Annotated in this window: 57 protein-coding genes and 2 tRNA genes (2 of these 59 cut by a window edge); 25 read left to right on the top strand and 34 right to left on the bottom strand. The window is 54.8% G+C overall.

The window, feature by feature from the left end; all coding sequences use genetic code 11:
* The 9 genes from nusA to rlmE all read right to left on the bottom strand — a co-directional run.
* On the bottom strand, positions 1 to 92 hold the 5' end (the start) of the coding sequence (nusA, locus tag BBA90_RS17600; RefSeq protein ID WP_065650270.1) for a transcription termination factor NusA. 1,396 nt of this gene lie to the left of the window's left edge; the window shows 92 of its 1,488 coding nt (coding positions 1-92); the start codon lies at positions 90 to 92; its stop codon lies beyond the left edge, outside the window.
* Between the two features lie 24 nt (positions 93 to 116).
* Positions 117 to 569, bottom strand: a complete 453-nt coding sequence (rimP, locus tag BBA90_RS17605) for a ribosome maturation factor RimP (protein ID WP_065650271.1) — start codon at positions 567 to 569, stop codon at positions 117 to 119.
* A 213-nt stretch (positions 570 to 782) separates the two neighbouring features.
* Positions 783 to 859, bottom strand: a tRNA-Met gene (locus BBA90_RS17610).
* Positions 860 to 918: 59 nt separating this feature from the next.
* Positions 919 to 1,005: transfer RNA gene (locus BBA90_RS17615), tRNA-Leu, on the bottom strand.
* A gap of 53 nt (positions 1,006 to 1,058) precedes the next feature.
* A complete protein-coding gene (gene secG / locus BBA90_RS17620) occupies positions 1,059 to 1,394 on the bottom strand; it encodes a preprotein translocase subunit SecG (RefSeq protein ID WP_039382274.1) in 336 nt (111 codons plus the stop codon).
* Between the two features lie 216 nt (positions 1,395 to 1,610).
* Complete coding sequence (gene glmM, locus BBA90_RS17625; protein ID WP_065650272.1) at positions 1,611 to 2,945, bottom strand: phosphoglucosamine mutase; 1,335 nt, start codon at positions 2,943 to 2,945, stop codon at positions 1,611 to 1,613.
* Between the two features lie 5 nt (positions 2,946 to 2,950).
* Positions 2,951 to 3,784, bottom strand: coding sequence for a dihydropteroate synthase (gene folP, locus BBA90_RS17630; protein WP_065650273.1), 834 nt, complete (start codon positions 3,782 to 3,784; stop codon positions 2,951 to 2,953).
* Positions 3,785 to 3,866: 82 nt separating this feature from the next.
* Positions 3,867 to 5,795, bottom strand: a complete 1,929-nt coding sequence (gene ftsH / locus BBA90_RS17635; RefSeq protein ID WP_065650274.1) for an ATP-dependent zinc metalloprotease FtsH — start codon at positions 5,793 to 5,795, stop codon at positions 3,867 to 3,869.
* A gap of 173 nt (positions 5,796 to 5,968) precedes the next feature.
* Entirely contained in the window at positions 5,969 to 6,598 is a 630-nt protein-coding gene (gene rlmE, locus BBA90_RS17640; protein ID WP_039382266.1) for a 23S rRNA (uridine(2552)-2'-O)-methyltransferase RlmE, read from the bottom strand.
* A 126-nt stretch (positions 6,599 to 6,724) separates the two neighbouring features.
* Here rlmE and yhbY point away from each other — a divergent pair, with 126 nt between their 5' ends.
* Entirely contained in the window at positions 6,725 to 7,018 is a 294-nt protein-coding gene (yhbY, locus tag BBA90_RS17645; protein WP_065650275.1) for a ribosome assembly RNA-binding protein YhbY, read from the top strand.
* 121 nt (positions 7,019 to 7,139) lie between these two features.
* On the opposite strand, the gene greA is transcribed toward yhbY, so the two are convergent.
* A complete protein-coding gene (greA, locus tag BBA90_RS17650; protein ID WP_039382260.1) occupies positions 7,140 to 7,616 on the bottom strand; it encodes a transcription elongation factor GreA in 477 nt (158 codons plus the stop codon).
* 246 nt (positions 7,617 to 7,862) lie between these two features.
* On the opposite strand from greA, the gene dacB reads away from it, so the two are divergent.
* Genes dacB through pmrB form a run of 3 tightly spaced genes read left to right on the top strand, consistent with a single transcriptional unit; the run spans position 7,863 to position 11,016 of the window.
* The gene (dacB, locus tag BBA90_RS17655) at positions 7,863 to 9,296 is read left to right on the top strand and encodes a serine-type D-Ala-D-Ala carboxypeptidase (protein ID WP_065650276.1); all 1,434 of its coding nucleotides are present in this window, start codon (positions 7,863 to 7,865) and stop codon (positions 9,294 to 9,296) included.
* The gene (pmrA, locus tag BBA90_RS17660) at positions 9,296 to 9,958 is read left to right on the top strand and encodes a two-component system response regulator PmrA (protein WP_065650277.1); all 663 of its coding nucleotides are present in this window, start codon (positions 9,296 to 9,298) and stop codon (positions 9,956 to 9,958) included. Before dacB ends, pmrA begins: the two co-directional genes overlap by 1 nt.
* Positions 9,955 to 11,016, top strand: coding sequence for a two-component system sensor histidine kinase PmrB (pmrB, locus tag BBA90_RS17665; RefSeq protein WP_065650278.1), 1,062 nt, complete (start codon positions 9,955 to 9,957; stop codon positions 11,014 to 11,016). The genes pmrA and pmrB overlap by 4 nt, the downstream gene beginning before the upstream one ends.
* Before the next feature lie 54 nt (positions 11,017 to 11,070).
* On the opposite strand, the gene cgtA is transcribed toward pmrB, so the two are convergent.
* From cgtA to rplU, 3 genes are all read right to left on the bottom strand, one after another.
* A complete protein-coding gene (gene cgtA / locus BBA90_RS17670; RefSeq protein WP_065650279.1) occupies positions 11,071 to 12,246 on the bottom strand; it encodes an Obg family GTPase CgtA in 1,176 nt (391 codons plus the stop codon).
* A 248-nt stretch (positions 12,247 to 12,494) separates the two neighbouring features.
* Entirely contained in the window at positions 12,495 to 12,752 is a 258-nt protein-coding gene (rpmA, locus tag BBA90_RS17675; RefSeq protein WP_006121751.1) for a 50S ribosomal protein L27, read from the bottom strand.
* Positions 12,753 to 12,767: 15 nt separating this feature from the next.
* Positions 12,768 to 13,079: a 50S ribosomal protein L21 gene (rplU, locus tag BBA90_RS17680; RefSeq protein ID WP_039382246.1), complete on the bottom strand. Its 312-nt coding sequence runs from the start codon at positions 13,077 to 13,079 to the stop codon at positions 12,768 to 12,770.
* Between the two features lie 254 nt (positions 13,080 to 13,333).
* Between rplU and ispB the strand changes: the two genes are divergently transcribed.
* Positions 13,334 to 14,305 (top strand): octaprenyl diphosphate synthase, encoded by a 972-nt coding sequence (gene ispB / locus BBA90_RS17685; protein ID WP_065650280.1) that lies wholly within the window; start codon positions 13,334 to 13,336, stop codon positions 14,303 to 14,305.
* Between the two features lie 228 nt (positions 14,306 to 14,533).
* Entirely contained in the window at positions 14,534 to 14,827 is a 294-nt protein-coding gene (locus BBA90_RS17690; protein ID WP_065650281.1) for a helix-turn-helix domain-containing protein, read from the top strand.
* A gap of 56 nt (positions 14,828 to 14,883) precedes the next feature.
* Here BBA90_RS17690 and murA read toward each other — a convergent pair whose 3' ends face one another.
* From murA to mlaF, 7 genes are all read right to left on the bottom strand, one after another.
* On the bottom strand, positions 14,884 to 16,143 hold the full coding sequence (gene murA / locus BBA90_RS17695) for a UDP-N-acetylglucosamine 1-carboxyvinyltransferase (protein WP_065650282.1): 1,260 nt from the start codon (positions 16,141 to 16,143) through the stop codon (positions 14,884 to 14,886).
* A 46-nt stretch (positions 16,144 to 16,189) separates the two neighbouring features.
* Positions 16,190 to 16,447 carry a BolA family iron metabolism protein IbaG gene (gene ibaG / locus BBA90_RS17700; protein WP_065650283.1) on the bottom strand — a complete coding sequence of 86 codons (258 nt, stop codon included), beginning with the start codon at positions 16,445 to 16,447 and terminating at the stop codon, positions 16,190 to 16,192.
* Positions 16,448 to 16,561: 114 nt separating this feature from the next.
* Positions 16,562 to 16,867 carry a lipid asymmetry maintenance protein MlaB gene (gene mlaB, locus BBA90_RS17705; protein WP_065650284.1) on the bottom strand — a complete coding sequence of 102 codons (306 nt, stop codon included), beginning with the start codon at positions 16,865 to 16,867 and terminating at the stop codon, positions 16,562 to 16,564.
* The gene (gene mlaC / locus BBA90_RS17710) at positions 16,867 to 17,505 is read right to left on the bottom strand and encodes a phospholipid-binding protein MlaC (RefSeq protein WP_065650285.1); all 639 of its coding nucleotides are present in this window, start codon (positions 17,503 to 17,505) and stop codon (positions 16,867 to 16,869) included. Before mlaC ends, mlaB begins: the two co-directional genes overlap by 1 nt.
* Before the next feature lie 19 nt (positions 17,506 to 17,524).
* A complete protein-coding gene (gene mlaD, locus BBA90_RS17715; protein WP_065650286.1) occupies positions 17,525 to 18,058 on the bottom strand; it encodes an outer membrane lipid asymmetry maintenance protein MlaD in 534 nt (177 codons plus the stop codon).
* Positions 18,059 to 18,062: 4 nt separating this feature from the next.
* Positions 18,063 to 18,845, bottom strand: a complete 783-nt coding sequence (mlaE, locus tag BBA90_RS17720) for a lipid asymmetry maintenance ABC transporter permease subunit MlaE (RefSeq protein ID WP_065650287.1) — start codon at positions 18,843 to 18,845, stop codon at positions 18,063 to 18,065.
* Positions 18,846 to 18,849: 4 nt separating this feature from the next.
* Positions 18,850 to 19,665, bottom strand: coding sequence for a phospholipid ABC transporter ATP-binding protein MlaF (gene mlaF, locus BBA90_RS17725; protein WP_065650288.1), 816 nt, complete (start codon positions 19,663 to 19,665; stop codon positions 18,850 to 18,852).
* A 225-nt stretch (positions 19,666 to 19,890) separates the two neighbouring features.
* On the opposite strand from mlaF, the gene BBA90_RS17730 reads away from it, so the two are divergent.
* The 11 genes from BBA90_RS17730 (at position 19,891) to npr (ending at position 27,862) form a co-directional block, all read left to right on the top strand.
* Complete coding sequence (locus BBA90_RS17730) at positions 19,891 to 20,874, top strand: calcium/sodium antiporter (RefSeq protein WP_065650289.1); 984 nt, start codon at positions 19,891 to 19,893, stop codon at positions 20,872 to 20,874.
* Positions 20,875 to 20,886: 12 nt separating this feature from the next.
* Positions 20,887 to 21,867: an arabinose-5-phosphate isomerase KdsD gene (gene kdsD / locus BBA90_RS17735; RefSeq protein ID WP_065650290.1), complete on the top strand. Its 981-nt coding sequence runs from the start codon at positions 20,887 to 20,889 to the stop codon at positions 21,865 to 21,867.
* A gap of 13 nt (positions 21,868 to 21,880) precedes the next feature.
* On the top strand, positions 21,881 to 22,447 hold the full coding sequence (gene kdsC / locus BBA90_RS17740) for a 3-deoxy-manno-octulosonate-8-phosphatase KdsC (RefSeq protein ID WP_065650291.1): 567 nt from the start codon (positions 21,881 to 21,883) through the stop codon (positions 22,445 to 22,447).
* Positions 22,444 to 23,016, top strand: a complete 573-nt coding sequence (gene lptC / locus BBA90_RS17745; RefSeq protein ID WP_065650292.1) for an LPS export ABC transporter periplasmic protein LptC — start codon at positions 22,444 to 22,446, stop codon at positions 23,014 to 23,016. The genes kdsC and lptC overlap by 4 nt, the downstream gene beginning before the upstream one ends.
* On the top strand, positions 22,991 to 23,545 hold the full coding sequence (gene lptA, locus BBA90_RS17750; RefSeq protein WP_065650293.1) for a lipopolysaccharide ABC transporter substrate-binding protein LptA: 555 nt from the start codon (positions 22,991 to 22,993) through the stop codon (positions 23,543 to 23,545). Before lptC ends, lptA begins: the two co-directional genes overlap by 26 nt.
* Before the next feature lie 3 nt (positions 23,546 to 23,548).
* Entirely contained in the window at positions 23,549 to 24,274 is a 726-nt protein-coding gene (gene lptB / locus BBA90_RS17755) for an LPS export ABC transporter ATP-binding protein (protein ID WP_039382204.1), read from the top strand.
* Between the two features lie 48 nt (positions 24,275 to 24,322).
* Complete coding sequence (gene rpoN / locus BBA90_RS17760; protein WP_065650294.1) at positions 24,323 to 25,756, top strand: RNA polymerase factor sigma-54; 1,434 nt, start codon at positions 24,323 to 24,325, stop codon at positions 25,754 to 25,756.
* Positions 25,757 to 25,777: 21 nt separating this feature from the next.
* Positions 25,778 to 26,065, top strand: coding sequence for a ribosome hibernation promoting factor (gene hpf / locus BBA90_RS17765; RefSeq protein WP_065650295.1), 288 nt, complete (start codon positions 25,778 to 25,780; stop codon positions 26,063 to 26,065).
* 137 nt (positions 26,066 to 26,202) lie between these two features.
* A complete protein-coding gene (gene ptsN / locus BBA90_RS17770; protein ID WP_039382195.1) occupies positions 26,203 to 26,685 on the top strand; it encodes a PTS IIA-like nitrogen regulatory protein PtsN in 483 nt (160 codons plus the stop codon).
* 53 nt (positions 26,686 to 26,738) lie between these two features.
* A complete protein-coding gene (rapZ, locus tag BBA90_RS17775; protein ID WP_039382191.1) occupies positions 26,739 to 27,593 on the top strand; it encodes an RNase adapter RapZ in 855 nt (284 codons plus the stop codon).
* Positions 27,590 to 27,862: a PTS phosphocarrier protein NPr gene (gene npr, locus BBA90_RS17780; protein WP_065650296.1), complete on the top strand. Its 273-nt coding sequence runs from the start codon at positions 27,590 to 27,592 to the stop codon at positions 27,860 to 27,862. The genes rapZ and npr overlap by 4 nt, the downstream gene beginning before the upstream one ends.
* Positions 27,863 to 27,867: 5 nt before the next feature.
* Here the strand turns inward: npr and mtgA are convergent, their stop codons facing one another.
* Positions 27,868 to 28,590: a monofunctional biosynthetic peptidoglycan transglycosylase gene (mtgA, locus tag BBA90_RS17785; RefSeq protein WP_065650297.1), complete on the bottom strand. Its 723-nt coding sequence runs from the start codon at positions 28,588 to 28,590 to the stop codon at positions 27,868 to 27,870.
* An 885-nt stretch (positions 28,591 to 29,475) separates the two neighbouring features.
* The gene (arcB, locus tag BBA90_RS17790; RefSeq protein WP_065650298.1) at positions 29,476 to 31,818 is read right to left on the bottom strand and encodes an aerobic respiration two-component sensor histidine kinase ArcB; all 2,343 of its coding nucleotides are present in this window, start codon (positions 31,816 to 31,818) and stop codon (positions 29,476 to 29,478) included.
* Positions 31,819 to 32,705: 887 nt separating this feature from the next.
* On the opposite strand from arcB, the gene BBA90_RS17795 reads away from it, so the two are divergent.
* Both BBA90_RS17795 and BBA90_RS17800 read left to right on the top strand, forming a co-directional pair.
* Positions 32,706 to 38,237, top strand: a complete 5,532-nt coding sequence (locus BBA90_RS17795) for a glutamate synthase-related protein (RefSeq protein WP_065650299.1) — start codon at positions 32,706 to 32,708, stop codon at positions 38,235 to 38,237.
* Positions 38,238 to 38,301: 64 nt separating this feature from the next.
* On the top strand, positions 38,302 to 40,056 hold the full coding sequence (locus tag BBA90_RS17800; protein WP_065650300.1) for a sulfite reductase subunit alpha: 1,755 nt from the start codon (positions 38,302 to 38,304) through the stop codon (positions 40,054 to 40,056).
* Positions 40,057 to 40,108: 52 nt separating this feature from the next.
* Here BBA90_RS17800 and sspB read toward each other — a convergent pair whose 3' ends face one another.
* From sspB to zapE, 5 genes are all read right to left on the bottom strand, one after another.
* Positions 40,109 to 40,594, bottom strand: coding sequence for a ClpXP protease specificity-enhancing factor (gene sspB / locus BBA90_RS17805; RefSeq protein WP_065650301.1), 486 nt, complete (start codon positions 40,592 to 40,594; stop codon positions 40,109 to 40,111).
* Positions 40,595 to 40,596: 2 nt separating this feature from the next.
* Entirely contained in the window at positions 40,597 to 41,238 is a 642-nt protein-coding gene (sspA, locus tag BBA90_RS17810) for a stringent starvation protein SspA (RefSeq protein WP_039382163.1), read from the bottom strand.
* A gap of 327 nt (positions 41,239 to 41,565) precedes the next feature.
* Complete coding sequence (gene rpsI / locus BBA90_RS17815; protein WP_039382160.1) at positions 41,566 to 41,958, bottom strand: 30S ribosomal protein S9; 393 nt, start codon at positions 41,956 to 41,958, stop codon at positions 41,566 to 41,568.
* Positions 41,959 to 41,973: 15 nt separating this feature from the next.
* A complete protein-coding gene (gene rplM / locus BBA90_RS17820) occupies positions 41,974 to 42,402 on the bottom strand; it encodes a 50S ribosomal protein L13 (RefSeq protein ID WP_039382157.1) in 429 nt (142 codons plus the stop codon).
* Positions 42,403 to 42,640: 238 nt separating this feature from the next.
* Positions 42,641 to 43,768 carry a cell division protein ZapE gene (gene zapE, locus BBA90_RS17825; RefSeq protein WP_065650302.1) on the bottom strand — a complete coding sequence of 376 codons (1,128 nt, stop codon included), beginning with the start codon at positions 43,766 to 43,768 and terminating at the stop codon, positions 42,641 to 42,643.
* A 189-nt stretch (positions 43,769 to 43,957) separates the two neighbouring features.
* On the opposite strand from zapE, the gene zapG reads away from it, so the two are divergent.
* From zapG to degS, 3 genes are all read left to right on the top strand, one after another.
* Positions 43,958 to 44,368 (top strand): Z-ring associated protein ZapG, encoded by a 411-nt coding sequence (gene zapG / locus BBA90_RS17830; protein WP_065650303.1) that lies wholly within the window; start codon positions 43,958 to 43,960, stop codon positions 44,366 to 44,368.
* A 109-nt stretch (positions 44,369 to 44,477) separates the two neighbouring features.
* Positions 44,478 to 45,848 (top strand): serine endoprotease DegQ, encoded by a 1,371-nt coding sequence (gene degQ / locus BBA90_RS17835; RefSeq protein WP_065650304.1) that lies wholly within the window; start codon positions 44,478 to 44,480, stop codon positions 45,846 to 45,848.
* Between the two features lie 86 nt (positions 45,849 to 45,934).
* Positions 45,935 to 47,014 carry an outer membrane-stress sensor serine endopeptidase DegS gene (degS, locus tag BBA90_RS17840; protein WP_065650305.1) on the top strand — a complete coding sequence of 360 codons (1,080 nt, stop codon included), beginning with the start codon at positions 45,935 to 45,937 and terminating at the stop codon, positions 47,012 to 47,014.
* Positions 47,015 to 47,053: 39 nt separating this feature from the next.
* Here the strand turns inward: degS and epmA are convergent, their stop codons facing one another.
* From epmA to efp, 3 genes are all read right to left on the bottom strand, one after another.
* Entirely contained in the window at positions 47,054 to 48,031 is a 978-nt protein-coding gene (gene epmA, locus BBA90_RS17845) for an elongation factor P--(R)-beta-lysine ligase (protein WP_065650306.1), read from the bottom strand.
* Positions 48,032 to 48,167: 136 nt separating this feature from the next.
* The gene (locus tag BBA90_RS17850; RefSeq protein WP_039382142.1) at positions 48,168 to 48,302 is read right to left on the bottom strand and encodes an entericidin A/B family lipoprotein; all 135 of its coding nucleotides are present in this window, start codon (positions 48,300 to 48,302) and stop codon (positions 48,168 to 48,170) included.
* 163 nt (positions 48,303 to 48,465) lie between these two features.
* Entirely contained in the window at positions 48,466 to 49,032 is a 567-nt protein-coding gene (efp, locus tag BBA90_RS17855; RefSeq protein WP_039382139.1) for an elongation factor P, read from the bottom strand.
* Between the two features lie 40 nt (positions 49,033 to 49,072).
* Here efp and epmB point away from each other — a divergent pair, with 40 nt between their 5' ends.
* Positions 49,073 to 50,101 carry an EF-P beta-lysylation protein EpmB gene (gene epmB, locus BBA90_RS17860; RefSeq protein ID WP_065650307.1) on the top strand — a complete coding sequence of 343 codons (1,029 nt, stop codon included), beginning with the start codon at positions 49,073 to 49,075 and terminating at the stop codon, positions 50,099 to 50,101.
* Positions 50,102 to 50,194: 93 nt separating this feature from the next.
* On the opposite strand, the gene BBA90_RS17865 is transcribed toward epmB, so the two are convergent.
* The 4 genes from BBA90_RS17865 to BBA90_RS17880 form a co-directional block, all read right to left on the bottom strand.
* The gene (locus BBA90_RS17865) at positions 50,195 to 50,542 is read right to left on the bottom strand and encodes a DUF4156 domain-containing protein (protein WP_039385686.1); all 348 of its coding nucleotides are present in this window, start codon (positions 50,540 to 50,542) and stop codon (positions 50,195 to 50,197) included.
* Positions 50,543 to 50,740: 198 nt separating this feature from the next.
* Positions 50,741 to 52,390 carry a chaperonin GroEL gene (gene groL / locus BBA90_RS17870; protein ID WP_065650308.1) on the bottom strand — a complete coding sequence of 550 codons (1,650 nt, stop codon included), beginning with the start codon at positions 52,388 to 52,390 and terminating at the stop codon, positions 50,741 to 50,743.
* A gap of 46 nt (positions 52,391 to 52,436) precedes the next feature.
* Complete coding sequence (locus BBA90_RS17875) at positions 52,437 to 52,730, bottom strand: co-chaperone GroES (RefSeq protein ID WP_039382130.1); 294 nt, start codon at positions 52,728 to 52,730, stop codon at positions 52,437 to 52,439.
* 194 nt (positions 52,731 to 52,924) lie between these two features.
* Positions 52,925 to 53,377 carry an FxsA family protein gene (locus BBA90_RS17880; RefSeq protein ID WP_065650309.1) on the bottom strand — a complete coding sequence of 151 codons (453 nt, stop codon included), beginning with the start codon at positions 53,375 to 53,377 and terminating at the stop codon, positions 52,925 to 52,927.
* Between the two features lie 376 nt (positions 53,378 to 53,753).
* On the opposite strand from BBA90_RS17880, the gene aspA reads away from it, so the two are divergent.
* On the top strand, positions 53,754 to 55,190 hold the full coding sequence (gene aspA, locus BBA90_RS17885; RefSeq protein ID WP_065650517.1) for an aspartate ammonia-lyase: 1,437 nt from the start codon (positions 53,754 to 53,756) through the stop codon (positions 55,188 to 55,190).
* 115 nt (positions 55,191 to 55,305) lie between these two features.
* Positions 55,306 to 56,569 carry the 5' portion of an anaerobic C4-dicarboxylate transporter gene (locus tag BBA90_RS17890; protein WP_065650310.1) on the top strand. Its footprint extends 38 nt past the window's final position, so the window shows 1,264 of its 1,302 coding nt (coding positions 1-1,264); the start codon lies at positions 55,306 to 55,308; its stop codon lies beyond the right edge, outside the window.

Genomic DNA, 56,569 nt, shown 5'->3' on the forward strand with positions numbered 1-56,569 from the left:
AAAGCGCTTTCCAGCGCTTCGAAGATTTTCTCACGCGGCAGAGCTTTTTCATTAGAAACGGCTTCTACTACAGCTAAGATTTCTTTATTCATCCTGGTTAGCCTCAATCCGGACTTTTAAAAGTGGGGGACCAGGTTCGCTTTCTGAATGTTGCTCAGCGCGAACACTTCATCGTTACCCTCGACGGTCACTGTGATCATCTCGCCTTCCACCGACTTGATGATGCCCTGCCATTTGCGACGATTCTGTACCGCCATCCGCAGGACCAGGCTGACTTCCTCACCCGCAAAGCGCGCGTAGTGTGCTGCGGTGAAAAGTGGACGATCGAGACCCGGCGAGGAAACTTCAAGGTTGTAAGCCACCGTAATTGGATCTTCCACATCCATTACAGCGCTCACCTGGTGGCTAACATCGGCGCAATCATCAACATTGATACCCTCTTCGCTATCAATATAGATGCGCAAGGTTGATGTGCGACCACGAACGAATTCAATACCGACCAGTTCGTAGCCAAGCGCTTCTACCGGAGCAGAGATCAACTCTGTCAATTTTTGCTCTAATGTGGACAAGCCCACCCCCAAGACATAAAAAAAGGGCCTAAAGCCCAGTGTTACGATTTCCTGATAACAAAAAACCCCGAAAAATCGGGGCTTTTTATGACTGGACCCTGTATGCCGCAGTGCGGCTTCGGCGCACAATCCAGAAGAATTTTTTTCAAAAACTCACTGATAGTGCGTCCGTCGATGCATACAGTATATTTGAAAAAGAACTCTAAGGGAAAGTGGTTGCGGGGGCCGGATTTGAACCGACGACCTTCGGGTTATGAGCCCGACGAGCTACCAGGCTGCTCCACCCCGCGTCCGAAAACGTGGCGAATATTACGCCGATCTTGCGAAAATAGCAAGTTTTACTGAGAATTGGTACCGAGGACGGGACTTGAACCCGTAAGCCCTTTCGAGCACTACCACCTCAAGGTAGCGTGTCTACCAATTTCACCACCTCGGTACTGCACTGACTGCGACGATAGTATGGTCGCTTAAGCGTTGACGATTTACTGCTTACTGCGGGATATCATTGCCCGGGGTTGCCGGTTTAGCTGGCTGAGTCTGCTGTTCAGACTGAGCTGGCGCAGTGAGGTTTTCCCACTCGCTTCCTTTGGAAGTCTTGTTGCTGTTCAGGTTACCCAGAATCAGACTGATAATGAAGAACAGCGAAGCCAGTATCGCGGTCATACGTGTCATAAAGTTACCTGACCCGTTTGAACCAAACAGCGTACCGGAAGCGCCTGCACCGAATGAGGCTCCCATATCAGCGCCTTTGCCTTGCTGCAGCATGATCAGACCAACCAGGCCAATCGCCACAATAAGGAAAACAACTAACAGAGCTTCGTACATAATCAACCTGTTTCCTTGCGCGTAACCGCACAGTTAAAGCTTCAACCAATACAGACGGGTAGTCTCGTCATTACCCATCAGAAGCGGGTGTGAATACTAACCAAAGGCGCCTGGCTCTGCAAGTGCAATTTTAGCCATAAAATTTAATTGCAGAAAAAAGCGCCAGCATGATGATTTACCAGGCGAAAAGGCGACAAACCTGCCGCCTGGCCGGCTTTAAGCCGCTTTTACCGCTGCGGCAATATTATGCGCCAGCGCGGTGACCTGCGCCTCATCTTCGCCTTCTACCATCACACGGATTAGCGGCTCTGTGCCTGATTTACGCAGCAGTACCCGCCCGCGTCCAGCCAGCGCGCGCTCCGCTTCGGCAGCTGCGGCTTTAACGCTTTCACTCTCCAGCGGATCGTGGCTGCCGGTAAAGCGCACGTTAACCAGAATTTGCGGCAGCATTTTCATGCCGCTGCACAGATCGTGCAGGCTCATGTGGTTACGTACTATCGCAGTAAGCACTTGCAAACTTGCTACAATGCCGTCGCCGGTACTGATTTTATCCAGCAGAATGACGTGCCCGGAGTTCTCAGCCCCCATGCGCCAGCCTTTTTCCTGCATCTTTTCCAGTACATAGCGATCGCCTACTTTAGCGCGGGTAAACGGAATACCCAGCTGCTTCAGCGCCAGCTCCAGACCCATGTTACTCATCAGCGTTCCGACCACGCCACCGCGCAGCTGACCCTGACGCAGTGCTTCGCGCGCAATGATGTAGAGGATCTGGTCACCATCCACTTTCTGACCCAGATGATCCACCATCATGATGCGATCGCCGTCCCCGTCATAGGCAAGGCCAAGATCGGCCTGCTCTTCCACAACCCGCTGCTGCAGCTGACGCAGGTCAGTTGCTCCGCATGCCTTGTTGATGTTCATGCCATCGGGCTGCACGCCAATTGCTATTACCTGTGCCCCCAGCTCACGCAGCACGTTAGGAGCGATGTGATAGGTGGCACCATTTGCGCAATCCACCACGATTTTCAGGCCGTTGAGGCTCAGTTCACCGGGGAACGTGCCTTTGCAGAACTCAATATAGCGACCCGCGGCATCAACAATGCGGCTGGCACGCCCCAGTTCGGCAGACTCCACGCAGGTCAGGGGCTTTTCCAGCTCACGCTCAATCGCTTCTTCCACATCATCCGGCAGCTTGGTGCCCTCAGCGGAGAAGAATTTGATGCCGTTATCGTCAAACGGATTGTGAGAGGCGGAAATAACGATCCCTGCTTCTGCGCGGAACGTTCGGGTCAGGTAGGCGATTGCCGGGGTTGGCATCGGTCCGGTAAACGCTGCAGAGAGACCGGCGGCTGCCAGCCCGGCTTCCAGCGCCGACTCCAGCATATAGCCAGAAATACGCGTGTCTTTACCGATTAATACCTTTCTGGAACCTGAACGCGCCAGCACTTTGCCTGCTGCAAAACCCAGCTTCAGTACAAAATCGGGCGTAATCGGCGCTTCGCCTACTTTGCCGCGGATGCCATCTGTACCAAAATATTTACGCTCACTCATGCCTGTTATCCTTTTGCTCTCTGGGTCGCTTCCACGATGCGCATCGCTTCAACCGTCTCTTTCACATCATGCACGCGAATAATCTGCGCGCCCTGCATCGCAGCAATCACTGCGCAGCTCAGGCTGCCGGTAAGTCGCTGTGCCGGGCCGACATTAAGCAGCTGGCCAATCATCGATTTACGCGACATTCCCACCAGCAGCGGTAAGCCGTAATGGTGAAAATGGCTCAGGTGGGCCAGCAGCTCATAATTGTGGCTGAGATTCTTACCGAAACCAAAGCCCGGGTCGAGTAACAGTTGCGCTTTTTTAATACCTGCCGCTTCACAACGCGCAATTTGGGCAGCGAAGTAAGCGTCCACTTCGCTGATGACATTTTTATATGTGGGGGTCTGCTGCATGGTACGGGGTTCACCCTGCATATGCATCAGGCAAACCGGTAAACCGGTCTCTGCCGCCGCATCAAGCGCCCCTGGCGCCGAAAGCGAGCGAATATCATTGATGATGTGAGCACCCGCTTTCGCGGCTTCACGGATTACCTCAGGCTTGGAAGTGTCAACGGAGATCCAGACCTCAAACCGCTGCGCAATGGCCTCCACGACCGGAATAACCCGCTCCAGTTCCTCTTCAACGCTGACCTCCTCCGCTCCGGGCCGGGTCGACTCACCACCGACATCAATGATGGTTGCGCCGGCGTTCACCATCTCATTGGTGTGCGTCAGCGCGTTTACCAGAGAGTTATGCGCACCGCCATCAGAAAAGGAGTCGGGGGTCACATTCAGAATACCCATTACGTGGGGGAAGGAGAGATCGAGAAAGGCATCACGTGCGTGGAGTTTCATGGCAGGTCTTGTCCTGAAGTGGTCAAATGTTAAATGTAAAAAACCCCGGACTGGCCGGGGTTTTTGCTGAGGTGATGGCCTCTTATTTATTGAACTGCTCAGACATGGTGTTACCCGGGTTCGGCGTACGCGGTTCATCAACCGGACGTGGCGCCTTTGGCGTACCGTTACTGTCAGAGTTGCTGCTGCCGGGATCTTCCCAGCCCGCTGGTGGTCGCACATCGCGGCGCGCCATCAGGTCATCAATCTGCGGAGCATCAATGGTTTCATACTTCATCAGCGCATCTTTCATCGCATGAAGAATATCCATGTTCTCACCCAGAATACGACGTGCACGCTGGTAGTTACTGTCGATCAGGTGTTTAACTTCCTGATCAATAATGCGCGCAGTCTCATCTGACATATGCTTGGCTTTCGCTACGGAACGGCCAAGGAACACTTCACCTTCTTCTTCCGCATAAAGCAACGGACCCAGCTTCTCTGAGAAGCCCCACTGCGTCACCATGTTGCGTGCCAGGTTGGTCGCCACTTTGATGTCGTTAGAGGCACCGGTAGAGACATGCTCAGCACCGTAGATGATCTCTTCTGCCAGACGACCGCCATAAAGCGTGGAAATCTGACTTTCCAGCTTCTGACGACTGGCGCTGATAGCATCACCTTCCGGCAGGAAGAACGTCACACCCAGCGCGCGACCGCGAGGAATGATCGTTACTTTATGGACCGGATCGTGTTCTGGCACCAGACGACCAATGATCGCATGCCCGGCTTCATGGTAAGCCGTTGACTCTTTCTGCGCTTCCGTCATCACCATGGAGCGGCGCTCTGCACCCATCATGATTTTGTCTTTGGCTTTCTCAAACTCAACCATCGACACCACACGCTTGTTACCGCGGGCAGCAAAAAGTGCAGCTTCGTTGACCAGGTTTGCCAAATCGGCGCCTGAGAAGCCCGGCGTTCCGCGTGCGATAATACCGGCATCAATATCCGTTGCCAGCGGCACACGGCGCATATGCACTTTCAGGATCTGTTCACGACCGCGCACATCCGGCAGGCCAACCACAACCTGACGGTCGAAACGGCCTGGACGCAGCAGCGCCGGATCCAGTACGTCCGGACGGTTTGTGGCAGCAATAACGATAATGCCTTCATTACCTTCAAAACCATCCATCTCAACCAGCATCTGGTTCAGCGTCTGCTCGCGCTCATCGTGACCACCGCCTAAACCGGCACCACGCTGACGTCCTACTGCATCGATCTCATCGATAAAGATGATGCACGGCGCCGCTTTTTTCGCCTGTTCGAACATGTCACGCACACGAGATGCACCGACACCAACAAACATTTCTACGAAGTCTGAACCGGAAATGGTAAAGAAAGGAACTTTTGCTTCACCGGCAATCGCTTTAGCCAGCAGCGTTTTACCTGTACCCGGCGGGCCCACCATCAGGACGCCTTTCGGGATTTTACCGCCCAGCTTCTGGAAGCGGCTTGGTTCACGCAGATACTCTACCAGCTCACCCACCTCTTCTTTCGCTTCATCGCAACCAGCGACATCGGCAAAGGTGGTTTTGATCTGGTCTTCCGTCAGCATGCGGGCTTTGCTTTTGCCGAAGGACATCGCGCCCTTTCCGCCGCCGCCCTGCATCTGACGCATAAAGAAGATCCATACGCCAATCAGCAGCAGCATCGGGAACCAGGAAATGAAGATAGAAGCCAGCAGGCTTGGCTCTTCAGGTGGTTCACCCACTACTTTGACGTTTTTGGTCAGCAGGTTATCGAGTAACTTGGGATCGTTGACAGGAATGTAGGTGGTATATTTATTACTGTCTTTTTTGGTTACGTTAATTTCACGCCCGTTAATACGTGCCTCGCGGACCTGATCCTGGTTCACTTCCGACAGGAAGGTTGAATAATCAACCCTACGGCCATTCGACTCGCTGGGCCCAAAGCTCTGGAATACTGACATCAGCACGACCGCGATGACTAACCAGAGAATCAGGTTTTTCGCCATGTCACTCAAGGGATTAACCTCATATTACAACGGTGTTAACAGACAGCGTAGGGTACTATATATCCTTCATACCTGGAATCGCAGCATGGATGAATTTACTGGTTTATCCTGAAACTCAGAATCAGGCCGGGATAAACACAGTATTCAGCTTGCTTTGACGCCGGTAATCGGGCCTACAGTTTGCGCCCTGTCGCCACAATATACACTTCACGTGAACGTAACCGCGAAGCGTCTGGCTTACGAATTTTCACTTTCGTAAATAGGGAGCGAATTTCCCGGAGGTATTCATCGAAGCCATCTCCCTGAAACACTTTCACAACAAAACTGCCGCCGGGAGCCAATACATCCCGACACATTTCCAGCGCCAGTTCAACTAAATACATTGAACGTGGAATATCCACAGCCGGCGTGCCGCTCATGTTAGGTGCCATATCTGACATCACTACCTGAACTTTCTGGTCCCCTACCCGCTCAAGCAGCGCTTTCAGCACAGCCTCGTCGCGGAAGTCACCCTGCATAAAATCAACGCCGACAATCGGATCCATGGGTAGCAGATCGCAGGCAATAACCCGCCCGCTGTTGCCAATCTGTTGTACCACATATTGTGACCAGCCACCGGGCGCCGCGCCTAAATCCACTACGGTCATACCGGGTTTAAACAGCTTGTCACCCTGCTGAATTTCATCAAGTTTAAACCAGGCACGCGAACGCAGCCCTTTTTTCTGTGCCTGAAGCACATATTTATCGCTAAAGTGTTCCTGAAGCCAGCGACTGGAACTGGCCGAACGCTTTTTACCCGTCATAATTTTTCCAGTTAAATCGTCATCGTAGCGATAAATCAGCGCGCAATGGGTAGCGATGATTTGGCGATATACCCGAGATGGCGGTAGAATGACCCGTTTTCAATCCCTGAGTAAGCAAAAAATACGATGAATCTGAGTACCAAACAAAAACAGCACCTGAAAGGCCTGGCCCACCCACTGAAGCCAGTAGTCATGCTGGGCGGCAACGGCCTTACTGAAGGCGTGCTCGCCGAAATCGAACAGGCGCTTGAGCATCACGAACTGATTAAGGTGAAAATTGCCTCAGAAGATCGCGAAACCAAGCAGCTGATCGTTGAAGCTATTGTGCGTGAAACCAACGCCAGCAATGTGCAGGTTATCGGCAATGTGCTGGTGCTGTACCGCCCGGCGAAAGAGCGTAAAATCACGCTGCCTCGTTAAGCTACACACTACGCGCGGCGCTGCGGGCAGAGAAAGTGCCACGCTCACGCATGCGATAAAAGGCCGCCATGCGGCCTTTTTCCTTTCTTTACAATCTGCCCTGCGTCACCACAGCGGGTGCTTACAGATATTCAACCTTCAGCACTTCATACTCCACATCACCGCCTGGCGTTTTCACAATAGCTACGTCATCGGCCTCTTTACCTACCAGACCCCGCGCCATTGGAGAGTTAACCGAGATCAGATTTTGTTTAAAATCTGCTTCATCGTCACCCACAATGCGGTAAGTAAACTCTTCGTCTGTATCAACATTCAGCACAGTTACCGTGGCACCGAAAATGACGCGACCGGTTTTTGGCATAGATGTGATGTCGATCACCTGCGCATTAGAAAGTTTAGCTTCAATCTCCTGAATACGCCCTTCGCAAAACCCCTGCTCTTCACGCGCAGCATGGTACTCGGCGTTTTCTTTCAGGTCGCCATGCTCACGAGCTTCAGCGATGGAGGCGATGATGCGCGGACGCTTTACGGTTTTCAGTTCGTTCAGCTCTTCACGCAGCTTCTCAGCGCCTTGTAACGTCATCGGAATCTGATTCATTTTGGCTCCTCGTCTCTATCCTGGTTAACGGTGTCATCCTGACTGGTGACAGCAGAAAAATCGCTTCTGCGGCACACGGCCCCTTTTCAAAAGCAAAAGAACCCTGACCCGGAAAGCTTTCCGGGTCAGGGATCGGTTTTGCATTTTGATACGTATTTTACCCCAGAGTTCCCTGTGGGTCATCGTTTACTTTGCCCTGTCCGGGGACGTAGTATTGACGCCCCATCCGTCAGTTACCGCGAGATTATGCGATTTTCACGACTTGTTACCGGACTAACCTGCGCGGTAATGCTGCAGGCACAAGCGGCCCCCGTTGAAGAATACATGCAGTATTTACCTGACGGCGCGAACCTGGCGCTGATGGTACAGAAAGTGGGCGCATCAACCCCTATTATCGACTATCACGGAAAACAGATGGCTTTACCGGCCAGCACCATGAAAGTGATCACGGCGCTGGCGGCACTTCTGGAGCTGGGACCCGACTTCCGCTTTCAGACTACGCTTGAGACACGCGGTGCCATTACCGACGGCACGCTGAATGGCGATCTGGTGGCGCGCTTTGGCGGCGATCCTACGCTGAGCAGGCAGAATCTGCGCAATATGGTCGCTGCGCTGAAGCAGCAGGGCATCACCCATATTAAAGGCAATCTGGTGATTGATACCTCTGTTTTTGCCAGCCATGATATGGCTCCCGGCTGGCCATGGAACGATCTGACCCAGTGCTTCAGCGCACCACCCGGCGCGGCGATTGTCGACAAAAACTGTTTCTCGGTGTCGCTTTACAGTGGCAAAACCGCCGGCGAAACAGCCTTTGTGCGTATCGCTTCTTATTATCCGGCCCATATGTTCAGCCAGGTCCGGACGCTTGCTCCTAACAGTGGCGAAGGCCAGTACTGCGAGCTGGATGTGGTGCCGGGTGAACTCAACCGCTATACGCTGACAGGCTGTATGCGCCAGCGTGCAGAGCCGCTGCCGCTCGCCTTTGCGGTTCAGGATGATGCCGCCTGGTCAGGTGAGATCCTGAAAGGGATGCTGCGTGCGGCTGATATTGATTATAGCGGTCATCTGGTACGCCAGACGCAGGTTACGTCACCGGGTACGGTGCTCGCCTCGACCCAATCCGCGCCGCTGCATACGCTACTGCGCATGATGCTGAAAAAGTCGGACAACATGATTGCGGACACCGTGTTCCGCACCATCGGCCATCACTACTTTAACGTGCCGGGTACGTTTCGTGCCGCCTCTGATGCCGTGCGGCGAATTCTGCGCGAAAAAGCGGGTATCGATATGGGCAACAGCATTCAGGTTGATGGTTCCGGCCTCTCGCGTCACGATTTGATCTCTCCGGAAACAATGATGCAGGTGCTGCAGTACATCGCTAAAAACGATGCCACGCTCAACTACATCTCCATGCTGCCGCTGGCCGGCTACGATGGCACGCTGCAGTATCGTGGTGGTCTGCATGAAGCGGGGCTTGATGGCAAAGTCTCAGCAAAAACCGGTTCTCTGCAGGGCGTCTATAATCTGGCTGGGTTCATCACCACGTCCAGCGGTGCGCGGGTTGCCTTTGTGCAATTCCTGTCAGGCTATGCTGTACCGCCGGAAAATCAGAAAACGCGGCGCATTCCGCTGGTACGCTTTGAAAGCCGCCTCTACACGGACATTAACAAAAACAACTAATGAAATTGTTGATTGTTGAAGATGATGCACTGCTGCAGTCGGGTCTGGCACAGGCACTGAGCGCTAAGGGCTATGCGGTCGACTGCGCCGGCAGCGCTGCAGAGAGTAACGCGCTGTTGCGCAGCGGTCAGTATACGCTGATCGTACTGGATCTTGGTCTGCCGGATCGCGACGGCGCCTCGCTGCTGCGCCAGTGGCGGCGCGAAGGCCTTACGATCCCGGTGCTGATCCTGACGGCGCGTGATGCGCTGGAGGATCGCGTTGAAGGTCTTGATGCCGGCGCGGATGATTATCTGATCAAACCTTTCGCGCTTGCAGAGCTGCAGGCGCGGGTGCGGGCGCTGATCCGCCGCTATCAGGGTCACAGCGATAACCAGCTGCAGCAGGGCGATCTGACACTCAATCTCAGTTCTCAGCAGGTACTGCTTGAAAATCAGTCAGTGGATATTACGCCCAAAGAGTTTGCGCTGCTGACGCGTCTGCTGATGCGCATCGGACAAAATGTGCATCGTGAAACGCTGCAGCAGGATCTTTACAGCTGGAACGACGATCCCGGATCCAACACGCTGGAAGTGCATATTCACAACCTGCGCCGCAAGCTGGGTAAAGATCGTATTAAAACGGTGCGCGGGGTGGGTTACCGGCTGGAACTGCGCGAATGAACAGTATGCGGCAGCGTTTACTGATCATGCTGGCGCTGATCCTGCTGATCTGTCAGGTGATGAGCGTGATCTGGCTCTGGCACGAGAGCCGGGAGCAGATCAGCTTTCTTGTCAATGAAACACTCTCAGCGCAGGCGCGCAATCAGCGGGTAGAAAATGAGATCCGCGAAGCGATCGCTTCGCTTTTGCTGCCCTCACTGGTCATGGTATGCCTGACGCTGCTGCTCTCATTCTGGGCGATCAACTGGATTATTCGTCCGCTCAAACTGCTGCAGGACAGCCTGGCGCATCGCTCCGCCGATAATCTCACTCCCCTGCCGGTGTATGCTGACATGGATGAAATTGTTGCCGTCACCGGCGCGATCAATCAGCTGTTCTCCCGTCTGGACCATACGCTGCAGCAGGAGCGGCTGTTTACCGCCGACGCAGCGCATGAATTGCGTACGCCACTGGCAGGACTGCGGCTGCATCTGGAACTGCTGCAGCAGCAGCACGTGCCGCAGAGTGAGATGCTGATTAGCCGGATTGATCAGCTGATGCACACCGTAGAGCAGCTACTCATGCTGTCACGTGCCGGTCAGGCGCTGGCGGGCGGCCACTATCAGCAGCTGTGGTGGCAGCAGGATATTATGCAGCCGCTGAAACCCGAGATGGACGAGCTGTTGCTACAACGTCAGCAGCAACTGTACTGGCCAGAGGGCCATGATATCCCGCAGCAGGGAGAAGCCGTGCTGTTGCGTCTGATGCTGCGCAATTTGCTGGAGAACGCCTCGCGCTATAGCCCGGAAAACAGCGAAGTGCGGGTTAAGCTATATCAGGATGCACAGCAGGTAAAAGTCGAAATATGGGATGAAGGGCCAGGTATTGACGCCGGCGCCGCAGAGGAGTTAACCCAGGCCTTTCGCCGTCGCGATCAGCGCTATGGCGGCAGCGGACTGGGCCTGAATATCGTACTGCGTATTGTGCAAATGCATCGCGGTACCCTGACGCTGGAAAATCGTGAAGATCGCAGCGGACTGATTGCCCGCTGTACGCTGCCACATCAGCTCAACGGCTAAACACCCCGGTTATCCGATAAAAAAAGCGGCCCGGAGGCCGCTTTTTAGCTGCGATTAGCGCTGATAGATAATTTCGACGCCTTCGTCGTCTTCATCATCCCAGTCCTCATCCCAGTCATCATCTTCTTCCACTTCCTGAGCGGTCTCCAGCGCTTCACGGTGATAGTCATCCCACATGAACGCGACCTTCTCAGGCTGCTTCTCTTCTTCTTCCGCTTCTTTCGGATTGGCGATGATAAAGCTCATCACATCCCAGCAAAGCTCATTAACACCGGTACGGCTGGCTGCGGAGATCAGATAATATTTTTCATCCCAGCCGAGAGCTTCTGCAATCGCTTTAGCGCGGCTTTCCGCTTCTTCCTGACTCAGCAGGTCAGTTTTGTTGAACACCAGCCAGCGCGGCTTCTGATAGAGCTTATCGCTGTATTTTTCCAGCTCGCCAAGAATGATACGGGCGTTTTCTACCGGATCGGTTTCGTCGATAGGCGCAATGTCGATCAGGTGCAGCAGAACACGACAGCGCTCAAGATGCTTCAGGAAGCGAATGCCCAGACCAGCACCTTCCGCTGCGCCTTCGATCAGCCCCGGAATATCTGCCACGACAAAGCTTTTTTCACTGTCCATGCGCACAACGCCGAGGCTGGGAACCAGGGTGGTAAACGGATAGTCCGCCACTTTTGGTTTTGCCGCAGACACAGCGCGGATAAAGGTCGATTTACCGGCATTTGGCAGACCCAGCATGCCAACATCGGCCAGCAGCATCAGTTCCAGCTGCAGATCGCGTTTCTCGCCTGGCGTACCCATGGTTTTCTGGCGCGGAGTACGGTTAACCGAGGACTTGAAACGTGTGTTACCAAGCCCGTGCCAGCCGCCTTTCGCCACCATGAGTTTTTGCTCATGGCGCGTCATATCGCCCAGCGTTTCACCGGTGCCCTGATCGATAATGCGCGTACCGACCGGCACTTTGATGGTGACATCTTTACCGCGTTTGCCGGTACAGTCGCGGCTCTGACCATTCTGACCGCGCTCAGCGCGAAACGCTTTTTCAAAGCGATAGTCAATCAGGGTATTAAGGTTTTCATCTGCCAGCAGATAGACGTCACCGCCGTCACCGCCGTCGCCGCCGTCCGGGCCGCCTTTAGGGATATATTTTTCACGGCGGAAGCTAACGCAACCGTTGCCGCCATCACCTGCGACCACAAGGATCGTTGCTTCATCAACAAACTTCATTCTATTTCTCCGTCACACTGTCGTCTGTCGCTGTACCCAGCGGCAGACGGGTCCGCCAGGGTCTTCTGTGCTGACCGGCGGCGGATAATGCAAATCTGGTAATATGACCTGTACAGAAAGTGTACAACAAACTGCGCAGCTCAGTTAGCGGTGAATCGATAACCGGCGGCAGAATGTAAAAAGCCCCGCAAAGCTGCGGGGCCTTTCCTTCGTGTGTTCAGACGATGAACGTCTGCAGCACGACAACCTTACTCAGCAACGATGCTGATATATTTACGGTTGTTCGGGCCTTTCACTTCGAATTTAACTTTGCCGTCTGCGGTAGCAAACAGGGTGTGGTCACGACCACAGCCTACGTTGTTACCGGCGTGGAACTTGGTGCCACGCTGACGAACGATGATGCTACCTGCCAGAACAGATTCACCACCGAAACGCTTAACACCCAGACGTTTTGCGTTGGAGTCGCGACCGTTACGGGTCGAGCCACCAGCCTTTTTATGTGCCATTTGTCAGATCTCCTCTTACGCGCTGATCGTCGTGATTTTCACATCAGTGAACCACTGACGGTGACCAGCTTGCTTACGGTAGTGTTTACGACGACGAAACTTAACAATCTTGATTTTTTCGCCGCGACCGTGAGCAACAACTTCTGCTTTGATCATACCGCCTGAAACCAGTGGCGCGCCGATTTTCACGTCTTCGCCATTTGCAATCATCAGAACCTGGTCGAACTCAATGGTTTCGCCGGTTGCGATGTCCAGCTTTTCCAGGCGAACGGTCTGACCTTCGCTTACTCGGTGTTGTTTACCACCACTTTGGAAAACCGCGTACATATAAAACTCCGCTTCTGCGCTTGCCTTTCTGTGTAATCAGGCGGCGCGATAATATTCACAATAGGGCGCGAATTCTACGCAAATATCCAGCAGAAAACAAGCGCACTTTGCACTCTCCTGCAGAAAAAAAGCGCAGAGTGAATGCAACCGTTTCTCATCCTGAATTTTCAAGTACAATCAGTAACAGATTACCTGAACTCACGCTGGGTAAAAGCGCCTACCATGCAAAAAACCAGTCAAAGCTGAACAGACGAATGAACCTAGAACAAATTAACGAACTAACCGCGCAGGATATGGCGGCCGTCAACCAGACCATCCTCGACCAGCTGAATTCAGATGTCTCACTGATCAACCAGCTGGGCTACTACATTGTCAGCGGCGGAGGAAAACGCATTCGTCCTATGATTGCCGTGCTTTCAGCGCGTGCGCTCAACTATCAGGGTTCGCTGCATATCACCAACGCAGCGCTGATTGAATTTATCCACACGGCAACGCTGCTGCATGATGACGTGGTAGATGAGTCAGACATGCGTCGCGGGAAAGCCACTGCCAATGCAGCGTTTGGTAATGCCGCCAGCGTGCTGGTGGGTGATTTTATTTATACGCGCGCTTTTCAGATGATGACCAGTCTGGGATCCCTGAAGATCCTGGCGCTGATGTCAGAAGCGGTGAATGTGATCGCAGAAGGCGAAGTGCTGCAGCTGATGAACTGTAACGATCCCGATATCACTGAAGAGAGCTACATGCGCGTGATCTACAGTAAAACGGCGCGTCTGTTTGAGGCCGCTTCCCAGGCCTCAGCGATCCTGGCAGAGGCTTCGCCTGCGCAGGAGAAAGCGCTGCAGGATTATGGTCGCTACCTTGGCACAGCTTTCCAGTTAATTGACGATCTGCTCGACTACAGCGCCGATGGCGAGACGCTGGGTAAAAATACCGGTGATGACCTCAGCGAAGGTAAACCGACGCTGCCTCTGCTGCACGCCATGCATCATGGCACCCCAGAGCAGGCCACGATGATCCGCAGCGCTATTGAGGAAGGTAACGGGCGGCATTTGCTGGAGCCGGTGCTGGCTGCTATGCAGCAGACGGGGTCCCTGGAATGGACGCGTAAACGCGCTGAAGAAGAAGCAGATAAAGCGATTGCTGCGCTACAGCTGCTACCTGAGAGTCCATGGCGTACTGCGCTTGAAGCGCTGGCGCATATGTCAGTGCAGCGCGACTTTTAATCTCTGACGGGGCCACCCGGCTCCGTTTTTTATTCTCTCCGTACTTTCCTGCCCCCGTTTGCACAAGTTTGCACACTTTTTGAGAATACCAGCCGGGTTTTGCAACCAGGGTATAACAATTACTGGAAATTAATGGAACCTTTTTGCTATATAGAGCCGTTAATTTCCAGTTTTACCCTTCACTGCCGTGGCAGCGATTACGCATTACATGGATATGGAGAACAAGTTATGCAGACAAGGAAAGAGGATTGGCATCCTGCAGATATTATCGCAGCGCTACGTAAACGTGGCACTTCACTGGCGGCACTGTCACGTGCCTCAGGGCTTTGCTCCTCAACGCTCGCAAATGCGCTGTCTCGTCCCTGGCCTAAGGGTGAATGGCTGATCGCAACGGCGCTTGAGGTACACCCGGCAGAGATCTGGCCTAGCCGCTATTACGATCCTGACACCCTGCTTCTGCTGGATCGCAAAAAACGGATCCGATCGCCCGATAGCCTGAAAAAGATCCCGCCTAAGAAATAACAAAAAAAAACCAGCCACACTGTTGTGACTGGTTCTATTACATCGTCGTATCTGGCTTATTCGCCGCTGATACGCTCGATGTTTGCACCCATCGCTTTCAGCTTATCTTCGATATGCTCATAACCGCGATCGATATGGTAAATCCGGTCAACAACCGTGGTGCCTTCAGCAATACAGCCGGCCAGCACCAGGCTTGCAGAAGCACGCAGATCTGTCGCCATAACCTGTGCACCCGAAAGCGTCTCCACACCGTGACAAATCGCTGTGTTGCTCTCGATTTCCGCATGTGCACCCATACGGATCAGTTCCGGGATGTGCATAAAGCGGTTTTCGAAGATCGTTTCCGTGATCACACCTGTACCTTCTGCCAGCAGGTTCAGCAGCGTAAACTGCGCCTGCATGTCCGTTGGAAAACCCGGATGCGGTGCGGTGCGAATATTCACTGCTTTTGGCCGCTTGCCGTGCATATCCAGGCTGATCCAGTCTGCACCGGTTTCAATCTCAGCACCCGCGTCGCGCAGTTTAGCCAGCACCGCATCCAGCGTATCCGGCTGTGCGTTACGGCAGAGTACTTTACCGCGCGAGATAGCCGCAGCCACAAGGAAAGTGCCGGTTTCAATACGATCCGGCAGCACGCGATAGACACCACCGCCCAGACGTTCCACACCTTCAATCGTGATTTTATCCGTGCCTGCGCCCGAGATTTTTGCGCCCAGCGTATTCAGGAAGTTTGCTGTATCGACAATCTCCGGCTCGCGCGCCGCGTTCTCAATTACCGTGGTGCCGGTTGCCAGCGTGGCCGCACTCATAATGGTCACGGTAGCGCCGACGCTGACTTTGTCCATGACAATATGCGCGCCCTTCAGGCGACCATTGACAGAGGCTTTAACATAGCCCTCTTCCAGCTTAATCTCCGCGCCGAGCTGTTCCAGACCGGTGATATGCAGATCGACCGGACGGGCGCCGATTGCGCAACCACCCGGCAGTGATACCTGACCCTGACCAAAACGTGCCACCAGCGGTCCGAGCGCCCAGATAGAGGCACGCATCGTTTTCACCAGATCGTAAGGAGCGCTGAAGACGTTCACATCGCGCGCATCAACATGTACTGAACCATTACGCTCTGTGCGTGCACCCAGCAGGCTCAGCAGCTTCATGGTGGTGTCAATATCACGCAGCTGCGGGACGTTCTGAATTTCTACCGGCTCTTCTGCCAGCAGCGCGGCAAACAGAATCGGCAGCGCTGCGTTTTTTGCGCCGGAAATGGTCACTTCACCACTTAAGCGGGTGGGGCCTTGCACACGAAATTTGTCCATTAACACGGCTCTCAATTATCTATCAACAAAACAACCAGACGGGTACTCAGAATCCGTTAAGTTTACGGTCGCGAGCCCACTCGGCGGGAGTATAAGTTTTGATGGAAACGGCATGAATACGATTATCCGCAATGTATTCCATCAGCGGCGCATAGACAGCCTGCTGTTTTTTTACCCGGCTTAGTTCACCAAACATTTCGCCCACGGCGATCACCTTGAAATGGCTGCCGTCGTTGCTCATCACGTGGACTTCATCTAATGACAGCGCCTGCATCAGGACTGCCTGAACTTCACTATTTTCCATGGTTTATAACTTCACTTGATAATAATAAGGCGGATATCTTAGAGGAAAGCGGCTGAGTCTTAAATATGCAAAAGCCCCTGAGCGCATCAGGGGCCTGGTTTTTCAGCCGTCAGATCAGACGCTTTTTCCCGCAGAAACAATAATCTGCTGAAGATTATAAAGCGTGATAAGAGAATGGAGTTTATCTGTCACCCCCGAGAACAGCGGCGTACTTCCCTGCGCGCGTACCATCTCGCGCAGATGCACCAGCAGCGCCAGCCCGGCAGAGTCGACTCGCTCCAGAGCCGCGACATCAATGACGTTTATGTTCTGCATGACCGTTTCGCGCTGCTGCCATAGCGTCAGCAGCGTATCCCGATCAAGCTTGCCGCTCAGTACCAGCGTATCCGTACTGCGCTGCCAGCGTAACGATTCACTCATTATTGCTGTTTATCCAGTGTAATAGGTTGTGCCGCAGAGGTTTTCAGCTGGGCAGTGAGGCCATCAATGCCTTTAGTGCGCAGCAGATCGCTCCACTCATTCTGCTTGGTGGTGATCATACTGATCCCTTCTGCAATCATATCGTAGGCCTGCCATTTTCCGCTCTGGCTGTTTTTACGCCACTGAAAATCGAGACGCACCGGCGGGCGACCGTTAGGGTCAATAATGGTAACGCGAATAGCCACGATGTTGGCATCACCCAGCGGTTTCTCCGGCTGGATTTGATATGTCTGCCCATGATAAAGCGCCAGCGCCTGTCCATATGCCTGCGCCAGATAGTCACCGAATGCGGCAAAGTAGGCGTTGCGCTGTGCCGGCGTCGCTTCACGATAATAACGACCTAAAACCAGCGCACCGGCATATTTAATCTGTACATAGGGCAGCAGCTCCTGACGCACAATCTCACGCAGATAATTGGGATCCTGCTTGATCTTTGGTTGTTCATTCTTTAGCCGGGTAAAGGTTTTGGCTGCGGCTTCATTCATCAGCGTGTACGGGTTACTTTGGTCCGTGTCCGCTGCTGTGGCTGCCAGGGGAGCGATTGCCAGCAGGGCAACCATCAGAAAACGTTTCAACATCGTGTTTTACCTCTCTGGATTATTCCGTTGTGGCAGGCGCAGGTGCACGCTCACCATCCTGTGACTGATTCTCTTTGCTGCCGTCGCCGCTTTTATACAGGAACTGACCAATCAGATCCTCAAGCACCAGGGCAGATTTAGTATCGCGCAACGTTCCGCCATCTTTGAGCATAGCTGACCCGAGATCCGGGTCGTCAAAACCCAGATTCAGCGCCAGAAACTGTTCGCCCAGCAGCCCCTGCGTGCGAATGGCCAGTGAACTGGTATCCGGGATTTTATCCGCGTACTGTTCGCTGATATCCATGGTCACACGCGGCGACAGGCTTTTATCATCCAGCGAAATATCCGTGACGCGGCCAATGACAACGCCGCCAATTTTTACCGGTGAACTGATTTTCAGCCCGCCAATATTGTCGAAGGTGGCGTAGAGCTTCCATGTCGGTTCAGTGCCCAGCGATTTGAGATCGGCCACGCGCAGACTGAGAAACAGCAGCGCCACCAGCGCCGCCAGCATAAACACCCCTACCCAAATTTCATTTTTCTTGCTTTGCATTGCATCAGTTCCCAAACATCAGTGCGGTCAGCACAAAATCAAGCCCAAGCACCGCCAGTGAAGCGTGTACGACGGTACGCGTTGTTGCCCGGCTGATGCCTTCCGACGTCGGAATCGCATCGTAGCCGTTAAACAGCGCAATCCAGGTTACCGTGATGGCAAAAACTGCGCTCTTGATCAGGCAGTTAAGGACATCATTATGAAAATCTACCGCGCTTTGCATCGCGGACCAGAAAAAGCCGGGATCGATACCTTTCCAGCCCACGCCAACCAGCGCGCCACCGGCAATACCGACCGCGGTGAAAATCAGCGTCAGCAGCGGCATACTGATAAAACCCGCCCAGAAACGTGGCGAGACCACGCGCCGCAACGGATCAACCGCCATCATCTCCATGCTGGAAAGCTGCTCTGTGGCTTTCATCAGCCCAATCTCTGCCGTCAGCGCTGAGCCAGCGCGCCCCGCAAACAGCAGCGCCGTGACAACCGGTCCCAGTTCACGCAGCAGCGACAGCGCCACCAGCATGCCAAGACTGGTCTCTGCGCTGTAAGTGGTCAGCACTAAATACCCCTGCAGTCCCAGCACCATGCCAATAAACAGCCCGGACACCACAATAATCAGCAGCGAGAGTACGCCAACGCTGTAGAGTTGCTTGATCAGTAATGGCGCATGGCGACGAAAAGCGGGTTTTCCCACCAGCGCATGAAACAGCATCAGACCGGCCCGGCCAAAGGTCGCACAGCTGTTTATTCCCCGACGCCCGAACGACGCCAGTGCCTGTAACACCATGAGTTTACTCTCTCCCTGTCCGGGTCAAATCACTAAGATAGTCGCCGGCGGCGAAACGAAACGGCACCGGACCATCAGCATGCCCATCAATGAACTGGCGTACCCGCGGATCGGCATTCTCCTTCAGCTCCCGGGTGCTGCCTTCGGCAATGATTTTTTGCCCGGCAACAATATAGGCGTGATCGGCGATGCTCAGTACTTCAGGCACATCGTGTGACACCACAATACAGGTCACGCCCAGCGAGTGGTTCAGCTCATCAATCAGCTTAACCAGCACGCCCATGGTTATCGGATCCTGTCCGACAAACGGCTCATCGAACATAATAAGTTCGGGTTCCAGCGCAATGGCTCGCGCCAGCGCAGCGCGGCGTGCCATCCCGCCGGAGAGTTCTGCCGGCATAAGCTTCGCCGCGCCGCGCAGCCCTACGGCTTCAAGCTTCATCATTACCGTGCTGTGCAGCAGTTCCGGCGGCAACTGCGTGTGCTCGCGCAGTGGCCAGGCGACGTTTTCATAAACGTTAAGATCGGTAAACAGCGCGCCTGACTGAAACAGCATGCTCATTTTCTTACGGGCTTCATAGAGCCTGCGCCGTGACAGGCTGGGGATATTCTGTCCCTGAAACCAGATTTCGCCTTTGTCAGGCTGCAACTGACCGCCAATCAGGCGTAACAGCGTTGTTTTTCCGATACCGGAAGGCCCCATAATCGCGGTAACTTTGCCCGCCGGAACCGTAAGTGAAATATCATCGAATATCGTGCGATCGCCGCGGGTGAAACTCACTCCGCGCACCTCGACCAGATTCGTTTGCTGCTGAGTCATTATTACCTCGTTAAGCGGGTCGGGCGTAATAAATGGGGTGGATGGTAGCCTGGTACTCCGCAATTCACGATAGTTTTACAGAAACTTACCGGTTCAGTGTGGCGAAAACGGTCATTAAATTTACTTTTGTCGCTCAGAGAGTCAAAATCAGCGGCTGACTCCCCCGCGTCTCAGGTTTTTTTGCCGGCCAGGGTCCGCCGGCACCGTATCCACCAAGGATTTTTCATGTTTGTAGCTACCGCCCTGCTGTTTATCGGATTGCTGTTACTGGTTTACGGGGCCGATCGACTGGTCTTCAGCGCCGCCATTTTATGCCGATCGTTTGGTATTCCGCCGCTGATTATTGGCATGACGGTAGTGAGTATCGGCACATCTCTCCCGGAGCTGATTATCTCATTTTCAGCTGCGCAACATGGACAGATGGATTTAGCCGTGGGCACCGCGCTGGGCTCAAATATTACGAATATCCTGTTAATTCTGGGTGGCGCAGCGTTACTTCATCCTTTAACCGTACACTCCAATTTGATTCGGCGCGAACTTCCGCTACTGCTGCTGGTGTCTTTACTGAGCGGCATTATGCTGTTTGATAATTACCTGAGCCGGCTGGATGGGGTGGCGCTGCTGCTAATGGCGCTGTTCTATCTGCTGACGGTTATACGCATTGCCCGCCGCGCCGGGCATGACAACAGCGATACGCTCACCCGGGAGCAGCTGGCAGAGCTGCCGCGCGATGAAGCAGGTAACACGGTGGCTTTTCTCTGGCTGGCAGTCGCGCTGATTATATTGCCGATGTCGACCCGCATGGTCATCGACAATGCCACCGTTTTTGCTGACTATTTTGGCGTGAGCGAGCTGGTGATGGGCCTGACGCTTATCGCTGTAGGGACCAGTTTGCCGGAGCTGGCCACGGTGGTCGCAGGCGCGCTGAAAGGTGAAGATGATATAGCGATTGGCAATCTGATCGGCGCCAATATTTTCAACCTGGCGATTGTTCTTGGCCTGCCCGCGCTGTTTCATCCGGGTGAGGTCAATCCGCTCGCGTTCAGCCGTGATTACTGGGTGATGCTGGGCGTCAGCGTGCTGTTTGCCCTGTTTTGTCTGCTGCGTAAACGGCGCGTAGGCCGGTTAGCAGGCACGCTGTTACTGAGCGGATTTCTTCTCTGGGTGCTATGGCTGTGGCTCAGCCCCACCCTTCTTACTGGCTATTAAGGATGCACTGATATGTCACAGCAGCAGGCAGAGTTTGATTTTCAGCAGGCGGGTAAAAAGGTTCTGCGCATCGAACGTGAAGGACTCGAACAGCTCGATCAGTATATTAATGACGATTTCAGCCGCGCCTGCCAGCTGCTTTATGCCTGCGCGGGCAAAGTTGTGGTGATGGGCATGGGCAAGTCAGGGCATATCGGTAAGAAAATGGCCGCGACCTTTGCCAGCACCGGCACCGCCTCCTTTTTTGTACATCCGGGCGAGGCGAGCCATGGCGACCTGGGTATGGTGAGCGCCAGCGATGTGGTCATTGCCATCTCAAACAGTGGCGAATCTGCCGAAATCCTGGCGCTGATCCCGGTGCTGAAGCGACAGAAAGTTCAGCTGATTTGTATGACCAGCCGGCCGGACAGCGCCATGGGCCGCGCGGCAGATGTTCATCTGTGTGTGAAAGTGCCCCAGGAAGCGTGTCCGCTTGGGCTGGCACCGACATCCAGCACCACGGCAACGCTGGTGATGGGCGATGCGCTGGCGGTGGCACTGCTTGAAGCGCGCGGTTTTACGCCAGAGGATTTTGCACTGTCGCACCCTGGCGGCGCGCTGGGGCGTAAACTGCTGCTGCACGTCAGCGACATCATGCACAGCGGCGATGAAATTCCGCACGTTACGCGCGAGGCGTCCCTGCGTGATGCCCTGCTGGAGATCACGCGTAAAAACCTCGGTCTCACGGTAATTGTCGATGATTTAATGAAAATTGAAGGGATTTTTACCGATGGCGATCTGCGCCGTATCTTTGATATGGGCGTCGATTTTCAGTCAGCCCGTATTCAGGATGTTATGACGCGCGGCGGGATCCGCGTACGGCCTAATATGCTGGCGGTAGACGCTTTAAATCTGATGCAAAATAAAAACATTACCGCCGTACTGGTTGCCGATGAAGACCGGCTGCTGGGCGTCGTCCACATGCATGACATGCTGCGCGCTGGCGTAGTCTGAACAGGAAATGTAAATGAACGCTGAAAATGCGATGGTCGCCACCTGCTATGGCCCGGTCTCTGCTGAGGTTATGGCACGAGCAGCGCAAATTCGCCTGCTGATTTGTGATGTCGATGGCGTCATGTCAGACGGCCTGATCTATATGGGAAACAGCGGCGAAGAGCTGAAGGCGTTTAACGTACGCGACGGCTACGGTATACGCTGCCTGCTGACCTCCGGCATCGAAGTCGCTATTATAACCGGCCGTCGCGCGAAGCTGCTGGAAGATCGCTGTGAGACGCTGGGCATTACGCATCTTTACCAGGGACAATCAGATAAGCTTTTGGCGTGGCGTGAACTTCTGGATAAACTGTCACTGGACAGCACACAGGTGGCCTACATTGGTGACGATCTGATCGACTGGCCGGTTATGGCGCAGGCGGGTCTGAGTGTTGCCGTAGCGGATGCGCACCCGGTGTTGCTGCCGCGTGCCGACTATGTCACACGTATCAGCGGCGGACGCGGCGCGGTACGCGAAATATGCGACCTGATATTGCTGGCGCAGAATAAATTTGAGGATGCCAGAGGGCAATCAGTATGAGTAAAAGCAGGCGTTGGATAACGCTGATTCTGGCTCTGGTCGCGCTGATATTGATCGGCTGGAACCTGACGAATCAGGATGAGAGCGCCACGCCGTTGGCTTCAAACGATCAGGAGCCAACCTATACCAGCGCGAACTCTAATACCGTGGTATACAACCCAACGGGTGCACTGGCCTACAAGCTTGTCTCCGACAAAGTCACCTACTTTTCAGCGGATGAAGTCAGCTGGTTTGATCGTCCCGTCATGACGACCTTTGATGAAAACAAAGTGCCAACCTGGTCAGTACGGGCGGACAAAGCAAAGCTAACGAAAGATCGTATGCTTTACCTGTATGGCCATGTTGAAGTGCATACGCTGACGCAGGATTCTCAGCTGGAACGCATTATCACCGATAACGCGCAGGTCAACCTGGTGACCCAGGATGTGATGTCTGACGACCAGGTGACGTTATTTGGCCGCAGTTTTAACTCCACGGGCATGAAGATGCGCGGCAATTTGCGGACAAAAAACGCCGAACTGCTTGAAAAGGTCAAAACCTCTTATGAAATTCAAAATGAACAAAAATAGTGTTAATGCGCTGCTGCTCGGATCGCTGTTGATTGGCAGCCTGCCCGCCCTGGCTGTCACCGGCGACTCAGAGAAACCGGTCAATATCGACTCGGTTAATCAGGCGCTGGATCTGCAGGGCAACGTGGCGACCTTTACCGGCAACGTTATCGTTACGCAGGGTACGATTAAAATCACGGCCGATAAAGTGGTGGTGACCCGTCCCGGCGGCGACAGCAACAAAACGATTGTCGATGCCTATGGTAACCCGGCCACGTTTTATCAGATGCAGGACAACGGCAAGCCGGTTAAAGGCCATGCCGCTAAGCTGCACTATGAGCTGGCCAACGATTTTGTCGAGCTGACCGGCAACGCTTTCATTGAGCAGCAGGACAGCAATATCAAAGGCGATCGCATCACGTATCTGGTGAAAGAGCAGAAAATGCAGGCCTATAGTCAGGGTCAGAGCAAACGCGTCACTACGGTACTGGTCCCTTCACAGCTGCAGGATAAAAACGGTTCCGCTGCAAACCCTAAAAAGAGTAACTGACCGATGGCAACTTTAGTCGCTGAAAATCTGGCCAAAGCGTATAAAGGCCGCCGCGTAGTGGAAGATGTCAGCCTGCAGGTTAAATCGGGCGAGATTGTCGGACTGCTGGGTCCCAACGGTGCCGGTAAGACCACGACGTTTTATATGGTGGTTGGCATTGTACCGCGCGATGCGGGCCGCATTATTATCGACGATGAAGATATCAGTATTCTGCCCCTGCATGCGCGGGCGCGGCGTGGTATCGGGTATCTGCCACAGGAAGCCTCTATTTTCCGTCGGCTGAGCGTCTACGACAATCTGATGGGCGTGCTGCAGATCCGTGACGATCTGACTGAAGAGCAGCGCCAGGATCGCGCCAATGAGCTGATGGAAGAGTTCCATATTGAACATCTGCGCAACAGCCTGGGCCAGGCGCTCTCCGGTGGCGAACGTCGCCGTGTGGAAATTGCACGCGCGCTGGCGGCCAATCCAAAATTTATTCTGCTGGATGAGCCGTTCGCCGGGGTTGACCCCATCTCCGTTATCGATATCAAAAAGATCATTGAGCATTTGCGTGACAGCGGCCTCGGTGTCCTGATCACCGATCACAACGTGCGTGAAACGCTGGCCGTCTGCGAGCGCGCCTATATTGTCAGCCAGGGCAATCTGATTGCACACGGTACGCCAGATGAAATTCTGGCAGATGAGCAGGTTAAGCGGGTTTATTTGGGCGAAGAGTTCAGACTCTGATAAGGTGTCGATCAACCCGATATTCGCTTAGGACATTCAAGCCGGATTATGAAGCAAGGTTTGCAACTCAGGTTCAGCCAACAGCTGGCGATGACCCCCCAGCTGCAACAGGCCATTCGCCTGCTGCAGCTCTCTACGCTTGAACTCCAGCAGGAGCTCCAGCTGGCGCTGGAGAGCAATCCGCTGCTTGAGCAGACCGATATTCATGATGAAGTGGACGCACGCGAAACGCAGGAAAGCGATACGTTAGATACCCGTGAGGCGCTGGAACAGAAAGAGATGCCTGACGAGCTGCCGCTGGATGCGTCATGGGATGAAATTTACACCGCCGGTACCCCTTCCGGCACCGGAACTGATTATCAGGATGATGAGCTGCCGGTGTACCAGGGAGAAACCACGCAGTCGCTGCAGGATTACCTGATGTGGCAGGTGGAGCTGACACCGTTTACCGATACCGACCGCGCTATTGCGACATCCATTGTTGATGCGATCGACACCACCGGTTATCTCACCGTGACGCTGCAGGACATTTGCGACAGTATCGGCGACGATGAGCTGACGCTGGATGAAGTGGAAGCGGTGCTCAAACGCGTCCAGCGGTTTGACCCGGTTGGTGTAGGCGCGCGCGATCTGCGTGACTGTCTGCTGGTTCAGCTATCGCAATATGCGGCGGACGCTCCTATGCTAAAAGAGGCGCGCCTGATTGTCAGTGAACATCTTGATCTGCTGGCTAATCACGACTTCCGCAGCCTGATGCGGGTGACCCGCCTGAAGGAAGAGGTGCTGAAAGAGGCGATGCTGCTAATCCAGTCGCTCGATCCGCGCCCCGGGCAATCAATTAATACAGGTGAACCGGAATACGTTATCCCGGATGTGCTGGTACGCAAAGCGGGTGCACGCTGGGTGGTGGAACTGAACGCTGAAAGCCTGCCGCGCCTGAGAATTAATCAGCACTATGCCGCCATGGGCGGTTCAGCGCGCAGCGACAGCGACAGCCAGTTTATTCGGAATAACCTGCAGGAAGCGCGCTGGCTCATCAAAAGCCTGGAGAGTCGTAATGACACGCTGCTCAAAGTTACCCGCTGCATCGTTGCTCAGCAGCAGGCGTTTTTCGAGCAGGGCGAAGAGTATATGCGCCCGATGGTGCTGGCAGATATCGCGCAACAGGTCGATATGCATGAGTCCACCATCTCACGCGTGACCACGCAAAAATATCTGCACAGTCCGCGTGGCATTTTTGAGCTGAAATATTTTTTTTCCAGCCATGTCAGCACGGAAGGCGGCGGCGAAGCCTCTTCCACGGCCATTCGTGCGCTGGTAAAAAAACTGGTCGCGGCAGAAAATCCCGCAAAACCCTTGAGCGACAGCAAACTGACCGCCATGTTATCTGAACAGGGTATTATGGTAGCGCGACGTACGGTTGCGAAGTATCGCGAGTCTTTATCTATACCGCCATCAAACCAGCGTAAACAGCTGGTCTGACTGAACTAAGAAGGAAGACCTATGCAGCTAAACCTTACCGGACTCAATGTCGAAATCACTGACCCGCTGCGTGAATTTGTGAACAGCAAATTTGCCAAACTTGAACACTATTACGATCGTATTAATCAGGTTTATATTGTTCTGAAAGTGGAGAAAGTGACTCAGATTGCAGAGGCAACTCTGCATGTTAACGGCGGTGAGCTGCACGCCACAGCAGAAGCGGAAGATATGTACGCGGCCATTGACGGGCTGGTTGATAAGCTGGCACGTCAGCTGACCAAACACAAAGACAAACTGAAAAAACACTAACCTTCACGTTTGCAGAGCGCTGACCCGTTCAGTGCTCAGGGAAAAATGGGGCGGAAGAGCGCCCCGTTTTATCATCTGCGCAAACGCCAGCAGGGCCTTTCGCTCTGTGGCTATGTGAACTCGCAAGTGAAACCACGATGAACAACGATCTGACACTGGAATTGAGCTCGGTTCTGACGCCTGACTGCACCCGCAGCGGCGTACACTGCCAGAGTAAAAAACGCGCGCTGGAGATAATCAGCGAACTGGCGGCTAAGCAGCTCAATCTGCCGCACCAGACGCTTTTCGAAGCGATTCTGACCCGGGAGCGTATGGGCAGTACCGGCATTGGCAATGGCATTGCTATTCCGCATGGCAAACTGGAAGAGGATACGCTGCGAGCGGTTGGTGTGTTTATCAGCCTCGATCAGCCCATTGCCTTTGATGCGGTGGACAATCAGCCGGTCGACCTGCTGTTCGCTCTGCTGGTGCCCGCCGATCAGTGTAAGACGCACCTCCATACCCTGTCGCTGGTCGCAAAACGTCTGGCAGATAAGACGGTCTGCCGCCGCCTGCGCGCGGCGCAAAGCGATCAGGAGCTCTACGCCATTATCACAGAAGCTCAGGAAGCGCATTCGTAATCAGTACATAGCGTTACCGGTCTGCGAACCGGATAAAACAGGGGAGAATTGTGATGGTGCTGATGATCGTCAGTGGTCGATCAGGCTCAGGTAAATCAGTTGCGCTGCGTGCTCTGGAAGATATGGGCTTTTACTGTGTCGATAATCTGCCAGTAGTCCTGCTGCCGGAACTGGCTAATACGCTGACGGAGCGTAATATTTCAGCGGCGGTGAGTATTGATGTCCGTAATATGCCGGAGTCGCAGGAAGTCTTTGAGCTGGCGTTAAATAATCTGCCTGACTCTTTCTCTCCTCAGCTGCTGTTTCTGGATGCCGATCGCAATACGCTGATCCGGCGCTACAGCGATACCCGTCGTCTGCATCCGCTTTCCAGCAAAAACCTGTCGCTGGAAAGCGCCATTGATGAAGAGAACGATCTGCTGGAGCCGCTGCGCTCGCGTGCCGATCTGATTATTGATACCTCAGAGATGTCTGTGCATGAGCTGGCTGAGATGCTGCGTACGCGCCTGTTGGGCAAGCGCGAACGCGAACTCACGATGGTGTTTGAATCGTTTGGCTTTAAACACGGTATTCCGATTGACGCCGACTACGTGTTTGACGTGCGCTTTCTGCCTAATCCGCACTGGGATCCTAAGCTGCGTCCGATGACGGGCCTCGATCGACCGGTGGCGGCGTTCCTGGATCGGCATACGGAAGTGCACAATTTTATCTACCAGACGCGCAGCTATCTTGAGCTGTGGCTGCCGATGCTGGAAACCAACAACCGCAGCTATCTGACCGTCGCGATAGGCTGTACCGGCGGTAAACATCGCTCTGTGTATATTGCTGAGCAGCTGGCTGACTATTTCCGTTCGCGCGGTAAAAACGTGCAGTCGCGTCATCGCACACTGGAAAAGCGTAAATCATGACCGTAAAGCAAACTGTCGAAATCCGTAACAAGCTGGGCATGCACGCCCGCCCGGCGATGAAGCTGTTTGAGCTGGTGCAGAGTTTCGACGCTGATGTTCTGCTGCGCAATGAAGCGGGCACCGAGGCTGAGGCCAGCAGCGTCATTGCGCTGCTGATGCTGGATTCCGCGAAAGGCGGTCATATCGAAATTGAAGCCAGCGGACCGCAGGAAACAGCGGCGCTGGCCGCCGTCATTGAACTGTTTGAAGCCGGTTTTGACGAAGAATAAATGCCTTAGTGCAGCTGGTAGCGATTCAGGAACCCCTCTCCTCCCAGCTGGCGCATCTGACGCATAATCCACTGCTGACGCTGACGGACATAGCCTGAAGGCGCATCCGCACGAAAGCGGATCGGGTTAGGCAATACCGCGGCCAGCAGGGCAGCCTCTGCAATCGTCAGGCGGCTGGCGGGCTTATGGAAATAGCGCTGCGCGGCAGCTTCAGCGCCAAAAATACCGGGGCCAAATTCAGCAATATTGAGGTAGACCGTAAGTATACGACGCTTGGTCCAGACGGTCTCAATGCCAACCGTCATGCCCGCTTCCAGCCCTTTACGCAGCCAGCTACGCCCGTCCCACAAAAAGAGATTTTTTGCCGTCTGCTGAGAAAGCGTTGACGCACCGCGCATACGCTCACCGCTATTGTTGTCCAGCACCTGCTGAATGGCACCGACGTCAAATCCCCAGTGTTCCGGGAATTTCTGGTCTTCGGCGGCAATTACTGCCAGCGCCATCCACGGAGAGATCTTATCCATGCTGGTCCAGTCTGAATGCGCTACATAATCCGTTTTTCCCTGCAGCCATGCGCCTGTCTGCCGTTCTGCCATAACAGCGGAAAAGGGCACGGGTAAGAAAGCGAAAATAACAATCCCCCCTATCCAGAGGGCTGCCCATACCAGCAGGCATCTGGCGATCAGTGATGTAAACCGGCTGAACCGCTTTCGTTTGTTTTTTTTCATAGTCTCTTCCTGTATCCCTTCCCTGTATTAATTAATCACTCTGGTCATGATTGCGCCCTGTGCTCATCGTTATACCCGCTTTCATACTGCCAGCCGGTTTCGGAAGATAAAAAAGCGTTCAGAGCGGGCCGAGGTTCTTCTGCTGATACCCTGAAACATCAATGACTTCCATTTATAAGGAATCGGTTCCATGCATAAAAAACACTCAACCTGATCTTCAGGACGCAGTTAACCTGTACTAATAGTCATGTAAATCAGACTTTCATTTATCTTAACATTGGCGGGAAATAGCTTAGGCTTTTTTGACTGTCGTCTGTTATGAGATCGGTTTCAGACACATTTTATGCTGCCCGACGCCGCAATCCCCCGCTAATTCTCCGTAAATCAAATTTTACAGTCTGGCTGGCGTATTTTTCAAAATAGCCGATCTGGAAGTTTACTAACCTGCTTTCCAAAACGTTTCGGATAAACAGAACATCTGTAGGCTATTTTTATTACAAAACAGAGACATAAACATTATTTACTCTAAAACAATCGGCTATCTTCTCGCTATCAGTGCTTTCACAGACTCACCTGATTGAGCTGGCGAAAAAACAGTCAAAACGGCTTCATATTGGTTAAATAGCAAACAAATCAGCAGGGAAATTGATTCCCTGCTTGACAGTGTTATCAAATTAATGTTTTCTGTAGCGGAACGTTGTTCAACATCACACAATTTAATGAATCTTGTCGCGCAGGCTGGCAAATTTGCTAAGGTGATTTTGTAACGTTAACCAATACCTGACAGCTGCTTTTTACTTCAACTAACCATAACAGCAGCAGTCGCTTTTTCCCTGGTGTTGGCGCAGTATTCGCGCACCCCGGTTTCGACCGGGGTCATTTTTTTTAGTGCTTCTGGTTTTCCCGCTCAGCAACCCATTCGCGCAGAACAGCCACATCCTGGCGCCACTCCTGCCTGAGTTCATCGATCCACTCCTGCACGTTGTCCCACCATGCCGGCAATTCCGGCGACTGAATCTGTTTTGCCAGCGCCTGCAGATGCAACAAGCCTACCGAGCCTGCAGCACCTTTGATTTTATGCCCTTCTTCAGCAATGCCTTTTTGATCGCGCGCCATCATGTTGGAATCAAGAACATCAAGATAACCCGGCATCATCTGCTCAAACATCGTCAGGCTTTGCGTAATTAAGTCAGGCCCTACCAGCTCGATATACTGCTCCAGCATCGCTACATCCAGCAGCATGCGCGACTGCGTATCAGCGACAGGCATATCTGTCTCTTGTGCCTCGCCCTGATAATCCCAGAACTTTTTGATCACTGCCGTCAGCGCCGGTACCGCCAGTGGTTTACTTAATACGTCATCCATGCCGGCATCGAGATACTCTTTTTTATCTTTGAGCACGTTAGCCGTCAGCGCGACCAGCGGCGGCAGCTGCACGCCGTTGTGCTGCTGATGAATAGCGCGCGCAACGTCCAGCCCGGTCATATCCGGCAGCTGGATATCCAGCAGTACCAGGTCAAACTCCTGCGGATCAAACAGGCTCAGTGCATCATGCCCATTCATTGCGACCTCAACGCTGCAGCCAAGCTTCTCCAGCACTGAGCGGGCAACAATCACGTTAAGTTCAATATCCTCCACCAGCAGGACGTGCAGCGCCGGCAGCGGCAGGCTGTCATCCAGATCGGCATCTTCCACTTCATCAGCCACGCGCGGGGCGTTAACTTCAACCACAAAACAGGAGCCCTTACCCGGCGCGCTGCTGACGGTGATATCACCGCCCATTGCCTGCGCCAGGCGACGCGATACCGCCAGCCCGATACCGGTGCCGGTTGCGGGCTTACCGCCGTGCTGATCTTTAACCTGATAATACATGGCAAAGATTTTGTCCTGCTCCTCCTGCGGGATGCCCATTCCTGAGTCCTGAACTTCAAAACGCAGCGTTTCATTCGCGCTATACGCGACCCGCACGACAATTTCTCCCTCGCGGGTGAATTTCACGGCGTTGCCAATCAGGTTCCACAGGATCTGCCGTAAACGGGTGCCGTCAGCCAGAATTTTATGCGGCAGCGGCAGCGCAGGCTGCATAACAAATTTCAGATCTTTCGGCTGGGCCAGCAGGCCGGATAAATTTTCGAGATCGGCAAGGAAACCGGTGAAATCAAGCGGCTGGTTATCCAGCTGGACTTTGCGCCGCTCAATTTTGTCCACCTCAATCACATCGTTAAAAATATTGCCCAGCGTAATAGCAGAAACGTGGATGGTTTTCAGGTACTTCAGCTGCTCCTGGCTAAGCTCCGTATCCAGCAGGATACGGCTCAGGCCCACAATGCCGTTCAGCGGCGTGCGCAGCTCGTGACTGATGGTCGAAATAAAGGTGGTTTTCTCCCGGCTGGCGTTCTCCAGCGCGTCCTGATAGCGCTTACGTTCAGTGATATCGCGCCCGAACCCCATCAGCCCGCTGCGTTTGCCCACCCGATCGTAATAGGGCACTTTGCGGATCTCAAAACAGGCTTTGCGCCCATCCGGGTATTGCAGCCACTGCTCGTAGGTGAGTGATACATTATGGCGAAACACTTTTTCATCTGTTTCCAGCACTTTAGTTGCTGCTTCATCGTCATAAATATCGCGCGGCGTCAGTCCGATAAGTTGTTTTTCACTTAACCCGGTCAGCAGCTCCATGGCGCGGTTGCAGCCGGAAAACTGTTTGTCGATATTGCGGTAGAAGACCAGATCGGGCGACGCATCCAGAAATGAGCGCAGGAATGAGGATTGCTGTTCCAGCTCAATCTGCGCCTGCTCGCGGCGCGCCATCTCTTCACGCAGCTTATCCATCACCTGTTTACGCGCCTCTTCAGCGCTGATGCGATCGCTGATCTCCTGATTCAGCTGCGTGATGGTCTGTTTCATCTGCTGGTTAAGTTCGAGATCGCGCGTGCGCATCTCTTCCAGCTTATCAACCAGCTTTGACAGCCGCTGACGCGAATCCTCAAGCTGATCGACCACAACCGACAGGAAATAGACCGCCCAGGGGGTGATAAGCAGGCCGAAGAAGACCGAGCGCACCACGTCGATACTTTCCACATGCCCGCGCAGTACCATGGTTACCGCCATCTGGACAATCATCGCCAGCACCACCAGCGCTGATGCCAGGAGCAGTGAAAAGCGTACCAGGCCGAGTTTGACCATCAGGTCGACATAATATTGAGCTAACAGACGAATTTGTTTCATGGCAGATCCCCTGAACGAATGGCGCCATCATAACGTAATTAGCCTGTAACTGCCCGGGCTGACCGGGATATTGCGCCTGTTTCACGCCCCATAATAGTGCATCTGCGTCCGGTTTCTGCCGCATCTGGCGCACACTGAGTAAAGCACTTGACTAATTTGCACAGGTGAATAATCTGAAAGGCCGTCTGTGCGCAGCTAAGCGTCAGACCTGATTGCTTTCTTTATCTTGTGGCAGCTGATTCCTCAGCATAGTGCCACCCTCCTTCATTGCATATCAATTCATATTTAATGAACTTTTACTCAATCAATTTCTGATTAATTTTACTTATACAGATGTGAATTTAATTCAAAACAGACGCCATAAGAAAAACAGATACATGAAATGCCAGCTTGCACAGTTACGATATTTTATGCTGTCATAAGCGATTGTACCAGCAGGGAGAGGTAATATCGCCGCCTGCAGATAGTGAGACGGCTCACACTTAGCAGGGGTTTAATTTAGCGATTATTGACATAAATTTACTCTTAAAATCAATAAAATTCATGCAGTTATGCCATTTTTACTGCAGATATATGGCTCAGCGCTGGCTATTTGACCTCTGTGCGCTTTCCCGATAAGTTGAAATTCCGCTGGATGCTTTCCAGTCGGGACTGTGTCTCGACATATCTATGCAGCAAGAAGACTCCCTCTGGATGCAAGTTATCTCCCGTTAGAGACCGGATTGAAGAGCAACTCATCAAGGACGTTATACCCGGATCCTGAGAGTCATTGCTCGGTGTTGCGACGCCCGCGCTTAATGCGGAAAAAACCAGTGATACAGCACGCGTCAGCGCTCTGTGCCTGAAACAGAACAGGCAATGTCTAAAGCAGTTTAAGGAGACTCTCAATGTCCACGCAAAAACCTCATTCCTATGGTTTGTACGATCCGGCCGCAGGCAGCGATAGTTGTGGTGTAGGTTTTATTACCCGCAAGGACGGCGAGCAGACACATGACATTCTGCAGATGGCGCATAGCGCACTCTGTACCGTGCCGCATCGCGGCGGGATGTCCGCAGAGGGTGTCGGTGATGGTGCCGGCATTAACGTCGATCTTTCGCTTAACTTTTTCCGTAAATTAACCGGTCAGGCGCTGGAAGCTGGCCAGTTTGGCGTCGGCAACTTTTTTGTGCCGAAAGATGCCACGCTGCGGGCTAATGCGGAACGCCTGGTTGAAGAGACCCTGGCCGCATGGAATTTCCCGGTGCTGCTGAAGCGCGACATGCCGCTGGATAACAGCGTGACACGCCCTGCCGCCGTGGCTTTTCAGCTGCCGATTGTGCAGTGGGTTTTTGCCGCACCGCCTGCGTTAACGAATCAGACTGAATTTGAACGGCAGATCTACCGGGCGCTGCTGGATATCGAAGCGCGCGCGTTTACCGAAAGTGAGTTTGGCGGCCTCTATCCGCTCTCACTCTCTTCACGCACGCAGGTGTTTAAAGCGCGTCTGAACTCCAACGAAGTAATCCCCTACTTCAAAGATCTTACCGACAGCGATCACCAGGTGCGCGGGCTCTTTTTCCATACCCGCTTCTCTACCAATACCGATCCCCACACCACTATGGCACAGCCGTTCCGCCTGATGGCGCATAACGGAGAGCTGAATACCGATCGTAAAAACCGCATTGCGGAAGCCGCACTGATGCTGGCGCGGGGTAAAAAAATTGTCCGTCCTAAAGGCCAGTCTGACAGCTCGCGTCTTGACCAGAGCATTCACAGCCGCCTGATGGAAGATGATCTCGACCTGATCACCGCCGTGGTCTCTATGATGCCTCCGGCGTGGGAGAATGACAGTTCACTCTCCGCTGACGTGCGTGCGATGCTGGAGTACTTTTCACTGTATGAAGAGAAAAATGATGGCCCGGCCGCGCTGATTTTTGGCAACGGCGAGGTGATTGGTGCACGTCTGGACCGCCTGGGCCTGCGTCCGCTGCGTTCAGTGGAAACCGCTGATTATATCGGCGCCATGTCAGAAGCGGGTCAGATTGCGTTTTCGCCAGAAAGCGTGCTGCGTCGCGGCCGCATCGAAGCGGGCGGCATGCTCTATTACGATCACAAAGAAAAGCGCGCCTATACCACGACTGAAGCGCTGGAAAAACTGGCGGCTGCAAAAGATTACCGTGCCCTGCTGCAGGCGGCACGCGTTGAGCTGCACGAGCTGCCGGAAATTCCGGCCGAGAAGCTTGGCTCTCCGCTGCGCTATCGCGGCGATCTCAAAACCTATCAGCGTTTTGTTGCTTACTACTACAACCAGGAAAGCTTCAAGTTCATGATGGATCCGATGCTGCAAACCGGTGCTGAAAAGATCTCAGCAATGGGTTACGGCAACGCCATCAACGGCCTTTCCGATCATGAAGGCGGCATGGCGCACTACTTCTCGCAGCGTTTTGCGCAGGTGACTAACCCGCCGCTCGACTCTATCCGTGAAGCGGATGGCATGACGCTGCGCGTGGCGCTGGGGGCTAAACCGCACCTTGGCCGCAGCAAAGGCCAGCAGATTATTGTTCCCAGTCCGATCCTGACCCACCTTGATATGCTGCGCCTGCGCGAGCAGAACGTGGCGCCCTATGCGCGTTTTGAAATGCTCTATGAGCCGGTGACAGGCAAAGATATCGTCAGCCGCGCCGCTAACGCCAGCGCGCTGGAAAAAGCGATCGACAATCTGGCTCAGCAGGTGGTGGATTTCGCCCGCGCGCAGGGCGGCATTGCCGTTATCACCGATCGTCATGTTTCAACCACGCATGCCGCCATGCCGATGCTGCTGGTGATCTCTGCCATTAACCAGCGTCTGGTGCAGGAAGGGCTGCGTCTGGATGTCTCTCTGGTGGTCGAGAGCGGTCAGAGCATCTCATCGCATCATATCGCCGCCACGCTGGGCTTTGGTGCTTCCGCCGTCTACCCGCTGGGCGTACAGATGCGCGCAGAAGAGAAATTTGGTGAAGGCGAAGAGGGTAACAAGGCGTTCAGGCGCTATGCCAAAGCCGCTGAAAAAGCATTGATGAAAACCATGGGCAAAGTGGGCCTCTGCACCGTTGAGAGCTACAGCTGCGGTGAGTTCTTTGAGCCTAATTTTCTCGATACTGAAGATCCGGTGCTGAAAAAATATTTCCCGAATATCAAAACTCCAGTGGGGGGTGCAGGCTTCCCGGCCATCGCCCAGATGGCAGTAGACTGGCATCAAAGCGCGCTGAAAATTCAGGGTGAAGCGGAAGTGCCGCTGCTTGGCCTGTTCAAAGAGCGGGCGGAAGGTGCTGGTCACTCCTATGGCACCATCGCCGTGCGGACCTTCATCGATATGACGGAACAGCCGATCCGCTTTACCGATAAAGCGCGCGAAGAGGATAATTTTATCCGTCTGATGACGCTCGCCAGACTGGAGAACGCGTTTGGCATTAAAGCGGACAGCTTTAAAGAGAGCAGCTTTGAGCGCATCCCGAACGCGGTCATCGATACTTTTGCCATCACGCCGGATTACCGCCAGTTCTCCAGCCTGATGCATGCCGAGCGTAAACGCCGTCCGGCCGCCCTGCGCGACATTCTTGCCCTGCCCTGCGATCTGACTCACGTGGACAGTGAAGCGGAGTTTGGCCGCAAGCTGGGCCGCTATTCACTGGTTAACAATGGCTTCGCCATCCGTGGCCTGCAGTGTCAGGCCGTCGCGGGCAGCCTGAACCAGTTTGAGCTGCGCCTGATCGATGCGATTGCCGGTCTGAAACCAGAGCAGGAGCGTCTGGCAGCGCTGGCGCGCGCGCTCAGCACCCGTTTCCGGGATGACATTGAGAGCAGCAGAGTAGAAGAGAATGTGCTGCACATTACCGCCTATGGTAAGGCCGCAGAGTATCTGGCAAAAATATTTACGGCGCTGCCTTCGCTGCCGCTGGAGGAGATCCAGCCGGCACACGAAATCACCCGCACCTTCGCCTCCGGTGCGATGAGCCATGGAGCGCTGGTGGCGCCCGCGCATGAAGCCGTCGCGCACGGCACCAACATGGTGGGCGGCATGAGTAACTGTGGTGAAGGCGGTGAGCACTATTCGCGTCACGGTACGATCCGCGCTTCACGCATCAAACAGCTGGCATCAGGACGTTTTGGCGTCTGGGCGGCCTATCTGGCCGATCCAATGCTGGAAGAGCTGGAGATCAAAATTGGTCAGGGTGCAAAACCTGGTGAGGGCGGTCAGCTGCCGGCGCCTAAGGTCACGGTAGAGATTGCTGCCGCCCGCGGCGGTACGCCGGGTGTAGAGCTGGTGTCGCCTCCGCCTCATCATGACACCTACTCTATTGAAGATCTGGCACAGCTGATCCACGACTGCAAAGCTGCGCGCGTGCGCGTTATTGTCAAACTGGTCTCCTCAGAGGGCATCGGCACCATTGCCGTTGGCGTGGCCAAAGCCGGCGCCGACGTGATTAACGTGGCAGGTAATACCGGCGGAACCGGTGCGGCATCGGTAACCAGCCTGAAATATACCGGCCGCGTGGCGGAAATCGGTATTGCTGAGGTGCATCAGGCGCTGTGCGCCAATGGCCTGCGCGACAAAGTACAGCTGCGCTGCTCCGGCGCGCAGCAGACCGGCAGCGACGTCATCAAGTCTGCGCTGCTGGGCGGCGACAGCTTTGAGTTTGGTACCACGGCCCTGATGATGCTGAAGTGTGTCATGGCGAAGAACTGCAATGTGAAATGCCCGGCAGGCCTGACCACTAATGCTGAAGCTTTTGATGGCGATCCGCGTCAGCTGGCACAGTACTTCATTAACGTGGCTCAGGAAGTGCGTGAGTTTCTTGCCCGCCTCGGCCTGCGCTCGCTGCGTGAAGCGCGTGGCCGTGCCGATCTGCTGCACCTGATGGATCACCCGCTGGAAGTGGGCAAACTCGATCTGCGCGCCATGCTGACGGTAGTACCGGAACAGAAAATCGCGCATCCGGTCTATCTGGAAAAAGATTTCACGCTCGACGATGGCTGGGTCACAGAAGTGACGTCGCAGCTGATTGAACAGGCAGGCCGTGAGGTTACCCTGGGCAACGGCGTGACGCTGAACAACCGCAACAAAAGCGTCGGCGGACAGCTGGCTATCGATATTGAGCGGCTGCTGAACCATACGCTGCCTGCTGAGCAGCGTGCCGTGCTGCCGGCAGTACTGAAAGACGACCGCGGGCGTCACTACCTGGCGCCACGCACCGTGCACATCCATACCCAGGGCGCAGCCGGACAGTCATTCGGAGCGTTCTGCAACGACGGTATGCTGATGCAGCACTATGGCACCTGCAACGATGGCGTAGGCAAAGGCCAGTGTGGCGGTGAGCTGGTGGTCATGTCACCCGGTGGCGGCGCGCAGGATAGCGACGGCAACGTGCTGATCGGCAACTTTGCGCTGTTTGGCGCAACCGGTGGCCGGCTGTTTGTGCAGGGCCAGGCAGGCGATCGCTTCGCGGTACGCAACTCCGGCGCCACTGCCGTAGTGGAAGGCGTGGGCGATTTCTGCTGCGAATATATGACCAACGGCGCCATCCTTAACCTCGGCACGTTTGGCAAAGGCTTTGGCAACGGCATGAGTGGCGGTTTCGCTTACCAGTATGATCCGTATGGCAACCTTGCCGGCCATGCGGCGGGAGACTCCGTACTGTTTGGTTCCATTGCGGATGACAACGAGATGGCGCGCGTGCATAAGCAGGCGGTACTGACCATGCTGAACTGGCATCTGGAAGCGACGCGTTCACCGCGTGCGGCCTGGCTGCTGGCGAACTGGGAGAGCGAATGCCAGCACTTTGTTTACGTCATGCCGCGTTCGCTGCTGCTCTACCAGGATGGCGGCGAGATCCTGAAAGCAAAATCACGCAAAGACCTGCTGGAAGAGCTGTCAACCTCGCTGGCTGCGCATCAGGTAGCCAAATTCAAAGCGGCGTGGCGCAGCGGCAAAACCATTGCTGACGGGGCCGTGCCCGCCTACGGTGCAACCGATACGCAGGAGATGTTTGTCCTGCTTAACAACTACACCGTGCTGAGTTTTGCGCAGCAGCTGGCGCTGGGCAAGCTGCCGAAAGGCACCGCAGTGGAAGATCCGGCAGTTGAAAAAGCCGTACGCAACCTGCTGATGACTGAGGACTTCTCGCTGGTCAGCAAGCTGCAGCGGCACGCCCGTGCGGCGATTGAGAGCTACAGCGATGATGAGCTGGCAAGCCTGATCGCGGCAAAACGCATGGCGGATTACAAAGCGGCTTTAACGCAGCGTAATATTCGTTCCATGGATAGTCTGGCGACCTATGGCTGGATCATTTATCAGGATGCGCGCCATCGCGATGTGCTGGGTCACCTGCCGGACTTTGAAGAGCTGTTTGCGCGTGCGGCGCTCCCGGAAATTGCGGCGGCGGTCGGAAAACTCTCCTGATCGCGTCAGCCCGGCATTTGAGCCTTAAGAGTGAACATTACTAACAGGATTGAGTACCCGTATCATGAAGATTCCTTACATTCCTGAAGACGCACCGTTTAACGGTGAGCAGAAATACTGGCTGGCGGGCTTTCTCGCCGGTCTCCACTCGCGCCTGTTAGTGCTGGACGATAAGCAGACAGCACCTTCCGCCGGCGCCGGCGCGACCACGCAGCTGCATATTCTGTTCGGCTCTCAGACCGGCAATGCCGAAGCGCTGGCCCAGACTGCAGCCAAAGCAGCGCGTGCCAAAGGTCTGGTACCGGTGGTGCAGGCGCTGGGCGAGGTGGATCTTGAAGTCTTCACGACCATGCGTCATGTGCTGATTGTGACCTCAACCTATGGTGAAGGGGAAATGCCTGACAACGCGCAGCTGTTCTGGCAGGCAATTTCAGCCAGCACCGCGCCGCGCCTGGAGCAGATGCACTTTGCCGTACTGGCAATTGGTGATACCGGCTACGACGGTTTCTGCCAGGCGGGTAAATTTATCGATATGCGTCTTGAACAGCTGGGTGCCCGCCGGGTGGTGGATCGCATCGACTGCGATATCGATTTTGAAGAGCCGTCCGATGCCTGGATTGGCAGCGCGATGCCACAGTTTGCGGCCAGCGCCGGCAGCAGCGGTACCGTGCTGGAAAGCGCACCGGAAGCACCGGTTATTCCCGGCAGCAATAAACAGAACCCGTTTGCGGCTGCACTGATCACCAATAAACGCCTTTCTGGCGAACAGTCGGCTAAAGATATCCGCCACTTTGAGTTTGACCTCAGCGGCAGTGGCCTGAAATATGAAGCGGGCGATGCGCTGGGTATTATCCCGGTCAACGACGCTGCCCTGGTCTCGCTGCTGCTGACTGAGCTGAAAGCAGATTATGAAACGCCGGTGCCGGGCTTTGATCGCAATCTGGGCGATCTGCTGACCTATCAGTTTGAGATCTCCGAGCCGTCACGCAAGCTGATCGAGTGGATTGGCCAGCACACCGCCAACCAGGAGCTGCTGCATGTACTGCAGCACGATGATAAAGATACGCTGGCCAACTGGCTGTGGGGTAAAGACAGCCTCGATCTGCTGCAGCTGGAGCTGAAGCGCAGCCTGTCGGTGCCGGAATTTGTGGCCATGCTGCGTCCGCTGCAGCACCGCGCTTACTCCATCTCATCCAGCGCCAAAGCGCATCCCGATCAGGTGCACCTGACCATCGCTTCTGTGCGCTATCACAGCGGCGGACGCGAGCGTAAAGGCGTCTGTTCTACCTATCTGGCTGAGCGCGTACGTCGCGGCGAGAAACCGGCAATCTTTATTTCGCCTAACAAAGCGTTCCGCGTGCCAGCTGATGGCAATGCGCCGCTGATTATGGTCGGGCCGGGCACCGGTATTGCACCGTTTCGCGCGTTTCTGCAGGAACGTCAGGCAACGGAAGCGAAAGGTAAAAACTGGCTGTTTTTCGGCGATCAGCATCAGGAACATGATTATATCTACAATGATGAGCTGCATGGCTGGCAGCAGAGCGGTCTGCTGACGCACCTCGATCTCGCCTTCTCGCGCGATCAGGAAGAGAAAATTTATGTGCAGAACCGGATGCTGGAGAAAGGCGCCGAGCTTTACGCCTGGCTGCAGGAAGGCGCGTACTTTTACGTCTGCGGTGATGCATCGCGTATGGCGAAAGATGTCGACGCCGCGCTGTATGAAGTGGTACGTCAATGCGGCGGTCTGTCCGGAGAGCGTGCCGCAGCGTATATCGATCAGCTGAAGAAAGATAAACGCTATCTGCGTGACGTCTACTGAGTCACAGCATAAAAAAACGGGCCATCAGGCCCGTTTTTTTTACGCAGAGAGATTACTTAACGACGCGCAGTGAAGGACGGCCGCCGCGCGGCGGTGGTTCGTCGTCAGGAGAATGATCCTCATCCGGCGCATCATCCGGGCGATCGCCATCGATAACCGACATCACCGTCTCTTCGTGACCCGCTTCCTGATCGTCCATCGCCTGGTCGTAGACCGGTTCCGGTTCGAACATGGTACCTGCGCCATTTTCACGCGCATAGATAGCCATGACCGCTGCCATCGGCACGGAAACCTGACGCGGCACGCCGCCAAAACGCGCGTTGAAGCGCACTTCGTCATTAGAAAGATCGAGATTGCCTACCGCACGCGGCGCAATATTCAGCACGATCTGTCCGTCGCGCGCATACTCCAGCGGCACCTGTACACCAGGCAGATTGATATCCACTACCAGATGCGGCGTCAGCTGGTTATCCAGCAGCCAGTCGTAAAATGCCCGCAGCAGGTAGGGGCGACGCGCGGTGAGTTGCGACATTTCCATACTTAGCCCCGAGCCTGCAGGCGCATTTCCCGTTCAGCTTCCGTCAGCGAGGCGAGGAAGGAGTCACGTTCAAATACGCGTGTCATATAACCTTTCAGCTCTTTAGAGCCGGCACCGCTCAGATCAACGCCCATCTGCGGCAGACGCCACAGCAGCGGCGCCAGGTAGCAATCCACCAGGCTGAACTCTTCGCTCATAAAGAACGGCGTGCGGGCAAACAGCGGCGCAATCGCCAGCAGCTCTTCGCGCAGCTGTTTGCGCGCAGCATCTGCCTCAGCACCGCTGGTGGTTTCAATAGTGCGCAGCAGGCTATACCAGTCCTGCTCGATGCGATGCATCATCAGACGGCTTTCGCCACGTGCAACCGGATAAACCGGCATCAGCGGAGGATGCGGAAAACGCTCATCCAGATACTCCATGATGATGCGTGATTCATACAGCGTCAGTTCACGGTCGACCAGCGTAGGTACAGTGCGATACGGGTTGAGGTCAATCAGATCCTGCGGCAGATTATCTGGTTCAACCTGCTCGATCTCCACGCTGACGCCCTTTTCAGCCAGTACGATACGTACCTGATGGCTGAAAATGTCAGTCGGACCAGAAAACAGCGTCATTACCGAACGTTTGTTGGCAGCGACAGCCATGAAAACCTCCAAGTTTGTTCACAAAAATATACTGCGAATAGCCAACCACACGGCGACTCACCTGCTCATCGGACTCGCACACGGCAGGGCAGCACTGATAGCCTGCTCATGTCCGGAGCGGAGCGTCAGTTCAGGCCGCGGCTCGCGGGCGCAAAGTGTCAGTGAGTTTACCAGATTTTAAGCAGCTTGTGGGGCGGGGTTACGTATTTGCGGGCAAATAGCCGGGAAAGCTCGCGTTTTTACACTGCTTTACCAGCGTAACGGCCAATAAAAAACCCGCCGAAGCGGGTTTTTTGAGCCAATTGACACTGCCGAAGCAGTAAGCAATTAACGCTTGGAGAACTGAGGACGACGACGTGCTTTACGCAGGCCGACTTTCTTACGTTCAACCTGACGAGCATCACGGGTAACAAAGCCCGCTTTGCGCAGTTCTGCACGCAGAGATTCGTCGTATTCCATCAGAGCGCGGGTGATACCGTGACGGATCGCACCAGCCTGACCAGAAATACCACCACCTTTAACGGTGATGTACAGATCCAGTTTACCAACCATATCAACCAGCTCCAGCGGCTGACGCACGACCATGCGTGCAGTCTCGCGACCGAAGTACTGCTCCAGAGAGCGCTGGTTAATTACGATGTTACCGCTACCCGGCTTGATAAAGACGCGAGCGGCAGAGCTTTTGCGGCGACCAGTGCCGTAGTTTTGAGTTTCAGCCATTGCCTATAATCCCGATTAAATGTCAAGAACTTGCGGTTGCTGCGCCGCGTGGTTGTGCTCGTTGCCTGCGTAAACTTTCAGTTTACGGTACATAGCACGACCCAGTGGGCCTTTTGGCAGCATGCCTTTAACCGCGATTTCAATCACACGCTCAGGACGGCGGGCAATCATCTCTTCGAAGGTCGCCTGCTTGATACCACCGATGTGACCAGTGTGGTGATAGTAAATCTTGTCGGTACGCTTGTTGCCGGTTACAGCAACTTTGTCCGCGTTCAGAACGATGATGTAATCACCGGTGTCAACGTGCGGAGTGTATTCCGCTTTGTGCTTACCACGCAGACGGCGCGCCAGTTCAGTCGCCAGGCGACCCAAGGTTTTGCCAGTTGCGTCAACAACATACCAGTCACGCTGTACGGTTTCTGGTTTAGCTGTAAAAGTTTTCATTGAAAAGCTTACCCAAATAAAAGTTACACGTTGGTGAAATCCCAAACGCTAAGTTAACGATTGAGGCTCACGCGACCATTTCGCCCAGCAAGCCCACCCCCTCAGGTAGAGTTACCGGATCACACAGCTTTCCGGGAAAAGAAATGCTGTGCTGTAACGTGGGGTCGCAAGATTATAGAGAAGTCAGATTTAAAAATCGAACCTTTTTGCGACAAAATTCACGATTTCTGGCCAGGCGTTACGGCAGATGCGGCAGCCGGAGATACTCCTCGCTCTGCATCTCCTGCAGGCGTGACAGACAGCGCTGATACTCAAACTTCAGCCGGGTTCCCTGATAAATTTCAAACAGCGAGGTTTCTGCTGCTACCACCAGCTTGACATGGCGTTCGTAAAATTCATCCACCAGCGCCAGAAAGCGGCGCGCCTGATCTTCGGTTTTATAAATCATTACCGGCACATCAAACAGCAGTACGCTATGGAAGCGCCGCGACAGCTCGATATAGTCATGCTGGCTGCGCCCCGCCCCGCACAGCGTCAGAAAATCGATCGCGAGCACGCCTTCATGTACTCCCCGGGTAGGCATCTCCCGATGGTTAATCTCCAGCACCGGTGCATCCTCGGGCGCTCCGCCCGCCAGCGCACGAAACATGCGCGTCATCTCCGCCTGCGTGGCGTCGTTAAGCGGATGATTCCACAGATGCGCCGACGTCAGCGTACGCAGACGGTAGTCGATGCCGGCATCCGCGTTCATCACCTCACAGTGCTGTTTGATCTGTTCAATAGCGGGCAGGAAGCGCGCGCGCTGCAGACCGTTGCGGTAGAGATCATCCGGCGGAATATTGGAGGTGGCGACCAGGGCAATACCGCGTGCAAACAGCGCCTCCATCAGCGTACCCAGCAGCATGGCATCGGTAATGTCAGAGACAAAAAATTCATCAAAGCAGAGGATATCGGTCTCCGCTTTAAAACGGTCGGCCACAATCTGCAGCGGATCGCTTTGCCCCTGCAGCTGCGTCAGCTCTTCATGCACCCGCAGCATAAAGCGATGAAAGTGCAGCCGCAGTTTACGATCGCCAGGAATTGACTGAAAAAACAGGTCCATGACCCAGGTTTTTCCCCGGCCAACGCCGCCCCACATATAGAGGCCCCGTACCGGTGCTTCTGGCGCTGCTTTCTCCTTGCTGACCAGCCGGGAGAGGCGTCCCAGCAATCCGCGACTGCTGTTTTCACGCGGCTGCTGACGGGCAATCAACCCTTGCTGGATAGCGTCCAGGCGGGTAATAGCTTCACGTTGTACGTCGTCCGGGCGGAACTCGCCCTGCGACAGCGCCTGCTCATAGCGCGCAAGCGGAGATGAGGTTTGCATGGTTCTCTCTGAATCCCTGAAAAGTCCGATTCACGTGTCGGTTGCTGAAAATTAGGCCGCTCTACACTAAGCGATACAGTCCGATAGTTCCACTTCCTGCAGATTAACGGGTATAGTGACTCATAGTGAAACTGAAGTTGAAGTTGAAGCAATGCCCTACGAAGCAACGGAAATTACACGGGAGTTATTATGACCTGGGAATACGGGCTGATTGGTTTAGTGATTGGCATTATTGTCGGCGCAGTCGCTATGCGTTTTGGCAACAAAAAACTGCGGGAACAGCGCAGCATGCAGTATGAGCTGGAAAAATCAAAGGCTGAGCTGGCGGATTATCGTGAAGAGCTCACCAACCACTTTGCCCAGAGCGCAGAGCTGCTGGATAATATGGCGCGCGACTATCGCCAGCTGTATCAGCATATGGCGAAAGGATCTAACGATCTGCTGCCTAATCTGCCGGGCGAAAAAAATCCGTTTGCCTATCAGCTGACGGAAGCGGAAGCAGATAACGATCAGGCGCCGGTTCAGATCCCGCGCGACTACTCTGAAGGTGCCTCCGGATTACTGCGCGGCAGCGAGCGCAATACGCCAACCCGCAATTAATCTTTTCAGGGCACCGCCTCATGCGGTGCCCTTTTTGTTTCGAACACTTGCAGTAAACGATTGTCACACTTCCTGTACTCCCCTATTCGCAGCGAGAGCCTGATAACCCATGAAAAAACAAACAAAACTATTAAGCGCACTGGCCCTGAGTATCAGCATGAGCCTGGCCGCAACGCCAGGGGCGATGGCCACGCTTCCGGCGCAGATTCAGGGCCAGGCACTGCCGAGCCTCGCCCCGATGCTGGAGAAAGTACTGCCGGCGGTGGTCAGCGTGCATGTAGAGGGCAGCGACAGTGGCCAGCAGGCGCAGGAGATCCCGGAACCGCTGAAGCGCTTTTTCGGCCAGGCACCCGGCCAGTCGCAGCCTCAGCCGTTTGAAGGTCTGGGTTCAGGTGTCATTATTGATGCGGCAAAAGGCTACATTCTGACGAATAACCACGTCGTGAACGGCGCGGATAAAATCAGCGTCCAGCTCAGCGACGGCAATGAATATGATGCCAAACTGATTGGTCATGATGAGCAGACAGATATCGCTCTGATTCAGGTCGAAGGGGCTAAAAACCTGACGCAGGTGAAAATCGCAGATTCTGATGCGCTGAAAGTCGGCGACTTTGCGGTGGCCATCGGTAACCCGTTTGGCCTGGGTCAGACGGCCACCTCCGGGATCATCTCTGCACTCGGCCGCAGCGGCCTTAATCTTGAAGGTCTCGAAAACTTTATCCAGACTGATGCGGCAATCAACCGCGGCAACTCCGGTGGCGCGCTGGTTAACCTGAACGGCGAACTGATCGGTATCAACACCGCGATCCTGGCATCAAGCGGCGGGAATATTGGCATCGGCTTCGCCATCCCCAGTGATATGGCCATCAACCTGGCGCAGCAGCTGATTCAGTTCGGCGAAGTGAAGCGCGGTCAGCTGGGGATCAAAGGCACAGAGATGACGGCGGATATTGCGAAAGCGTTCAACGTTGACGCACAGCGCGGCGCATTTGTCTCTGAGGTATTGCCAAAATCTGCCGCAGAGAAAGCGGGGATAAAGTCGGGCGATATCATCACCTCTATCAACGACAAGCCGATCGCCAGCTTCGCCGAGCTGCGCGTTAAAGTAGGCACCACCCCGCCAGGCCAGCAGGTGAAACTCGGCCTGCTGCGCGACGGTAAGCCGGTCAGCGTGACCGTTACGCTGGAGCAGAGCGCGCAGAGCACCGCCAGTGCGCAGCTGATGTCTCCTGCCCTGCAGGGCGCGCAGCTGAGCGACGGCAACACCAAAACAGGCGATAAAGGCGTTAAAGTCGATACCATCGAAAAAGGCACGACCGCTGAGCAGGTCGGCCTGCAGAAAGATGATGTGATTATTGGTGTGAACCGTACCCGGGTACAGAGCCTCGCCGAGATGCGTAAAGTGCTGGAGGGCAAACCGCCGGTGCTGGCGCTGAATGTTGTGCGCGGCGACGAGAGTATCTATCTGCTGCTGAGATAATCCCACCGACAGGCGGACAAGCAGGTGTGTGTCCGCCTTTCTCATGTTATTCTGCCCTGCGATCTCACCTGGCTTGAAATAACATCATGTTTCTTAAACTTTTGCGTGCAGTGGTGATGGGCCTGATCGTAGCAGGCTTGCTGCTTGTTGCGATTCCGGCGCTGCGTATGGGCAGTGACGTCACTTTTGATCATGAAAGCAGCGCTGACGAAACCCCTTTCAGTTTTAACCCGGGGGTGCGCCGCGCCGTGCCCGCCGTAGTCAATGTCTACAACCGCAGCGCCCACGGTAACAATAATCGCGGCATCACCACTCTGGGTTCGGGTGTGATCATGAACGCGAAAGGGTACATCCTGACCAACAAGCACGTTATCAACAACGCCGATCAGATCATCGTGGCGCTGCAGGATGGCCGCTTTTTTGAGGCGACCCTGGTAGGCTCCGATGCTATGACCGATTTAGCCGTGCTCAAAATCAGCGCATCAGGCCTGCCGGTTATCCCCATTAATGCCGCGCGGATAGCACACATTGGTGACGTCGTGATGGCGATTGGCAACCCCTATAATCTCGGGCAGACGGTCACACAGGGCATTATCAGCGCGACCGGACGCATCGGGCTAAGCTCCTCCGGCCGGCAAAATTTCCTGCAGACCGATGCCTCAATTAATCAGGGCAACTCGGGCGGCGCCCTGATCAACTCGCTCGGCGAGCTGATGGGTATCAACACGCTGACGTTTGATAAAAGCAACGACGGAGAAACACCGGAAGGTATCGGCTTCGCGATCCCTACCGCGCTGGCCGCAAAAATCATGGATAAGCTGATCCGCGACGGCCGGGTGATCCGCGGCTATATCGGCATCACCGGACGTGAACTGCCGCCGCTGCACGGTCAGGGCAGCAATCTCGATCGCGTACAGGGAATAATTGTTAACAGCGTAGCGCCGGGCGGTCCGGCAGACAGCGCCGGGATCCAGGCCAACGATGTGCTGCTGCAGGTCAATGGCAAGCCTGCCCTTTCCGCGCAGGAGACGATGGATCAGGTGGCAGAAATCCGCCCCGGTTCAGTGATTGATGTGCAGATCCTGCGTAATGAGCAGAAAATGACGCTGCCGGTCACGATTCAGGAGTTTCCGGAAGCTGCCGCGCCCGTGACCACCGCCCAGTAAGCCGCGGCGCCATCAGGCGCCGCGCTTAACCTAACGTTCTCAGCTTCTGTCGACCGGAAACGCGATCACGTCGCTCAGCGCACTGGCTTTCAGCGCCAGCATAATCAGACGATCTACGCCCAGCGCCACGCCGGAACAGGCTGGCATACCGTGCGCCAGCGCATCCAGCAAATAGTGGTCAATCGGATGCTGCGGCAGTCCGCGTGCCGCGCGACGGCGGTTATCCTGTTCAAAACGCTGGCGCTGCTCGCGGCTGTCGGTCAGCTCGCGAAACCCGTTCGCCAGCTCAACCCCTTTGTAATAAACCTCAAAGCGTTCAGCAACGCGATGATCTTCGGTACTGATCTCCGCCAGCGCAGCCTGGCTTGCCGGGAAGTGGTAGACAAAGCAGGGTTTGTCATTGCCAATTTTTGGCTCCACGCCCAGCATAAACAGCAGCTGCAGCAGCGTATCACGGTCATCTTCACGCTGCGCCAGCTCTCCCTCGCCAAGCTTTGTCGCGGCTTCGCGCAGCTGCGTTTTATCCGCAGAGAGCGGATCAATCTCCAGATGACGGATAAACGCCTGCTGATAGGAGAGGGATTCTGCGCTGTCACACTCCAGCACCTGCTGCAGCAGATCGTCCACCTCGTTCATCAGACGATACATATCGTAGTGCGGGCGGTACCACTCCAGCATGGTGAATTCAGGATTGTGATGGCGCCCCGCTTCTTCATTGCGGAAGCAGCGCCCCATCTGATAAATCGGCCCGCTGCCGGCCGCCAGCAGCCGTTTCATATGATATTCCGGGCTGGTCATCAGCCAGAGATCGCGACCTTCGCTGGCGCCAGGTCCGACAAAACGCGTCTGAAACGGCACCAGGTGAATATCTGTGATGGTGGCCTGGCTCATTGCCGGGGTATCCACTTCCAGCACGCCGCGATCGGCAAAGAAACGCCTGATTTCCGCCAGAATCGCGGCGCGTTTCAACAAATTGGCAATGGGTGCGCTCGGCTGCCAGCTTGCCGTTTCGCTCATGGTGATGACTCCTCATACGAATAAGGGGTGGAAGTCTACCCGGAACAGAAGCTGCAAACAACGAGGCGTAGCGGAAGAGGATCCGGCAGGTCAGGCGAGAAGAAGAGCGGTGCGAAGGCTTTCGCACCGGCAGATTTTACTGGGTGCTGCGCTGAATTGCCTGACCACCCGCTTCAACATCCTCACCAACGCCGCGCGTGGTGTTACAGCCGCTCAGTACTGAAGAGAGCACCAGCACAGAGAAAATTGCGACAATACTTTTCTTAAACATAGCCATATCCTTGTTGGTTGCAGTAAAAGTACAGCTTTTAAAGCATAGCCTGCTTCTGCAGCCCTGGTAGCTGCGCCCCGGAAAAATTCACGCCGCCATCGCGTTTCGCGGCCATAAAAAAAGGCGCATCACTGATGCGCCTGATTGAGTGCTGATGTCGTGCTTATTTTACGCGGGAAACGTATTCACCCGAGCGGGTGTCAACTTTCACCACTTCGCCAATCTGAACGAAGAGTGGCACTTTGATCACTGCGCCGGTAGAGAGGGTCGCTGGCTTGCCGCCGGTACCTGCGGTATCGCCTTTCAGGCCCGGATCGGTTTCAGTGATTTCTGCTTCGATGAAGTTTGGCGGCTGAACGGCAATCGGTTTATCGTTCCACAGGGTTACGATACACTCTGCGTTGTCCTGCAGCCACTTGGTCACGTCATCCAGTACTTTGGCTTCAACCTGGTACTGTTCAAACGACTCAGGGTGCATGAAGTAGAAGAAGTCACCGTCGTTGTAAGAGTACTGCAGCGTCATATCACGAACGTCTGCGCCTTCGGCAGAGTCGGTAGATTTGAAGGTCTTCTCAACGCGAGAACCGGTCAGCAGACGACGCATTTTAACGCGTGCGAAAGCCTGGCCTTTACCCGGTTTTACGAATTCACTGGATTCGATGGCATACGGTTCGCCTTCGAACATGATTTTAAGACCGGAACGAAAATCGTTGCTAAGATAAGTCGCCATAAAGGCCCTCTGTAGATATTAACTGGTAATAGCCAAAAAAATGGCACACATTGTAACCCTAAATTCCCCTGTCAGAGAAGATTGGTTGCAGCAACTTGCTGATGTTGTCACCGATCCTGCTGAATTACTGCAACTTTTAGGCCTCGAACAGCAGCCGGAACTGGCTGCCGGCCACGCTGCACGCCAGCTTTTTGCCCTGCGCGTGCCGCGCGCCTTCATTCAGCGCATGCGCCACGGCGATGCCGGCGATCCTCTGCTGCTGCAGGTGCTGACCAGCCGCCAGGAATTTACCGATGCGCCGGGCTACACTACCGATCCGCTGGATGAACAGAGCAGCGTGGTGCCGGGCCTGCTGCATAAGTATAAAAACCGCGCGCTGCTGCTGGTCAAAGGGGGATGTGCGGTTAACTGCCGCTACTGCTTCCGCCGTCACTTCCCTTATCAGGATAATCAGGGCAACAAGCGTAACTGGCAGGCAGCGATTGACTATATTGCTGCACACCCGGAGCTGGATGAAATTATTTTTTCCGGCGGCGATCCGCTGATGGCTAAAGATCATGAGCTGGCCTGGCTGATTGCGGCGCTGGAGCAGATCCCGCACCTGAAGCGCCTGCGCATTCACAGCCGCCTGCCGGTAGTGATCCCGGCACGCATTACGGAAACGCTGTGTCAGCTGCTGGCTGACACCCGCCTGCAGGTGCTGCTGGTAAGCCATATCAATCACGCACAGGAGATTGATGATGCGCTGCGCGCGCGCCTGCAGCTGCTAAAGCGCTCGGGCGTAACGCTGCTGAATCAAAGCGTGCTGCTGCGCGGCGTCAATGATAATGCGGATACGCTGGCTGAACTGAGCAACGCGCTGTTTGATGCCGGCATTCTGCCCTACTATCTGCACGTGCTCGACAAAGTTCAGGGCGCTGCCCACTTCTTTGTTTCAGATACGGAAGCGCGCGCGCTGATGCGCCAGCTGCTCAGCCGGGTCTCCGGCTATATGGTCCCCAGACTGGCGCGTGAGATTGGCGGTGAGCCGAGCAAAACGCCGCTGGACCTGCAGCTGCGTCAGGAATAACGTGCCCGGTCAGCTACCGGGGATGGCAATCATGCAGCCACCGAAATCAAAAACAAAAAAAGCCGCATCAGCGGCTTTTTTATCGCGCCGCGTTTACGGACACTTGTAAACCTGGCCGGTCATTTTGCTGTCGAGCGGCGCGAACGCAGAAAGCAGATTCTGCGTCGGGCTGGTGGCACCATAAATAACGTTGCCGCCCATTTCAGCCGCCCGGTTACGCAGATCGTTGGCAGCCCCGCGTAATGCACTGTTTTCGCCGCCTGCACCGCTCAGCCAGTTGCTCTGTGAGCCGGTGACGTTGCCCAGAAGCTGACATTGACTTGCTGGCTGCTCATCGACAAACGTGACACGTTCGCCAGCGGCGCTCAGCTGATTTGAGCTGCTGCAACCCGCCAGCAGCATGATGCCCGCTGCCAGTCCGGGCAAGAGGTTAATCCGCATTGTAATCCCCATTTTATTATCATCAGTGTCGGGCGGCAGCGTAGCAGAAAAGCGCACTTTTTTTCTGAACATTCATTGCCCTGAACCCGCAAAGCCGAAAGATCGCGTCCCTACTTATACCCTGTTCGCCAGCAAAAGAAAAACCCCCGACCGTTTCCGGTCGGGGGTTTCGCAGATAGCTTACGCTGTCGGGGGCAATTACATCATGCCGCCCATACCGCCCATGCCACCCATACCGCCTGCGCCCGCGCCTAAATCAGGTGCGTCGCCTTTAGGCAGATCGGTAACCATGCACTCGGTGGTGATCATCAGACCTGCCACAGAGGCCGCGTACTGCAGCGCAGAACGGGTTACTTTGGTCGGGTCCAGGATACCGAAGTCGATCATGTTGCCGTACTCTTCGGTCTGCGCGTTGTAACCGTAATTACCGTCGCCTGCTTTCACGTTGTTTGCTACAACAGAAGGCTCTTCACCGGCGTTGGACACGATCTGACGCAGTGGAGATTCCATTGCGCGCAGCGCAACTTTGATACCCACGTTTTGATCTTCGTTCTGACCACGCAGATCGGTCAGCTGAGCAGCAACGCGTACCAGCGCGACGCCGCCGCCTGCTACCACGCCTTCTTCTACCGCAGCACGGGTGGCGTGCAGGGCATCTTCAACGCGGGCTTTCTTCTCTTTCATTTCCACTTCAGTTGCGGCGCCTACTTTCAGTACGGCTACGCCGCCTGCCAGTTTCGCTACGCGCTCCTGCAGCTTCTCTTTATCGTAATCAGAGGTCGCTTCTTCGATCTGCTGACGGATCTGCGATACGCGGCCAGAGATAGCACCCTGATCGCCCACGCCATCGATGATGGTGGTGGTATCTTTGTTGATCACGACACGCTTCGCCTGACCCAGATCTTCCAGCGTGGATTTCTCCAGCTCCATACCGATCTCTTCAGAGATCACGGTACCGCCGGTCAGGATAGCGATATCCTGCAGCATCGCTTTACGACGGTCGCCAAAGCCTGGTGCTTTAACCGCAGCCACTTTCACGATACCGCGCATGGTGTTCACCACCAGCGTTGCCAGTGCTTCACCTTCCACATCTTCCGCGATGATCAGCAGTGGTTTGCCCGCTTTTGCAACGGCTTCCAGTACTGGCAGCATTTCACGGATGTTGGAGATTTTTTTGTCAGCCAGCAGAATGAACGGGCTTTCCAGCTCAACTGCGCCGGTTTCTGGCTTGTTGATGAAGTAAGGAGAGAGGTAGCCGCGATCGAACTGCATACCTTCAACCACGTCCAGCTCGTCCTGCAGGCCGGTGCCTTCTTCAACGGTGATTACGCCTTCTTTACCCACTTTTTCCATCGCCTGGGCGATCAGGGTGCCGACGCTCTCATCGGAGTTAGCAGAAATGGTACCTACCTGCGCGATTGCGCGGGTGTCCTGGCAAGGTACAGACAGCGCTTTCAGCTGCTCAACAGCAGCGATAACGGCTTTGTCGATACCGCGCTTCAGATCCATCGGGTTCATGCCGGCCGCAACGGCTTTCAGGCCTTCGTTAACGATAGACTGTGCCAGTACGGTTGCGGTGGTGGTGCCGTCGCCTGCTGCATCATTTGCTTTAGAGGCGACTTCTTTCACCATCTGTGCGCCCATGTTTTCGAACTTGTCTTCCAGCTCGATTTCACGCGCAACAGACACACCATCTTTAGTGATGGTCGGTGCACCAAAAGATTTATCCAGAACCACGTTACGGCCTTTCGGGCCCAGGGTAACTTTTACTGCATCTGCCAGTACGTTCACGCCACGCAGCATTTTTACGCGTGCGTCATTACCGAATTTTACGTCTTTAGCTGCCATTTCAAATATCCCTTAAATTCGTTTCGTTCAGTGAATTACGCGTAAATTACGCTTCGACAATCGCCAGGATGTCGCTTTCAGAGATGATCAGAACTTCTTCGTTGTCGATTTTCTCGGTTTTTGCACCGTAGCCTTCGCTGAAAATCACCAGATCACCCACTTTCACGTCCAGCGGCTTAATCTCGCCGTTGTCCAGGATGCGGCCATTGCCAACAGCCAGAACTTCACCACGGGTTGATTTGCCTGCTGCAGAGCCGGTCAGAACGATACCGCCTGCTGATTTAGCTTCAACTTCTTTACGCTTGACGATAACGCGATCGTGCAACGGACGAATTTTCATTTGATAGCTCTCCTTTGAGAAGTCCAATCATTCATTTTTGGGTTGAACGCCGGGCTTGAGGGTTCCGGCCTCGTGCAGGAAGAGATAGGGGGCAGACAGGGGACTTTCAAGGGCAAAAAAATAAAAAATTTTTGTTTGTGCTACAAATGCTTAAAAAGAATACAAATAAGGCGGCTTCCGCCGCCTCGCTTGTTTCAGCGATCTTTATCGTGACCGATGCGATCCTGATCTTTACGCTCAAATTCACCATCCATCGTTACACCGCTGTCTGGTCCCTGCCCCGGACCGCGCCAGACGCGCAGATGCGGCATCAGCCTCAGCGTCAGGAGCTTTTGCACCGGCGGCAGCAGCAGCAGCAGGCCGAGAAAATCGGTGAAGAAGCCGGGCAGCAGCAGCAGCACACCAGCGATGATCAGCGAGACGCTTTTGATCATCTCCGCCGCCGGGCTTTCATTACGCGCCAGCTTCTCCTGCATCAGCATAAAGTTTTTCATGCCCTGATTTTTCACCAGCGACACACCGATACAGGAGGTGAAAATCACCAGCAGCATCGTCATCAGCACGCCCAGCGCATGAGCGACCTGGATAAACAGCGTGATCTCAATCCACGCCAGGGCAAAAAAGAGTAAAAACGGTAACCAGCGCACCGGTGTCTCCTGTGAGTTGGGCCACCTCGCGATAAGCCAGGCGGCAGAAACAGAGCGATCGTGACGATCATAGGTTCAGAGATGGGCACCTGCGCGGTGAATTTCAACCGTACCGGCCAAATATTTCCTTTTGACATAAAAGTGAGAGATGCATCACATATCGTTATTACCACTCGCCGGGCAAATGTCCGTAAAGTGATCTGTGTACGAGCATTTCTGTCGTGACAGAATATGATCGTGCCCGCCAGCCCGAAGATGGATAAAATGTCGGCACTGGTATTCCACGACAATATAATTGCTTCACCTGCGTGTTATTCGCTCTCCATCCATGCCGGATGCGTGGCGGTATCAGAGCAGCAATAATAAGAAGGTAATCATGGCGAACAACATTCGTATCGAAGAAGACCTGTTAGGCATGCGTGAAGTGCCGGCGGATGCTTACTACGGTGTTCATACTCTGCGTGCGATTGAAAATTTCTATATCAGTAGCAGTAAAATCAGCGACATTCCTGAGTTTGTCCGTGGCATGGTGATGGTTAAAAAAGCAGCCGCGCTGGCCAACAAAGAGCTGCAGACGATCCCACGCAACATTGCGAATACCATTATTCAGGCCTGCGATGAGGTGCTGAACAACGGCAAATGCATGGATCAGTTCCCGGTGGATGTTTACCAGGGCGGCGCCGGCACCTCGGTGAACATGAACACCAACGAAGTGCTGGCGAATATCGGTCTGGAACTGATGGGCCACCAGAAAGGTGAGTATCAGTACCTCAATCCCAACGACCACGTTAACAAATGCCAGTCAACCAATGATGCCTACCCGACCGGCTTCCGAATCGCGGTTTACGCCTCTATTCTCAAGCTGCTGGATGCGATTGCGCAACTGAGCGAAGGCTTCCAGCGCAAGGCCGTGGAGTTTGAAAACATCCTGAAAATGGGGCGCACCCAGCTGCAGGATGCGGTGCCGATGTCACTCGGACAGGAATTCCACGCGTTTAACGTGCTGCTGAACGAAGAGACCCGCAGTATTCTGCGCACCGCCGAGCTGCTGCTGGAAGTCAACCTTGGCGCAACCGCAATCGGTACCCGCCTCAACACGCCGGATGGCTATCAGCAGCTGGCCGTGCAGCGTCTGGCTGAAGTCAGCAATCTGCCGGTGGTGCCAGCGGAAGATCTGATTGAAGCAACGTCCGACTGCGGCGCCTACGTGATGGTGCATTCAGCGCTGAAGCGTCTGGCGGTGAAACTGTCAAAAATCTGCAACGACCTGCGCCTGCTCTCCTCCGGTCCGCGCGCGGGTCTGAACGAAATTAACCTGCCGGAACTGCAGGCGGGCTCCTCGATCATGCCAGCCAAAGTAAATCCGGTGGTGCCGGAAGTGGTCAATCAGGTCTGTTTTAAGGTTATCGGCAACGATACCACGGTGACCATGGCGTCTGAAGCGGGCCAGCTGCAGCTCAACGTGATGGAACCGGTGATTGGCCAGGCGCTGTTTGAATCTGTCAGCATCCTGACCAACGCCTGCTACAACCTGCTGGAAAAATGCGTTAACGGCATCACGGCGAATAAAGCGGTCTGCGAAGCCTACGTGTTCAACTCTATCGGTATTGTCACCTACCTCAATCCTTATATCGGCCACCACAACGGCGATATCGTGGGTAAAGTCTGTGCCGAAACCGGTAAGAGCGTGCGTGAAGTGGTGCTGGAGCGCGGCCTGCTGACCGAGGCGGAGCTGGATGACATCTTCTCCGTTCAGAACCTGATGCATCCGACCTACAAAGCCAAACGTTATACCGACGAAAACGAACAGTAACCTGTTTCCGATCACGTCGTCCCGGGCACGCCTGTATACAATACGGCGTGCTTTTTTTATATGTGGCGACGACAACATTCAGGGGGCGCGATCTGCAGCCTGAGGAGAGAAACGGATGATAGCAGTGGAATTGGCAGTGGTATTGCTGGCGATCTGGCTCGGTGCCCGTCTGGGCGGTATCGGTATCGGCTTTGCCGGCGGCCTGGGAGTGCTGGTGCTGACGCTGGTTTGCGGTATGAAGCCAGGCGCGATCCCGTTTGATGTGATCGAAATCATCATGGCTGTTATCGCGGCGATTGCTGCCATGCAGGTTGCAGGCGGCATGGATTACCTGGTCGGTCTCGCGGAAAAGCTGCTGCGCCGCCATCCGCGCTATGTGACTTTCCTTGCGCCGCTGGTCACTTACCTGATGACGCTGCTGGCCGGCACCGGCCATACCGCGTTCTCCACGCTGCCGGTTATCGCTGAAGTTGCCAAAGAACAGGGCGTCAGGCCATCGCGCCCGCTCTCTATCGCGGTGGTGGCCTCTCAGATTGCGATCACCGCCTCTCCGCTCTCTGCGGCAGTGGTATTTTTTGCCTCCATACTGGAACCCCGCGGCGTCAGCTATCTGGCGCTGCTGGGCGTGGCGCTGCCCTCAACCATGGCGGCAATCTTCTGCGCCGCGGTGATCACTAACTTTCTCGGTACAGAGCTGAAGGATGATGCTGTCTATCAGACGCGGCTTGCCAGAGGCGATGTCACGCTGCGCGGTAAAAAAGTCTCTGCAACCCGTCACGGCGCGCGGCGCGCCGTGCTGCTGTTTCTGACCGGCATTGCAGCAGTGGTGCTCTATGCCACCGCCATCAGCGACAGCGTGGGCCTGATCGCCAGCCCGGTGTTGCCGCGTAACGAAGCGATCGTGGTGTTTATGCTCACGGTCGCGACGCTGATCTGCCTCACCTGCCGCGTGGACAGCAGTGAGATCCTCAGCGCCAGTACGTTTAAGTCGGGCATGAGCGCCTGTATCTGCGTCATGGGCGTGGCGTGGCTGGGTGACACCTTTGTCAAAGCGCATCTGAGTGAGATTCAGAGCCTGGCCGGCGACATGCTGCAGCGCTATCCCTGGATGCTGGCGCTGGTGCTGTTTTTTGCCGCCACCCTGCTCTATTCGCAGGCGGCAACCACCAAAGCGCTCATGCCGGCAGCGCTGATGCTCGGCGTCTCGCCGCTGGCGGCAGTGGCCTCGTTTGCTGCGGTATCAGCACTCTTTGTCCTGCCCACTTATCCGACGCTGCTGGCGGCGGTAGAAATGGATGACACCGGTTCGACGCGAATCGGTAAGTTTGTCTTTAACCACTCCTTTATCATTCCGGGCGTACTGGCCATCGCCTTCTCGG

Source organism: Pantoea eucrina, assembly GCF_001691555.1.
GTDB classification, from domain to species: domain Bacteria; phylum Pseudomonadota; class Gammaproteobacteria; order Enterobacterales; family Enterobacteriaceae; genus Pantoea; species Pantoea borealis.

Bases quoted from the DNA above. Each gene is read 5' to 3' on its own strand.
- arcB (WP_065650298.1), bottom strand. From the start codon at position 31,818: ATGAAACAAATTCGTCTGTTAGCTCAATATTATGTCGACCTGATGGTC.
- zapE (WP_065650302.1), bottom strand. From the start codon at position 43,768: ATGCAAACCTCATCTCCGCTTGCGCGCTATGAGCAGGCGCTGTCGCAG.
- BBA90_RS17865 (WP_039385686.1), bottom strand. From the start codon at position 50,542: ATGCGGATTAACCTCTTGCCCGGACTGGCAGCGGGCATCATGCTGCTG.
- hpf (WP_065650295.1), top strand. From the start codon at position 25,778: ATGCAGCTAAACCTTACCGGACTCAATGTCGAAATCACTGACCCGCTG.
- mlaB (WP_065650284.1), bottom strand. From the start codon at position 16,867: ATGAGTGAATCGTTACGCTGGCAGCGCAGTACGGATACGCTGGTACTG.
- glmM (WP_065650272.1), bottom strand. From the start codon at position 2,945: ATGAGTGAGCGTAAATATTTTGGTACAGATGGCATCCGCGGCAAAGTA.
- dacB (WP_065650276.1), top strand. From the start codon at position 7,863: ATGCGATTTTCACGACTTGTTACCGGACTAACCTGCGCGGTAATGCTG.
- mlaC (WP_065650285.1), bottom strand. From the start codon at position 17,505: ATGTTGAAACGTTTTCTGATGGTTGCCCTGCTGGCAATCGCTCCCCTG.
- efp (WP_039382139.1), bottom strand. From the start codon at position 49,032: ATGGCGACTTATCTTAGCAACGATTTTCGTTCCGGTCTTAAAATCATG.
- rlmE (WP_039382266.1), bottom strand. From the start codon at position 6,598: ATGACGGGTAAAAAGCGTTCGGCCAGTTCCAGTCGCTGGCTTCAGGAA.
- mtgA (WP_065650297.1), bottom strand. From the start codon at position 28,590: ATGAAAAAAAACAAACGAAAGCGGTTCAGCCGGTTTACATCACTGATC.
- pmrB (WP_065650278.1), top strand. From the start codon at position 9,955: ATGAACAGTATGCGGCAGCGTTTACTGATCATGCTGGCGCTGATCCTG.
- lptA (WP_065650293.1), top strand. From the start codon at position 22,991: ATGAAATTCAAAATGAACAAAAATAGTGTTAATGCGCTGCTGCTCGGA.
- ispB (WP_065650280.1), top strand. From the start codon at position 13,334: ATGAACCTAGAACAAATTAACGAACTAACCGCGCAGGATATGGCGGCC.
- rplU (WP_039382246.1), bottom strand. From the start codon at position 13,079: ATGTACGCGGTTTTCCAAAGTGGTGGTAAACAACACCGAGTAAGCGAA.
- cgtA (WP_065650279.1), bottom strand. From the start codon at position 12,246: ATGAAGTTTGTTGATGAAGCAACGATCCTTGTGGTCGCAGGTGATGGC.
- BBA90_RS17730 (WP_065650289.1), top strand. From the start codon at position 19,891: ATGTTTGTAGCTACCGCCCTGCTGTTTATCGGATTGCTGTTACTGGTT.
- BBA90_RS17795 (WP_065650299.1), top strand. From the start codon at position 32,706: ATGTCCACGCAAAAACCTCATTCCTATGGTTTGTACGATCCGGCCGCA.
- ptsN (WP_039382195.1), top strand. From the start codon at position 26,203: ATGAACAACGATCTGACACTGGAATTGAGCTCGGTTCTGACGCCTGAC.
- rpmA (WP_006121751.1), bottom strand. From the start codon at position 12,752: ATGGCACATAAAAAGGCTGGTGGCTCGACCCGTAACGGTCGCGACTCC.
- degS (WP_065650305.1), top strand. From the start codon at position 45,935: ATGTTTCTTAAACTTTTGCGTGCAGTGGTGATGGGCCTGATCGTAGCA.
- BBA90_RS17800 (WP_065650300.1), top strand. From the start codon at position 38,302: ATGAAGATTCCTTACATTCCTGAAGACGCACCGTTTAACGGTGAGCAG.
- rpoN (WP_065650294.1), top strand. From the start codon at position 24,323: ATGAAGCAAGGTTTGCAACTCAGGTTCAGCCAACAGCTGGCGATGACC.
- kdsC (WP_065650291.1), top strand. From the start codon at position 21,881: ATGAACGCTGAAAATGCGATGGTCGCCACCTGCTATGGCCCGGTCTCT.
- mlaE (WP_065650287.1), bottom strand. From the start codon at position 18,845: ATGGTGTTACAGGCACTGGCGTCGTTCGGGCGTCGGGGAATAAACAGC.
- murA (WP_065650282.1), bottom strand. From the start codon at position 16,143: ATGGACAAATTTCGTGTGCAAGGCCCCACCCGCTTAAGTGGTGAAGTG.
- degQ (WP_065650304.1), top strand. From the start codon at position 44,478: ATGAAAAAACAAACAAAACTATTAAGCGCACTGGCCCTGAGTATCAGC.
- rplM (WP_039382157.1), bottom strand. From the start codon at position 42,402: ATGAAAACTTTTACAGCTAAACCAGAAACCGTACAGCGTGACTGGTAT.
- lptC (WP_065650292.1), top strand. From the start codon at position 22,444: ATGAGTAAAAGCAGGCGTTGGATAACGCTGATTCTGGCTCTGGTCGCG.
- BBA90_RS17690 (WP_065650281.1), top strand. From the start codon at position 14,534: ATGCAGACAAGGAAAGAGGATTGGCATCCTGCAGATATTATCGCAGCG.
- rpsI (WP_039382160.1), bottom strand. From the start codon at position 41,958: ATGGCTGAAACTCAAAACTACGGCACTGGTCGCCGCAAAAGCTCTGCC.
- lptB (WP_039382204.1), top strand. From the start codon at position 23,549: ATGGCAACTTTAGTCGCTGAAAATCTGGCCAAAGCGTATAAAGGCCGC.
- mlaF (WP_065650288.1), bottom strand. From the start codon at position 19,665: ATGACTCAGCAGCAAACGAATCTGGTCGAGGTGCGCGGAGTGAGTTTC.
- sspA (WP_039382163.1), bottom strand. From the start codon at position 41,238: ATGGCTGTCGCTGCCAACAAACGTTCGGTAATGACGCTGTTTTCTGGT.
- folP (WP_065650273.1), bottom strand. From the start codon at position 3,784: ATGAAACTCCACGCACGTGATGCCTTTCTCGATCTCTCCTTCCCCCAC.
- ibaG (WP_065650283.1), bottom strand. From the start codon at position 16,447: ATGGAAAATAGTGAAGTTCAGGCAGTCCTGATGCAGGCGCTGTCATTA.
- npr (WP_065650296.1), top strand. From the start codon at position 27,590: ATGACCGTAAAGCAAACTGTCGAAATCCGTAACAAGCTGGGCATGCAC.
- groL (WP_065650308.1), bottom strand. From the start codon at position 52,390: ATGGCAGCTAAAGACGTAAAATTCGGTAATGACGCACGCGTAAAAATG.
- sspB (WP_065650301.1), bottom strand. From the start codon at position 40,594: ATGGAAATGTCGCAACTCACCGCGCGTCGCCCCTACCTGCTGCGGGCA.
- ftsH (WP_065650274.1), bottom strand. From the start codon at position 5,795: ATGGCGAAAAACCTGATTCTCTGGTTAGTCATCGCGGTCGTGCTGATG.
- rapZ (WP_039382191.1), top strand. From the start codon at position 26,739: ATGGTGCTGATGATCGTCAGTGGTCGATCAGGCTCAGGTAAATCAGTT.
- epmB (WP_065650307.1), top strand. From the start codon at position 49,073: ATGGCACACATTGTAACCCTAAATTCCCCTGTCAGAGAAGATTGGTTG.
- greA (WP_039382260.1), bottom strand. From the start codon at position 7,616: ATGAATCAGATTCCGATGACGTTACAAGGCGCTGAGAAGCTGCGTGAA.
- epmA (WP_065650306.1), bottom strand. From the start codon at position 48,031: ATGAGCGAAACGGCAAGCTGGCAGCCGAGCGCACCCATTGCCAATTTG.
- BBA90_RS17875 (WP_039382130.1), bottom strand. From the start codon at position 52,730: ATGAAAATTCGTCCGTTGCACGATCGCGTTATCGTCAAGCGTAAAGAA.
- secG (WP_039382274.1), bottom strand. From the start codon at position 1,394: ATGTACGAAGCTCTGTTAGTTGTTTTCCTTATTGTGGCGATTGGCCTG.
- mlaD (WP_065650286.1), bottom strand. From the start codon at position 18,058: ATGCAAAGCAAGAAAAATGAAATTTGGGTAGGGGTGTTTATGCTGGCG.
- pmrA (WP_065650277.1), top strand. From the start codon at position 9,296: ATGAAATTGTTGATTGTTGAAGATGATGCACTGCTGCAGTCGGGTCTG.
- BBA90_RS17850 (WP_039382142.1), bottom strand. From the start codon at position 48,302: ATGTTTAAGAAAAGTATTGTCGCAATTTTCTCTGTGCTGGTGCTCTCT.
- zapG (WP_065650303.1), top strand. From the start codon at position 43,958: ATGACCTGGGAATACGGGCTGATTGGTTTAGTGATTGGCATTATTGTC.
- kdsD (WP_065650290.1), top strand. From the start codon at position 20,887: ATGTCACAGCAGCAGGCAGAGTTTGATTTTCAGCAGGCGGGTAAAAAG.
- yhbY (WP_065650275.1), top strand. From the start codon at position 6,725: ATGAATCTGAGTACCAAACAAAAACAGCACCTGAAAGGCCTGGCCCAC.
- aspA (WP_065650517.1), top strand. From the start codon at position 53,754: ATGGCGAACAACATTCGTATCGAAGAAGACCTGTTAGGCATGCGTGAA.